Source organism: Acetobacter oeni (genome assembly GCF_011516825.1).
Lineage (GTDB): Bacteria > Pseudomonadota > Alphaproteobacteria > Acetobacterales > Acetobacteraceae > Acetobacter > Acetobacter oeni.
The window spans coordinates 57672-115342 of sequence record NZ_WOTA01000010.1 but is presented as its reverse complement, the minus strand read 5'-3'; the positions used below and the strand labels follow the sequence as shown (position 1 = coordinate 115342).

The following is a 57671-nucleotide window of genomic DNA, read 5'->3' as shown; positions in this document are numbered from 1 at the left end:
AGATAGCAACAGCCTTCTGATCATCCACCGTTCACCCACGTTTTTTACAAACCGGTTTGCTGTTCTCAAAGGCATGGACACCGCCTTTCATGGTGCCAGCCCGGGCGGGCTTCGCTGGCTCGCCCTGCCTGAACACATCGATCTGCAGGGCATGCTGCATGGCAGACTGATCCTGTCGCTTAATGAACCCTGGACACCGGCGGCCTCCCGGACGATCCCCTCTGGCAGTCTGGTTTCCGTTGATCCTTCCGCCCCGGATCAGGACGTGGAAATTTTATACACGCCCGCCGCGACGGAAGCGCTTGATGAAGTCGCCGTAACGCGAAATACAGTTGTCGTGACTTATTTCGATAATGTCCGCGGTCGCGCAATGGTCCTGCGGTCATCCGGGAAACCGGGCAAAATATGGTCCCGCGTTGTTCTGCCGTTGCCCGATCTGTCGACCGTTCATATTGCCGACGCCGACCGGAATTCTGACGCAGCCTTCCTGACCGTTGAAGGATATACCGATCCTCCGCAGTTGTGGCTCGTCGGAGCCAGCCAGGCCGGAGCGGAAAAAATCCGTCAGATCCCGGCCCAGTTCGACGCGAGCAATCTCGCGGTCGAACAACTCTGGGCAAAATCCTCCGACGGCACACGGATTCCCTATTTCCTCGTGCGTCCGAAAGGCATGGTGGCGGACGGATCACACCCAACGCTTCTCACGGCTTACGGCGGCTTCCAGGCCTCTTACACACCCACCTATTCACCGGAAACCGGTCGCCTCTGGCTGAATCAGGGCGGCGTCTATGCCGTTGCGAATATCCGGGGCGGCGGCGAATTCGGCCCGGCCTGGCATGAAGCGGGACGAAAAACGCACAGACAACGGGTTTACGACGATTTTGCCGCCGTGGGCCGCGATCTGATTTCCCGACACATTACATCTGCGTCCCATCTCGGAATACGCGGACGTTCAAACGGCGGCCTGCTCATGGGCGTGGAATTCACACAGCACCCGGATCTGTGGAACGCGGCTGTAATCGGAGTGCCGCTGCTGGATATGCTGCATTACGAAACAATGGCCGCCGGAGCCTCCTGGGCCGATGAATACGGGTCGGTGAATGTCCCGGACGAACGCCGTTTTCTGGAGTCGATTTCGCCGCTCCAGCACCTCCGGACGGGTGTGCATTACCCCACGCCCTTCATCTTCACCTCCACAACCGATGACCGCGTCGGCCCCGTTCATGCCCGACGGTTTGCCGCGCGGCTGGAGGACATCGGCTCACCGTTTTACTATTACGAAGACACGGAAGGCGGACATTCCGGAACGGTCAACGCTCAGGAAGTAGCCCATGAGCAGGCACTGGAAGCCGTTTATCTCCTGCGTCAGCTCGCAGAGCCCGAAAGTAAGTAGTCCTTCTGGGCCGGCGATCGTTCGGCATTGTCACGTAAAGTTCTGTCCGCATTGAGTGTCGCTGCATTTCTCAGGGCTTTGCCCTGAAACCCGCCAAAGGCCGGAAACCTTTGGAAACCGATTTTATCAGCAGAGGCCTGTGGCCCCCATCGGTTCGGGCAGAGCCCCGAAGGCGGCGCTGACATGATTTCCGCTCAGTTCGCCTCTGATCTTCAGCAGACGGGGCTTGCCATTCAGGCAGTGTTGTCACATGTCATCTGTGAATACAGGACCGTGTGCGTCCTCTTTATCTGTCTGGCATCCCGGCTGATCCTCTGAAGCCAGTGCCTTTTCCAGGAGTCTGGTCATGTTCATTGAGACTGAGGGCACACCGAACCCCAACACGCTGAAATTCCTCCCCGGGCGGGACGTAACCGGAGATGCCGGCACAGTCGATTTCATTGACGCAGACGCCGTTTCCGGACGTTCGGCGCTCGCGGAATCCCTGTTTGAGCTGCCAGGCGTCTCACGCGTGTTCATGGGGTCGGATTTTGTCTCCGTGACGAAAACAGACGCGGAAGACTGGGCCGGGCTGAAGCCGCTGATTCTCTCAACACTGGTGGATCACTTCGTCTCTGGTCGCCCGGCGGTCGAAGCCGATGCCGCCGTCATCGAAGACCCCGTCATGCCCGGCGATGAAGAGATCGTCCAGCAAATCAAGGAACTGCTGGAAACACGCGTGCGCCCGGCAGTCGCCAGCGATGGCGGTGATATCGTCTTCCGTGGCTACCGTGACGGTGTCGTGCGACTGAGCATGCAGGGCGCCTGCTCCGGCTGCCCGTCCTCAGGCGCGACCCTGAAACACGGCGTCGAAAACATGCTGCGCCATTACGTGCCGGAAATCGTCTCGGTCGAGCAGGTGCTGAGCTGAAATCAACCCCGGTGTAACCGCAGCACAATGCCTTCCGCCGGAAGCCCCACACCGCCAGTGACCCGAAACACTCTGGAAACCCGTTCTGTGCGGCGGTATGCACGGCACAGAACCGAGACGGAGTGGGGTCTGTGCCAGTAGACGAGAATGCGCTTGATTGCCTGTTTCGCGATGCGCGGACACCATCGGCATGGACAGAGGAGCCGGTCGCAGATGAAACACTTCATACGCTTTACGATCTGGTCAGACTGGGGCCGACTTCCGGCAACTGCTGCCCGGCCCGCTTTGTCTTTCTGACGACACAGGATGCAAAAGACCGGCTCCGGCCCGCCCTGTCCGCCGGCAATGTTGATAAAGCAATGCAGGCTCCGGTCGTGGCGATCGTCGCACACGATCCCCTGTTTTTCGAATATTTTTCCCGTCTGAACCCGGAACCGGATCTCCGGTCATGGTTCGCAACCGATGTCGGCCTCTCCGAAGAAACCGCCTTTCGCAATGGCACCTTACAGGGCGCCTACCTGACCCTTGCCGCGCGGGCACTCGGGCTTGATGCGCTCCCTATGTCAGGCTTTGACAGCACAATCGTGGAAGACACATTCCTGGCGGCAGAAGGCTGGCGGGCGAATTTTCTCGTCTGTCTGGGACATGGCCAGCCTGATGAAACGCCGCGCGCCGCGCGACTGCCCTTTGACGAAGCCTGTCGACTGCTTTGAACGCAACATCCGCCCCGCCTGAATTACCAGACCCGCGCCGGATCATCGTACTCGATGCCTCTCCGACAGGAGAAAACGTCGGAGCACGTGTCGGCGCGATTGAAAAAAATACCAAAAACGATCTGTCTCTTGCAGCCTCCGCGAACCAGGCCGGACATGAAGGGATCGGCGCCCTGCCGGTCATGCTTGAAACCTGCCTGAAAGAAGCAGGGTGGATAAACCCCGACCTGATCGCGGTGATTGTCGGACCAGGCTCGTTTACCGGATTACGCACAGCCTGCGCCCTGGCGGCGGGACTGGCTTTCGGCGCGGAATGTCCCGTTGTCGGCGTCACACGCGGAGAAGCTCTGGCATCGCGACTGAATGAACAGGTGACAGCCCGGAAGCTGAATGGCTGGCTCTGCGTTTATGGCGCCCGGCGGGGACGATGGTTCGTGGAATCCGTAGCAGGAGACGTGATTGCGGTTGAGAGTGCCACCTGGCGACCCGCGTCCGCCGCATGGCTCCTTGCCGGGGACGCCGCGACAGACTGCGCCGCTATGCTCAGTGACGAAAAATGTCAGACCGCACCCGTCAGCGAAGCTGATTTCGAAGCGATCGCCGGCGTCGCACTCGCACGTCTGAAAGGCGCGTTACCGCCGCGTTCCGCCCTGCCGCTTTATGTTGATCCTCCGGAAGCAAAATTACCACGCGCCGGTCTGAGAGCCCGCCCGCAATAATGTCCGCTTCTCAGGATATTACTGAAGCAGGGCCTGAATTTTGCGAGGTGTACGCCGCCATTCATGCGGAAAGTTTCGAGGGAAGCGAAAGATGGTCCGCCTCCGCATTCAGATCGTTTCTGGAAATGCCGCGCACATTGTCACTGATCGCATCACAGGATAACGAGCCGACAGGTTTTATTCTGGCCCGTCTCGCAGGCGATGAAGCGGAAATTCTGACACTCGCCGTCAGCAGAACATTCCGTCGCCGTGGCGTCGCCATGGCACTTCTCCGCGCCCTCCGGAACCGGCTGGAAAATCTCAATACCACGCAGCTGTTCCTGGAAGTCTCCGCACGGAATGAACCTGCAAAAGCACTTTATCTTGCCGCAGATTTCGAAAAAATCGGAACAAGACCGCGCTATTACGCGGACGGGTCCGATGCGGATATTATGATCTGGATGACGTAAGCGACCATCCTGCAAACACAGAACTATTGCGTATCCTGCTTCTGCGAAGCAACGTGCCAGCCATAAAGCGCACCAATGGCGGCTGAGATCACGCGGTCCTGAATACTGTCCGCACGGCTGGTGAGAATAACCGGCACACGGGCACCCAGAACGATGCCGGCCGAAGTCGCGCCCCCCATGAAAATCAGGTTCTTGGCCAGCATATTCCCGGCTTCAAGATCAGGAACAACGAGAATCTGTGCCCGACCGGCAACCGGAGACTCAATCCCCTTGATCCGGGCCGCTTCCGGATCGATCGCGTTATCCATCGCCAGCGGCCCCTCCAGCACACCTCCGGTAATCTGCCCCCGCTCCGCCATTTTACACAGACAGGCCGCATCCACCGTGCTGGGTATCTTGCTGTTGATGATCTCAACGGCTGACAGAATTGCAACCCGCGGCGCACCCAGACCGAGACCTGTATGAAGATCGATCGCGTTCTGGGTAATGTCCCGTTTCGTATCGAGATCGGGAAAAATATTGATTGCCGCGTCCGTCACAAAGAGAAGATCGTCATAGCGCGGCGCGGCAAGCAGAAAGACATGGCTGATGCGGCGCTCGGTCCGGAGACCACCTTCAGCGGAAACGACAGCACGCATCAGAATATCTGTGTGCAGGCTTCCTTTCATCACACTCTGCACACGGCCCTCACGCGCCATGGAAACAGCTTTCGCCGCAGCGTCCACATCATCCGCAACATCGGCAATTTCACTGTCAGCCAGATCCAGTCCGGCATTTTTCGCCACCTCCCGGATTTCAGTGGCACGCCCGACAAGAACCGGATGAATCAGCCCATATTTTGCGGCGGCAAGCGCACCCTCCAGGGCATGCGCCTCACGCGGCCAGACAACGGCAGTAGGCACCCTGGGAATACCGGCGACCCGGCTGATCAGCTCTTCAAAAACACGATGGCTAAGCCCCTTATGAATGACAGGCTGCTCGGAAGCATCATGAATAAACTGACGGGTCAGAGGGGAGACATGCCCCGCATCAGATGTTTCCGGTAAACTCCCGCCCATAACCATATCTCTCCGTCTGTCAGCCACAGAATGCGGAAAGAACTATAGGCAGAGAACATCTGAGCGCACATGACGACGGGGGAATTGTCACGTCAAGATTACTATAACGTGCCTTTTTCTCGCGACGACTTCAAAGTGCTGGCCGGCTTGCTGCGCTCGCTCAGGGGTGGGTTCATCATGTCGATCAATGACAGGCCGGAGATCCGCAGTGTGCTCGCGGGCTATGAGATGGTGAGCATGCCGACCCGCTGGAACACCGGCGGCGGGTCCGGTTCAAGAGCATACTCGATCAACGCAGAACACCGCCTGCTGAAGCGCTTTCAGCTTTGTCCGGATTGAGTAAGAATTTTGTCCAGGGCAGCCCCATTTTTCGAGCATCCAAGGAATGGGTGCCCGAAACGCGGCGTGAATAACCGGTGGCGGCCCAGTGTCGTCCCACGCGATACAAAATGCTTCGTCTGCCGAAGCGGAATGCGCACCAAAATTGAATTGCAGGGAGCCACCCCACTTACTGAGTTGACGCGATTTCACCTCTATTTTCTCATTGCCTGGGCCGATCAGATCAAACCCTTTGTTCCCGCGTATTTCTCGGGCACCACCGATAAACGCGGCGACTAAATGCTCAGATAACTCGCCTAAAGCTGCGGAGAGCGTCTCGCGGCCCAATAAGGGACTGCTGATGATGTCTATAAATGCCTTACTCACTTCCGCATGCTGCTTCAGAATTGCATTTAAATCCGCAGTTACGTCTCTGATCATGAACTTTCGTCGCTTCGTGATTATTAAGTCACCATTATAACTGACGCTCCGTCGTGCTCAGCCAGCCATTCTGGTCATAGCGGCATCCTTCACACACATTCTCATCAGTTCGTGAGATTTCCGCGAATTAACGATTGTCCTGCCAGAAGAGCCATCAATGCGTCGCATCGCTACTCTTCCCGTTGCCGCCATCACGCTTAGTCCGGCAGCAGCCAGCGCGTTCTCTCCAGCCCCACCGGCATCTCACACAGAAAAGCAGCAGACCACCACCGGGCGTGTCGTGTCGGTTCTGCAAGCGATGATATGCAGCGGAGAGTGATCGGGTTGAGATCGCCAAGCGACACGCACTCGTCAGTAGTGTGACAAGCGGAACCTGACGCTGGCTTAAGCGGCAACGCTCATGAGTTCATGACCTGTGGCTCACAACGGCCACGAGCAGAATTTTTGAAAGAGTCCGAAAGACATATACTTCTGTCAGCACGGACAGTTTAATTTCGAAAATTGTAGATCAGAACTGGTGGAGCCAATGAGAATCGAACTCACGACCTCCTGAATGCCATTCAGGCGCTCTCCCAACTGAGCTATGGCCCCACTTCCGAAAAGATACCCTGCAGATACCGTCGGAGTGCGCGCGATATAGCGGGAGGAAATCTTTCTGGCAAGTCCCGAATCCGGGAATGATTACCCGGCAAGAATGCCATGCGCACGCAAAGCCTGAAGCAACGGCAGCATCGGAAGCCCCAGAATCGCGCTGTAATCGCCTTCAATCCGTTCAAACAGATGAACCCCGGGACCCTCCACCCGGTAAGCGCCCACGCAGGACAGACACGCGCCGCCATCAAGCGCAAAATACATATCAGTAAAAGTGTCGGAGAAAGCCCGCATGGTCAGCGCACAGGTCGAGACATGCTGCCAGAAAACACTCTCGCCCCGACACAGCACGACAGCGGAATGCAGATAATGCGTCCGGCCACGGAGAAACATCAGCTGATCGCGCGCCTCACTGTGTGAGCCGGGCTTGTCGAACCAGACACCTTCACAACTGAGCATCTGATCAGCGCCTGTAATCACCGCGTCCGGATCAGCATGCCTGCCGGACACGTCCAGCGCCTTGGCTGCGGCCAGCCGCAGCGCAACCGTCCCGGGCGTGTCACCGGCAGCGCGTCCGGCCTCTTTAAGAACACGCTCATCAATCTCAGCAGCCTGCACCGTGAACGGAAGACCACTGCCCGTCAGCAAAGCCGCCCGCGCAGCAGATCCACTCGCAAGTACAAGGTCTGTACTAATAAGGGCCTTCAAAGGCGTCAGTACTTCATTTTCGTCGGCACTCGATTCGATCATTCCTTTTACGCCTTTCAAAAATAACCCGACTCGAAAACACATCCGCATCTGCGGCCCGTGAGTACTTCGGTGAGTACTGTAGCGGGTACTTTGTGCGCCGATGGGGTACACGGGGATAGTACGGGAAAGCAGCGCGAAGGGTACCGAGTAACGTGGACAACCGGTACAACCCCAAACGCGGTGAGTTGTACACAGCCTCCTGGGCGGTAATTCCGGATAACTCAGAAAAACAGTGTTTTTTCAAAGACATTCATTCTGTACACATCTGGGGAAACATGGGGTACATTTTCGGAACAGCGGGTACCCCGTCATTCACAGGCCCTACTATCAACTCAACATTTCTTTATTCTCTTTTCTTGTTTAGAGATGAGCACACTGATCGAAAAAACCGGCGGACAAACAGTGACCACGAAACTCGGGACAGACGAACACAGACGGCTCCTCCGCACTCTGAAGGGTGAAGCAATGTGGCCGCCTCCGGTCTGGCTGATGAGACAGGCCGGACGGTTCCTCCCCGAATTTCGCGCCCTCCGTGAAAAAGCCGATTTCCTGACCCGTTGCATGACGCCCGACATCGCCACGGAAATCACTCTTCAGCCGATCAGGCGCTTCGCCATGGACGGCGCTATCCTGTTTTCGGATATCCTCATCCTGCCCTGGGCAATGGGACAGTCTCTCGAATTCATTGAAAATCGCGGTCCGGTTCTGGGAGCAATCAGGAACGAATCCGACCTGAACAGGCTCGATCCAAAACGGGTTCCGGACATGACAGCCCCGGTCATGGAAACATTATCCCGGTTGCGCCGGACGTTAAGGGAGCCCGTCGGAGCCGCTCAGGCCGATACGGTCACGCTGATCGGTTTCGCCGGCGCGCCGTTTACGGTGGCCTGCTACATGGTCGATGGCGGCGGCTCAAAAGAGTTCGTGCAGACCCGGCTGATGGCCTATCAGAACCCGAAGCTTTTCGACCGTCTGATCGCCCTTCTGACCGAAACCACCACCGATATGCTGTCGGCTCAGATCGACGCCGGCGCGCAGGCCGTGATGCTGTTCGATTCCTGGGCCGGATTGCTGCCGCCACTGGAATTCAGACGCCATGTGATCGACGCAACCCGGCAGATCGTCAGCGAGCTGAAGCGGCGTCACCCGGGCGTGCCAGTCATCGGTTTTCCACGTCTGGCAGGCGGAATGGCGCCGGAATACGCGCGTGAAACAGGCGTGGACGTCATGGCCCTCGATACCGGCGCGGATTTCGCCACCATCGCCGGACAGGTCAGCCCGGATCTCGTGCTCCAGGGCAATCTCGATCCCGTGTCCGTTCTGGCAGGCGGTCAGTCCATGCTGAAAGAAGCGCTTGCCATTCGCGATGCCGGCCGGGGGCGTCCCCACGTCTTCAATCTCGGCCATGGCGTGCTGCCGACCACGCCACCGGAGCATGTCGGTGAACTGATCGCGGCAATCAGAGCGGTGAACTGACATGACATCAGCCTTATCCCCGGACGGATCGCTTCGTCTCGTTATCTTCGATTGTGACGGCGTGCTGATCGACAGCGAAAGCACGAGCTGCCGGATTGTCGCTCAGGCCGCCCGGGAGGCCGGGCTCGATGTTGCCGATGAAGACGCTGTTGATCGTTTCGCCGGCAAGGCCCTGCCTGTCCTGAAGCAGGAGATCGAACAGGCGACCGGCCACGCGCTGCCATCCGACTGGACGGCACAGCTGAAAGCCCGGTTTATCGAAGCATTTGGCCGGAACGTCGATGTGATCGACGGCACCCACGCCATGCTGGAGGCTGTCAAAGCGCTCAGTCTGCCGGTACGGGTCGGGTCCAATTCCTCCATCGCGGAGATGGATGCCAAGTTCGGTGCAACCGGTCTGCAGGAGACGCTCGCAGGTCGAATCCACTCCGCGGTGGATATGAACGCCCCGAAACCGGCGCCCGATGTCTATCTGCATGCCGCAGCCGAAGAAGGGGTGAAACCTGAAAACTGCGTCGTCCTGGAAGACAGCGATACAGGCGCCCGCGCGGCTATCATAGCGGGCATGACCTGTGTTCTGTTACGGAAAAAAAATGAACCGGCTCCGGACTGGCCCGGACTTGTCAGGATCGAAACGCTGTCCGAATTTCCGCCTCTTCTGGCCACGGCGCTGACCGCGCAAAGAAAGCGGTTCGCATGATCGGGGCGCTCCAGCCCTGGTATCTCTGGCTGAAAGCGTTTCATATCATTGCTCTGATTGCCTGGATGGCAGCAACATTCTATCTGCCGCGCCTGTTCGTTTATCATTGCCAGGTTACGCCAGGCGGCCCGGAAAGCGAGCGGTTCAAGGTGATGGAACGCCTGCTGCTCCGGGCGATTATGACACCGGCCATGCTGACAACTCTGCTTTTTGGCGTGCTTCTCGTGCTGACCCCGGGCGTGATCGACTGGTCCGCCGGATGGTGGCATGTAAAACTGACTGCGGTAGCCGGAATGTTTGCGTTTCACGGCTTCTGTGCCCGCTGGCGGAGTGATTTTGCCCGGGATGCCAATCGTCACACGGAACGATTCTACCGGATGGCCAACGAGGTGCCGACGGTGCTGATGATTGTTATTGTCATCATGGTTGTGGTAAAACCGTTCTGAGACCGGCTTTAACTTAAAGAATGGTCCTCTGCGGACGCAGAATGCAAAACTAATCTTACATTTCGTATCAATCCCGCTGTTTTTTTGTCACTCTCTTCTGTGTTCACTTGTGTCAGGAAACGAGACCGGGAGTGGCCTGGTTGTCGGCAGGACAGGATAGACCATGAAACGTAGTTGGATGGCGATAGTACCGGTGGCTGTTCTCACCCTCGGTGCCTTTGCGCTTGATGGTGTCGGAACCCATGCACAGGCTCAGCCGCCTTTCCCCGGAGAAGGAGGCCCCGGCCATTTCGGTCCGGGTGGTCCCGGCAGGCTGCCATTGCTTGAGGGCATTGAGCTGACGAAAAAACAGAAAGACGCCGTACATCAGATCTTTAAAAAGAATCATGACGACAAGAATGATCTGCATAAGCAGGAGCAGGCGCTTCATGATCAGGTGGCCAGTCTCCTTCTCGCTCCAGGCAAAGTCGATACGGCACAGTTACAGACTCTGACTCAGCAGGAAGCAACTCTGCATGCACAGGCAGAAGCCGAACGTCTGGATATCGCGGTTAAGGTTCATGATATTCTGACAACGGAACAGCTGGCTCAGGCGAAAGATCGTTATGATAAAATTTCCGCGCTGCTGAATCAGTTGCACGACGTCGAGCACCCAAAGAAAGACGAGAACTGAACTTCGACGCTGATTTTGTTTATACCCGGTCTGGCCGGATAGTTTCCGGATAGCGGGGGAAGGGCGGTCCTTCCCCCGTTTTCATGGATAAACCGGGTAATTTTCAGAAATACGATCTTTTACCTGATCGTCTGAGCGCTCTTCTGCTCAGTTTCGCCAGGTGGAATTTTACGGCCGGGTTTCATCCACTTTCAGGCCCAGGTTTTCCGCGACTTCCGAGCGATCCGTGGAAACCGGAATCATAATGGCTTTGCGATCAGGCTGGTAGGCGCTGGCATTCCAGCCTCTCGCCTGCGCCAGAGCACTGACCACGCGATACACAATGGCCCAGTGTGAGTTTTTCGCCGGTGGTTTCCAGAAACGTAAGGCCAGAGCGCAGCCAGCGATGATAAAGGATGCAAGGGCTGTTGCCGTGGCAAGCCAGGACGGCGGAATCAGTCTGAAAATCGCGTTGAGGATGCTGGACGTATCCATAAGCAGGCAAGGTCTCCGAAAGACGCCTCATGGCAGGCAGAGTGCTCATGAAACATCTTTTTAAAGTAAGAGGCAGAGCCTGCTTTTACCCGTCTCCGGCTGATGTGTGTGGTTCCAGGCTGCCCGTACCCGGCAGGGACCTCAGATCCCCCCCCGGTTTAAACGGTTTCCAAAGGCTAGGGCTTTTGGTGGGCTTCAGGGCAAAGCCCTGAGAAAAGCACCTGCACTTTCCGTTAAAACTGTCATTGTCACGTCAAATACCCACCGGCGGCAAAATTCCGGAATTCAATACCCACCCGGACCCTCCCCGGGCAACCTGTATGCACTCAATACTCTGTGCCTTCTGATCTGCCCCGAAAACAGAAAGCCGGCCCCTTTCCGCAGTCATCGCAGAGCTCAGGCCGTCAGCCCGCCATCCACGCTCAGCGCCGCTCCGGTGATATAAGATGACCTGTCGCTGGCAAGAAAACTGACCAGATCAGCCACATCCGCGACTTCACCATATTTTGGAATGGCAAGAACGGAACGCAATGCATCGCCAGCTGGTCCATCAGCAGGATTAAGTTCGGTATCGATGGGCCCCGGCTGCACAACATTGACTGTGATCCCCTTCGGGCCGAGATCACGTGACAGCCCCTTTGCAAATCCGACCAGACCGGCCTTGGTCGCGCTGTAAATTGAAATACCTGGCATGGGGACACGTTCACCGAAGGCAGAACCTATCAGAATAATGCGACCACCGCTCTGCATGGCACGTGCAGCGTGAATGGATTCAACCATGACACCACGCATGTTGAGATCGAGCGTACGGGAAATATCCTCTGTGGTGATCGTATCCGGGCCACCATAAGGATAAGCGCCGGCATTACAGACGAGCGCATCAAGTCTGCCGAATTTATCGACGACTTTCTGTACCAGAGCGGCATTATCCGTGACATTTCCGCTGTCTGACTGAACAGCCAGGGCTTTACGTCCGGCCGCTTCAATTTTCGACACAATATTTCGGGCCGCTTCGGCATTCCGGGCGTAGGTAATCGCGATATCAAATCCGTCTGTCGCCAGTTTCTCAGCTATGGCAGCGCCTATGCCACGGCTTCCTCCGGTTACGATTGCAACTGGTGCACTCATGAGTCTGATCCTTTTTATCAGTGACATATCCGATCATGAATGAAAAACAGGTTTTTGTAGTCGCTGCATTTACAGAAAAAATCGAATATCAGCCGACGTGACTACAAAATTTCGTAACCGGATAAAAAAATCAAAAAACAGATGGTGTCAGATCAGAAAATCTTTTTCACGAGATCATCGCCAATCCCGAAACCCGCGCCGCTTGCAACAGCCTGACCAAAACCGGAATTGAGAAGATTGCTGAAAAAACCAGATGATTGTGGTTGTGCCTGAGCAGGTTGCGTCGAAATTTCAGGTGCGGCCGCGCCCGATTCCTGCATGACGCTATTGTGGATCGCCTGAAGCAGGGCCGTAACCTGCTGCTGCTCTGCCTGGAATGACAGAGCGACTTCACGAAGATCGAGCAGCCACTCACGCGCCTGCGTGTCACCATTGCCGGCCGCAGTCTGAAGTTTGCCGGCAAGGATCTGCAAAGCCTGCGTGGATTGTCCGGCCTGCGTCTGAAGCTGGTTATAGGCCTGGTCGATCGTCTGTATGTCCATTATCTGCATCCTTTCCAATGATAATCAGACGCGTAAAACATAGCGTCTGCTTCAGTAAGGCCAGCCGATATTTACAGAAACGATCATCAATTTTGAGGAGAAATCCTGGTGGGCGCACAAGGGCTCGAACCTTGGACCCGCTGATTAAGAGTCAGCTGCTCTACCAACTGAGCTATGCGCCCAGGATTTTCAGGACACCGGCGATATGGCACGGCGACAGGCGCGGTTTTACCAGCGGCGTCCACCAAGCGCAAGCATTGCTGAGGATTTATCTGTTGAGAAGAGCCAGAAGAGAATCAAGCTGATCCAGAGTGCGATAGGAAAAACGGATTGACCCGCCTTTTCCGTCAAACTGAACCTGCACCTGGAGCCCAAGCCTTGCAGAAAGATCCCGCTCAAGCATGGCAATCTCAGGATCGCGCCGTTCACGGGCAGGTTTTGCGGGATCTGCCGCCGGCACCTTATTAGCCTTCTGCACCAGCGCTTCTGTCTGACGAACGGAAAGATCCCTGGCAATGACCTCCCGTGCAGCGGCAACAGGATCAGGATGTCCGAGCAGGGCTCGCGCGTGTCCGGCGGATAGTTTCCCCTGTGTCACATCTTGCCGCAGCGCGGGCGGCAGCCGAAGCAGACGCAGCGTGTTAGTGATATGTGGCCTGGATTTTCCAATCGCCCGGGCAAGTTCATCCTGCGTCAGTCGATAGTCTTCAATAAGGCGACTGAACCCCTCCGCTTCTTCCATCGGATTAAGATCAGCCCGCTGAAGATTCTCGACAAGCGCTGCCGCCATGGCATCGGAATCATCAAGATCGCGTACAAGAACCGGGATTTCATGCAACCCGGCCTGCTGCGAGGCCCGCCAGCGACGTTCTCCGCCAATGATCTGATAAACCCCCGGCTTTTCCGGGTGCGGACGGGCAAGCAGCGGTTGCAGAACACCACGGGCGCGGATCGACTCAGCCAGTTCAGACAGAGCTTCTGGCTCCATGATCTGGCGCGGCTGAAACGGGCTCGGCTCCAGAGATTCAATCGGAAGGGAGCTGATGCTGCCTCCGGCCGATCCCTGCCCGCGAGGCGCTGCCGCCGCCGGGGGCTGATCGCCAAGAAGAGCGGCAAGCCCGCGGCCAAGGCGGGGACGGGGAGGGGTCTTGTTCGTGCTCACGCGGGACCTCAGCTTGTCTGGCCGGTCAGACGGGACCGTAATTCACTGGCAAGGGCGAGATAGGAGGCCGCGCCACTGGAGCGCGGATCATAGGACATCACCGGCGTGCCATGGCTCTGCGCCTCGGAAATACGGATATTACGCGGGATGACCGTTTCCATCACCGCATCACCGAAAAAGCTGCGGGCATCGGCGGCGACAAGCTCTGACAGATTATTCCGCCGGTCATACATGGTCAGCACGATGCCCGTCGTCCGGAGCGCCGGATTGAACTGCCGCCGGATATGCCCGATCGTACGGGTCAGATGGCTGATGCCTTCCAGCGCGAAAAACTCGCATTGCAGAGGCGCGATAACCCCGTCAGCCGCCACCAGAGCGTTGAGCGTCAGCAGGCCCAGACTGGGCGGACAGTCGATCAGGATATAATCGTTACTCTCAAGCAGAGGCCCGATTACATTTTTCAGACGCTGTTCCCGATTATCGACGCCGATCAGTTCGATCTCCGCCCCGACGAGTTCGGTATCGGCGGAAATGAGCTGAAGATGATCGATGCTTGAAGGTTGCAGGAGCGAGAGTGCATCCTTCTCGCCCATGAGCAGTGCGTAAGAACCAAGTTTTCTGGCGTTGTACTCCACGCCGAGCCCCGTTGAGGCATTTCCCTGCGGGTCCATATCTATGAGCACAACCCGGCTGCCCTCCTGGGCCAGAGCTGCAGCCAGATTGATGGCCGTCGTGGTCTTTCCAACGCCGCCTTTCTGATTTGCGATTGCAAGGATAACGGCGCGTTTCGGCTCCCTTGCGGAGCGATTATCGGTTTTTGTCTTGCTGGTATGCGAGGATTCAGACACGCCGGATGTCACTTATTTTCAGGATGACGCCGCCTGATGTGCGGCCGGGAATTTGACTGACTGACATGTGCCAGTCGCGCGCGGCGTCGGTCAACTCATCCGGCGCATGTTCTCCCTTAAGAAAGAGGGCATACCCATCCGGCACCAGTAATTTCTCAGTCCAGCTCAGAAGCTGTGAGAGGCTGGCCAGCGCGCGGGCTGTTACGACCGGTGCCGGTAAAATCTCAACGTTTTCAATCCGCTGATCCAGAACGCGTGTCCGGCAGCCCGTGACCCGGCTGGCTTCTCTCAGAAAAGCAGCCTTGCGCCGGTCGGATTCGATCAGGGTCACATCCGCGTCCGCCGCAATGGCAAGTATTATACCGGGGAAGCCGCCACCCGAGCCCAGATCGGTTATCCGTGTGCCTTTTTCCACCAGCGGGACAAGTTGCAGGCAATCCCGGATATGGCGTTCCCACAGATGAGGAACATCCCGGGCCGAGATCAGATTGATACGGGCCGTCCAGCGCGTCAGAAGTTCAGCGAAACAGGCGAGCCGTTCCTGCGTTTCACGTGAAACGTCAGGCAGATGATGATCCTGGAAAGACATCACGCAGCCTGCCGCAGATGAGCCAGCAGAGCCATGAGAGCAGACGGCGTCATCCCGGGAATACGCTGTGCCGCCGCGAAATTTGCAGGACGCGCGCGTTGCAGGCGCTCCCGCATTTCGTTGCTCAGACCTCCAACACAGGTAAAGTCAAACCCTGCGGGGACAGTAATGGCTGATTCCGTGTGGAGCTGTTTGATTTCGCGGGCCTGCCTTGCAAGATATCCGCTGTAGCGTGCTTCTGTTTCGATATGCGTGCGGATGCGGGGCGGAAGTTCCGCAAACCAGGGCGCTAGCCGGCCCGCAATGGCGGGATCTGTTCCCGAGGCCAGTACGTCAAACAGAGTGCGCCGGCGTCCGTCCTGAGAGACCGTCATGCCGGCTTCCGCCAGAGAAGCCGGAAGCCAGGTCGCGCTTCGTGTCTGCTCGGTCGCTTTTTGCAAAGCGTCTTCCATTTGTGTGAAAATACGCGCCCGTTCCGGACCAACACACTCCCAGGCCATTCCATGCGGTGTCAGTCGAAGATCAGCATTGTCAGCCCGCAGGGTGAGGCGATATTCGGCCCGCGATGTAAACATGCGATAGGGTTCCGACACCCCCTGCGTGACAAGGTCATCCACCATAACGCCGATATAAGCTTCGCTGCGATCGATGGTGACGGGCGTACGCCCCCGGGCGCGACGCGCGGCATTTATGCCTGCCAGCAGCCCCTGGGCCGCCGCTTCCTCATAGCCCGTCGTGCCGTTGATCTGGCCCGCCAGATACAGTCCCGGAATGGCATGCAGTTCCAGCGTGTTCGCGAGCGCCCGCGGGTCGATATAATCGTATTCGACCGCATATCCCGGCCTGACGATCCGGGCCTTTTCCAGCCCCGGAATCGTCCGGATCATAGCCTCCTGAACGTCAGGCGGCAGGCTGGTGGAAATGCCGTTCGGATAAACCAGATCCCCGCCCGGATTGCCCGGAAGCGCCTCAGGCTCAAGAAAAATCTGATGTGATGTGCGGTCAGCGAAACGCACAACCTTGTCTTCAATGGACGGGCAGTATCGTGGCCCGCGTCCGGCAATCGCTCCGCCATAGACTGCGGAAAGATGCAGACTTTCACGGATGATATCGTGAGTGCGCTCATTCGTCGCCGTGATCCGGCAGGAAATCTGCGGATTGGTGATCCTCTCCGTCAGACGCGAAAAAGGCTCGGGAGCAGCATCGCCGCGATCTTCCGGCAACGACTCCCAGTCAATACTGCCGCGATCAAGACGGGCCGGCGTCCCGGTCTTGAGACGCCCCATCGGGAGACCAAGCGCTTCCAGTCGCAGTCCCAGCGCATTGGCGGGGCGATCGCCAACACGCCCCGCTGGCTCGGACACATGCCCAAAATGGATCACACCACGCAGAAATGTTCCGGCGGCAATAACAACGGAAGGCGCATGCAGTGTGGTTCCGTCTTCGCAGACAACACCCGAGACCGACCCGTCCGGCGCAAGAAGAAGGTCATCCGCCAGACCTTTCTCAATCGTGAGGTTGTCAGTCCCGTCCAGCAGATCATTGACAGCCTGACGATAGAGTCCCCGATCAGCCTGAGCGCGAGGGCCATGAACAGCAGGACCTTTGGAGCGATTAAGAAGTTTGAAATGAATACCGGCAGCATCCGCCGCGCGTCCCATAATGCCATCCAGCGCATCGATCTCGCGGACGAGATGCCCCTTGCCAATGCCTCCGATAGCCGGATTACAGGACATGGCACCGATCGTGTCGCGACGCTGGGTCAGCAGAAGAGTGTCGGCACCACAGCGCGCCGCCGCCGCTGCCGCTTCACAGCCGGCGTGACCTCCTCCGACGACAATAACGTCGAATCGCGTCTTCATGGTGTCCGTTCCCTTACTTCCCGATGCAGAACTGTCCGAAGACCGTATCCAGTATGTCTTCCACGCCCACTTCCCCGGTCAGCCGCCCCAGAGCCCGCATGGCCAGACGCAGTTCCTCGCCGCGCATCTCCGGCCAGTCGAGCCGCAAAGCCGCCTCCAGACTCGTCCTGGCTTCTTCGGCCGCGGCGCGGTGGCGCGCCCGGGTCAGCGGCGGTCCGCCGCTGCCAGCGGTGAGCGCCCGAACTTTTGTCTCAAGTGTCGCCTGAAAATGTGAAAGTCCTTCTCCGGTTCTGATGCTGATCCCGGAGACAGGCGTGTCCCTGATTACGGCAGGAGCGGGGTGAAGATCAATCTTATTACAGACGGCGATGGCATCGGGGAGCAGGAAGTCGGGCGCATCACCAGCCTCAAACATCTGAATCACGCCATCAGAATGTTCCACGTGAAACATCGCTCTTCTGACACCCTCGGCCTCGACCGGGTCTGTCGTCTCACGCAGTCCGGCCGTATCCACGATGGTGATTTTAGTGCCCGCCAGAACGATGGCGATCTCGATGGCATCCCGCGTCGTGCCGGCAACGGATGAAACGATGGCGGCATCGCGCCCGACGAGCCAGTTGAGAAGACTGGATTTGCCGGCATTGGGCGGCCCTGCGATCGCAAAAACCAGCCCGCGACGAATCCGCTCACCCCGGTTTCCGTCAGAAAGATGAGTCGTGATTTCATCGTTCAGAGCCGCGATTTCAGCCAGAAGACCTTCTTCCACTTCGGGCGGAAGATCCTCATCGGGAAAGTCGATCAGAGCTTCCTGTTGCGCGAGAATAATCCTGAGGCGATCGGCCCAGCCGCGATAAAGCGTGCTCAGCGCGCCATCGACCTGAGACAGTGCCTGACGACGCTGCGCTTCGGTCTCCGAGGCAATGAGATCAGCGATTCCTTCAGCTTCGGTCAGATCGATGCGCCCGTGCATGAAAGCGCGCCGGGTGAACTCACCCGGTTCAGCCGGACGGGCGCCGGCTTCGACGAGTGCATCGGCAACGGCGGAAATCACCGCCGGACCGGCATGGAGATGTAGTTCGAAGCTGTCTTCGCCGGTATAACTGTTCGGAGACGGAAACCAGAGAACCAGCGCGTCATCGAGATGATCTTCGCCGGACGCCGCATCCCGCCAGAGGCCGAGGAGCGCAGCCCGACGTGGCGGCGGCAGTTTCCCCGATAATTTCCTCAGAATATCCCCGCTGCCTTCGCCACTGACCCGCATGATCGCGATAGCAGCACGCCCGTTTCCTGTGGCGAGTGCGAAAACAGGTTCAAGACCCGTCGGACGAGAATCAGGTAAGGGTATGGACAAGAAATGTAATTCCGTTTGACGGGTCGGCATTGCAGGCACAAAGATGCTAACATGTCATGACTTTTTCAGTGACATGCAAGGTCGGAACAATGCCTCAGCTTTCGCTTCATTCGCCTCTGGGGCCACTCACGTTGTCGGAAGAGGATGGCGCCATTATTGCCCTCGATTGGGGCTGGGGGCGGGATCAGACAGAAACGGAACTGCTGGTGGCCGCCAGGGCATGGCTGCATGCATGGTTCGACAAGCCTGAAGGGGCCTTCCCGTTTCCGCTGAAACCTGAAGGAACTCCTTATCAGAAAAAGGTCTGGGAGATTTTATTGCAAATCCCGACTGGCGAGGTCCGGACGTATAGCAGTATCGCATCTGAGGCAGGCGGTTCCCCCCGTTCGGTCGGACAGGCTGTCGGGCGAAATCCCATTCCGATCCTTATCCCCTGTCACAGGGTCGTCGCGGCCCGTTCTATGGGAGGATATTCCGGCGACGGCGGGATTGATGACAAGATATGGCTGCTCGAATTTGAAGGCGCGCGGCCGGTTCATCCGCATATGGAGCCGTCCGGGTCCTGATGCTACCATCAGCAAATATCCGGTTTCCCCGGGTTCATTCCGGCGGAGATGTTGCATTGTGATGCGTTTCTGCTCCGAAAGAATAAGACTTGCTGTTCCTGAGAGTCCCGGGCAGTGCTTTGAAATGTCAGAGATAAACAGATCTATATTTTCAGGCGTGTATTGATATGAAAATCTTTGTGCTGCCGGCTTACGGTGTTGGCGGAACGAGCTGGCGGCAGCGATGGAATAAAGGCCTTATCCCTGGTGTAAACGAGGAGCAGCCCAGTTCCGACACAGTGTCGATTATCTGTTCCAGGGATCAGCCGGAAAATCCGTTTCAGAAATTGCGGCGTTACGGCGCGCGCGCCGTGCTGGGATTTGATTTTCTCCAGGCCTGGAGAAACAGGGCCGGAATACTGAATGCGGATGTCGTGTGGGCCCAAACGGAGTCACAGACTTTTGCCGTCCTGTTGTTACTGAAATTACTCCGCCCGCAGCGCCGTCCGAAGACGATCGGTCAGGCCATCCGGCTGATTGATCGGTGGGACCGTCTGCCAGCGCTCAGACGCATGCTGGCGAGATGGCTTCTGAAACAGCTCGATATTCTCACGGTTCATTCTGTTCTGAACAGGGAGGCCGCCCGCGTTCTGTTTCCGGCTCTTCGTGTCGAGCAGGTCCGGTTCGGAATCAGGGCCGATGAAATGTCGCCTGCCAGAGAAACATGCAAAGGCAAAACTCTGACGGTGCTTGCAATCGGCAGTGATGAGGACTGCGACTGGAAGACATTGTGTGAAGCCGCAAAATCCCTTCCGCATATCCGTTTTCTGCTTGCCAGCCACACACATGCCGCACATCTGGCTGCGAAGCAGGCTCATAATGTGGAACTCGTTCGCGCCCGGGATGACGACAGCCTGGTAAAATTGTACGACCAGTCGGATATGGTCATCGTGCCGTTTCTCCCCGATAAGCAGACATCAGGACTCACAATCATTCAAGAAGCCCTTATCCGGGGCGTTCCGGTCATTGCCCCGGACTGCGGTGGCCTGAGTGACTATTTTGATGATCGCTGCCTGATCAGTTTTCCCCCGCAAAAACCGGAAGCTCTCGTTTCCGCTATCCGCACGATCCAGACGGACCCTCTGGCCGCACAGGTGAGAACGGAACACGGCCAGCAGCGTATGCGTGACTGTATCAATGCAGAGGCCGGCGCAGGACAGCTTGTCTCTCTTTCGCGTGAACTGACGGGTCTGTCGGACCCGATGCCGGTATTGCCCGATCAGCCCACTGTTATTGTAGGAATAGCGACATCCGGACGCGCCGCAATTCTGAAAGCCTTACTCTCGGATATTGGCAGCCAGACAGTCCGCCCGGCAGCCGTTGTCGTCTGTTACCGAAACCCCGCTGATATTGATGGTATTTCACCGGATCTGCTGCCCGGGATACGCCTCGTCCTGCTGCAGGGCAGCCGGGGCCTGCCGGCACAGCGCAATGTGATCCTGGATCATTCAGACAACGGGGATATTGTCCTGTTTTTTGATGATGATTTTTTCCCTCAGGCCGATTATATCGAGGCGATTATCAGGACGTTCCGACAGGATTCACATATTCTCGGGATGACCGGAAACGTCCTGGCAGACGGCGCTCAGGGACCTGGCTATTCTGTTGAATATGCCAGAGACCGGCTGGAGCAGGTGCTCCCTGATCCAGCCGCGGGTATAACAGATGCGTTCAATACGTATGGCTGCAATATGGCGTTCCGGCTTGATGCAATCAGACGGCTCGACCTCCGCTTCGATGAAAAACTGCCGCTTTATGCCTGGTATGAAGATATTGATTTTTCCCGCCGATTGCTGCCTCACGGCCGCATCGTCCGCGCGGATGCCGCAGCCGGTGTGCATCTGGGGAGCAAGAGCGGGAAAACATCCGGTGTAAGACTGGGATATTCACAGATCGCCAATCCGGTCTATATGGCGCGCAAAGGCACATACCCGTGGGAGCGCGCGCTCAGAAGCGCCGGACGCCATACGTTAATCAATCTGGTCCGCAGTTTTCATCCGGAATCCTGGATCGACCGGCGCGGTCGAAGGAATGGCAACTGGAGAGCATGGCGCGATCTTGTGCTCGGACGACTTGATCCTGAACGCATAAATTGTATCTGACTTAATGAATTGAGCGCACTGTTTCCCCTATGCGGTTTTCTCTGGTTATCCCCACCCTGAACAGACCCGACAGCCTGGAAATATTTCTGGACGGGTTGTGCCAGCAGTCGTTTACCGATCTGGAAGTGATCATTGTAGACCAGAGTGGCAGCAATCTTTACGACAACGTAATAGGCGAATATGCGTCACGTCTCCCTTTGCTGCACATTCGCAGTGATATCAGACAGTGTCGCTATGCCTGTGCAGTCGGCGCTGCTCAGGCATCCGGAGATATTATCGCATTTCCTGATGACGATTGCCTCTATCTGCCCGACACACTCAGTCATGTTGATGAAGCGTTCCGTAAGAATCCGGATCTCGGATTTCTGACAGGCAGCGTGATCAACTGTGAGGGCCACAAAACCCGGATGGGTCGCTGGCTGCAGAAAAGCACGAAGCTGAATCAGAAAAATATCTGGATCGGTCTTATCGAATTCAACATGTTCATTCGCCGCGATCTGTATAACGCGGTCGGCGGTTTCGATACCGCCATGGGGCCCGGGTGCCGTTTTGTTGCCGCCGAAGGTCAGGATCTGGGCCTGCGTCTTTTACGCAGCGGAGCGAATGGATATTTTGATGCCGATCTGCTGGTCATGCATCCGGACAAATCCGATGAAGTCGGCCGAAGCCGGGCCAGAAGTTATGGTCGCGGCATGGGATACGCTTTACGGAAGAACGAAGCCCCGCTCTCTCTTGTGATGATCTTTTTCATCCGACCTCTCGGTGGACTTGTTCTGAACCAGTTCCGCAGACGATCCGATTATGGCGCATATTATCTGAGGGTGCTGGCAGGCCGGGTGGAAGGCTACTTCTCCAAGGCTGCTTCAGAAGCCGCATCAGAAAAGACTCACCATACAGTTGTAAGATAAAAACATTAATCCAGGCTGAAAACGACAGCCCGGGAAGGGGGAAATGCTCCGATATATATCTCATTATATAGATAAAAATTAATATCACACCAGTGTGTCAAAATAAGACCTTTGATTAAATTCTGATTTCACGAAGGCTTAATATTTATTAGCAATGTGTTTGTTTTTTATTCATGAAAATAAGCGTGTCAAAATAAGGCTGTTGCTTCGTGGCAGCCTCTGCAAAAGCCTGTGATTTCGCCTGAGTAGCGGAATGCCGCTAATTTTACATAAAACCAAATAGAATGAAGTCGAATTGATAAAGGTTAATAATTAGTGTACAATACTTCAGCTTAATGCTTAACAAACATCTCGCCCCGTCCCGCAGGTCGTCCCGAAAATCGGTTTTCCGGGAAGAGTTAAGCGTGACAGGTTCCGGATGGATAAGGTCTCCTGAGACATGACAACAGCAAGCTGGAACGGCTCTTCTTCTGACGATTTTTACGACCCCGCAAACTGGGACAACGGTGATCTGCCTCAGAGTCACACCTGCCAGAATACGAATATCACCGGCGCCGCAAGCGACCCGGTCGTCGCTGTGGCAAATGGCGACTCGTATGGTCAGATCTCCTCCCTGTCCATCGGCGATTACGCGACACTCAAAGTCACGGCGACCACCGATTCATCCGATTCCGGTTATGTGTTTTCCACATATGCTATGGAAATCGCACCCACCGGTCAGCTGATCATCGATACGTCGTCCCCCGTCGAACTCGGAATGTACACCGAGAACCGGGGCGGCACGATCACCATCATAGATAACCCGGGTAACGTGGTTCTGGATGGCAACAGACTGAGCGGTGACGGCCAGCTTAACCTGGTGAATTCCACGCTCGGCAGCGCGGAAACACCCATCAGCGTTCCCGACATGAATGTCACGCTGCAGGGCGGCAGCACATTCTACGCCGGATGGTATGCGTCAGGTGCATCGGTCACATTCGACCCGGCAACCAGCAATACGCTGGTCCTGCAGGGAACGGAATCGACCATCACTACGCCAGTCTATGGTGTATCCGAAAATTCTCACTTCGCCATAAACGGCGATGACGGCGTCACGCCCGTCAGTGCGGCGTTCTCGGAGAACAGCAACGGCACCTATTCTCTCGTCATTTCCATGTCGAACGGAAATGCGCTGACCCTGTCGGATGTTACCGTGGCCAGCGGCTTCGTTCCCGGCACCGCGAGCATCTCCCAGGACGCGGCCGGTGACTATATCATTACGGATCTGAACGCCGCATCCACGACAACGGATTACACGACGTCTGCCACTCACGAACAGTTGCAGCAGGTCGCAACAGCCGCCGAACAGGCCGGCGGCGATACGTCGCAGTACACGACCACCGGATATGTCAATCACACATCCGTCGCGAACGACCATTTCACGGGAACAGGCACGGCGACCAGCCCCGCCGAATGGTCGAATGCAAGCAACTGGGAACTCGGGGCCGTCCCGCAATCCGACAGCTGTTACCAGGGCACCCTGCAGGGCACGGCGGACGATCCGCTGTATGTCGTCTATGATCAGGCGAACGCACAGCAGTTTGTCAGCCTCTCGGTGCTCAGCAACGCGACACTGACCATCACGGCCCCCGCCGGGATCAATCCGGACAGCTACGTCTTCTCCACCGCCGGTGTCGAAGTGCGCGATAACGGTCAGCTGATCATCGATACAGCCGCCCGCGTGGAGCTCGGCGGCGTCAGCGCGATCGATGGCACGCTCACAATCGAAAATAACGACGGCAATGTCGTCGTTGACAGCGATCACCTCTCCGGTAGCGGCACGCTGACACTCGACAACTCCACCTTCGGCACGCCCGCCAGTTCGATTGAAGTCGATCTGCCGACGATCAACCTCAACGACAACAGCACGCTCTATACGGCGCTGTACGGCAACACCAGTACGATCAACTTCGATAACTCGCACAATACGATCGTGCTGAGCGGCAATTCGACCGATGTCGAAACCGTCTTCAACAATGTGAGCGCCAACACGCAGTTCGCCATCGACGCCGATGTCGGAGCCAGCCCCGTCTCAGCGGTTTATACGGAAAACAGCAACGGCAGCTACACGCTGACCATCGGCCTCAGCAACGGCACGACCGACGTGCTGAGCCATGTGAACCTTGCGGCCGGCTTCGTGCCCGGCACCGCGTCCTTCACCCAGGACGCCTATGGCGACTGGCTGATCACAACCGCATCCAGCGATGCCTGCTTCCTCGCCGGCTCACTGATCCGCACCGATCGCGGTGATGTCGCCGTTGAGGATCTGGTGGCCGGCGATCAGCTGGTTGTCGCGAACGCAGGTGAAACCCTGCGCCCGGTTGTCTGGACCGGCTACTGCGATACGGCCGTCAACCCGACGCTGCCCGATAGCGAAGCCGGATACCCTGTGCGTATTCTGAAAGACGCGATCGCGGAGAATGTCCCGTCCCGTGACCTCCTGGTCACGGCCGAGCATTGCCTGTTTGCTGACGGTGGCTTCGTGCCGGTGCGCATGCTCGTCAACGGCGCCAGCATCTTTTATGACCGGTCGATCACGGAATACCGCTACTTCCACATCGAAACCGCGCAGCACAGTGTGATCGTCGCGAACAACACACCGACCGAGAGCTATCTCGATACAGGTCACCGCCGCACGTTCTCATCGGGCGCCGTGGTGTCCCTGGTCTCGCGTCATCTGAACTGGGCGGACGATGCGGCAGCCCCGCTTCTGACACAGCGCGATCAGGTTGAGCCGATCTTCCAGCGTATCGTCGCCCGCGCAACGGGCGTTCTGTCTCTGGCCATGCCGGGCCGCCCTGCCACGACCCGCAAGGCGGACCTCCGGTTCGAAACACTGCAGGGTACCGCCCTGCGGCGTTTCAACGAAAAGGACGGCGTGTTCACGCTGGAACTGCCGGAGAACATCTCGCAGATCCGGATTCTGTCGCGCGCAAGCCGTCCGGCGGACGTTGTCGGACCGTTCCTCGATGACCGTCGCCGCCTTGGTGTCCTGGTCAGCGATGTCACCCTGCTGGATGGCGGCGCGCATCGTGCGATCCGCAGCCATCTGGATGGCAGCACGACCGTCGGCTGGCATGGCATTGAAGGAAACATGCGCTGGACAGCAGGTGATGCGGTACTGGATCTCGGCACGCGCACGCCGGGAAAGAAGAACCTGCTGACAATCCACATCGTCGCGGCGGGTCCCTATATCATCGAGACATCTGAAGAGCCGGTTCGCCTCTGCGCCTGATCTTCAGAAAAAGCAGGCCTCTCTGAAAAGCCGTGACGGGATAAACCCCGTCACGGCTTTTTTGTGCGCTGACAGACTTTCCAAAAAGACCGGACAAACCGGGATCAAAGAAACTGAGCCCCTTTGCGGAGGCCGGGACAAAGTTTCGCCGGTCAGTCCGCGCCGGTCACTTCGCTCTCAAAGACAAGCATCTCCTGACCGTCCCGATCAAAACGGTCACAGACGCGCATCCCGATCCCGCCCAGCACTTTGCGTGAGGCAATATTGGTCTCGCGGGCAATGGCAATCACGCGATGGATGCCCGCCGCATGCGCCTGCCGCAGAGCCGCCGCCGCCGCCTCCCGCGCCAGACCACGCCCGGCCGCCCAGGGATAAATCGCAAAACGCAGCGCCATGCCACGCCCGTCCGGACGTTCATGAACGCCGGTGATACCCACCAGCCGGCCATTTTCGCGGATCGTAAAAATGCCGGAGCCATGACGGGCACGGCAGGAAATGTCAGCGGCCATTTCCTCTTCGGCCTGCTGACGGTTTCTGACCCCGCCCAGCATCATACCGAACGCCCCGCCATCGGATTTCAGACGGGCAATATCATCCATGTCACGCCAGGAAACCGGCTCCAGCACAAGACGGGCCGTGCGAATGGCATTGAGCTTCATTGAACTGTGTTGTGCGGGACAGCCAGGCCCGGAGAACCCGGCCGGAACCAGAGGAGCCCGCGCTCCGGCCTGCTGAACAGACAGGATTCCGAAGCTCCGGACCCGCCAGTCACGTTCAGAACACCGCCCGCCATCAGGCCCGCTCCACGGCCCGGACAAACCATCCGGGCGTAGCCGTCATCCGGCCGCTGACAGGCCGCGCCGGATGAGTCAGCGCGCCAGAGGACGGTATTTGATACGGCTCGGCTCCGTAGCCGCATCCCCGAGACGACGTCGCTTGTCAGCTTCATAGGCCTCGAAGTTTCCTTCGAACCACTCGACATGGCTGTCTCCCTCAAACGCAAGGATATGCGTTGCGAGACGATCCAGAAACCAGCGATCATGCGTGATGATCACCGCACAGCCCGGATATTCGGCCAGCGCGTCTTCGAGCGCGCGCAGCGTGTCGACGTCGAGATCGTTGGTCGGCTCATCGAGCAGAAGAACATTGCTTTCCTTGCGAAGCATCTTAGCAAGATGAACACGGTTGCGCTCACCGCCCGACAGAATCCCGACCTTCTTCTGCTGGTCGGCCCCCTTGAAGTTGAAGGCCCCGACATAGGCGCGTGACGGAACGGCCCGCTTGCCCAGATAGATGACATCCGTGCCGCCCGAAATTTCTTCCCAGACGTTCTTGTTGTCATCCAGACTGTCACGGGACTGATCGACGTAACCGAGCTTCACGGTGTCACCGACAATCAGCTTGCCGCTGTCCGGCTGCTCCTGCCCGGTAATCATCTTGAACAGAGTGGATTTACCCGCGCCGTTCGGCCCGATCACACCGACAATGCCACCAGGCGGCAGCTTGAAGCTGAGATCGTCGATCAGCAGCCGGTCGCCAAAGCCCTTGCTGAGATCTTCCGCCTCAATGACCACATTGCCAAGACGCGGACCGGGCGTGATGACGATGTCAGCCGTACCATTAACCTTCTCGGCACTCTGCGCCAGCATCTCCTCGTATTTCGTGATACGGGCGCGGCTCTTGGTCTGACGCGCCTTCGGGCTGGAGGCGATCCACTCCTGCTCCGCCGCAAGAGCGCGCTGACGGGAACTCTCTTCCTTCTCTTCCTGGGCCAGACGCTTGCGCTTCTGGGTCAGCCAGGACGAATAATTGCCCTCGAACGGATAGCCGCGCCCACGCTCGATTTCGAGAATCCAGTTGGTCACGTTGTCGAGGAAGTAGCGGTCATGGGTGATGACCATGACCGTGCCCTGATAGTCGCGCAGCGTCTTTTCCAGCCAGGCCACACTCTCCGCGTCGAGATGGTTGGTCGGCTCATCGAGCAGCAGCAGTTCGGGTTTCTCAAGCAGCAGACGACAGAGCGCCACGCGACGCCGCTCACCACCGGACAACTTGTCCACAGGGCTGTCGGCAGGCGGACAGCGCAGGGCGTCCAGCGCGATTTCCAGCTTGCGATCAAGCTCCCAGCCGTCGCCCGCGTCGATCTTCTCCTGAAGCTCGGCCTGCTCGGCAAGGAGAGCATTCATCTCATCCTCTTCCATCGGCTCGGCGAACTTCATCGAAATTTCATTGAACCGGTCCAGCGCCTTCTTCAGATCGCCAAAACCCAGAGCGACATTCTCGCCGACCGTCAGCTTCGGATCGAGCTTCGGCTCCTGCTCCAGATAGCCGACCCGCACGCCTTCTGCGGCCCACGCTTCGCCGCCGTATTCCTTGTCGATCCCGGCCATGATCTTGAGCAGGGTCGATTTACCGGCGCCGTTCACACCGAGCACGCCGATCTTGGCGCCAGGCATGAAGGAAAGGGTAATGCCTTTGAAGACCTCGCGACCGCCCGGATAGGCCTTGGTCAGATCCTTCATCACATAGACATATTGATAGGGCGCCATGAGACGAACTCCTGAAAGACGAGCGGTGAAAAACGGCCGATCCCGGACCGGAAAGCTGAAAGCGAGGTTACCACATCAGCGCGAAAAAGCCCGCGACATGGTGTGCCTGCGCCCGGCAGGACTTGAACCCGCAACCAGACCGTTATGAGCGGCCCGCTCTAACCAGTTGAGCTACGGGCGCGCAGGCGACCCCCTGATCGCTCAACCCGACATTTTTTGCAAGACGTGACTTCGCACAGTCTGCCGGTTCAGCCGCAATGCTTCCGCTTGGCAACAGGTCTCCACCCGGATAGGCTGCCGCCCGCCATTATTGAGACGGAGCAGCCCGATGGACGTATCGAAAATTTCCCCCGGCAAGGATGTGCCGAACGACATCAATGTCGTGATCGAGATCCCGCAGGGATCGCAGGTCAAATACGAGATCGATAAGGAAAGCGGTGCCCTGTTCGTTGACCGCTTCCTGTTCACGCCAATGGCCTACCCCGCCGCCTACGGCTTTATCCCGGGCACACTCGCCGCCGACGGCGACCCGGCCGACGCGATGGTGCTCACACCACGCAACGTCGTGCCGGGCTGCGTGATCCGCGCCCGTCCGATCGGCGTGCTGCTGATGGAAGACGAAGCCGGACAGGATGAGAAAATCCTCTGCGTGCCCCATGACAAGGTCCATCCGGAATTCTCGAAAGTAGAGAAGATCGAGGATCTGCCCGAGATCACCATCCAGGCGATCGAACACTTCTTCACCAAGTATAAAGACCTGGAGAAGGGCAAATGGGTGAAAGTCACCGGCTGGGGCGACAAGGCCCGCGCCGGCGAACTGATCCAGGCCGCTCTGAAAGCCGCGAAGAAATAAGGCCCGGATCCGGCTCGTTCCGTGCGGACAGAAACAGTGCGGAAGCTGGCCGGGTTCCCGTCCTGAAAAGGACAGCCGACCCGCCTCCCGGAAGGGAGCGCGGGTGTTTATCCGTGCTCTGTTCCCGTTAAGAATCGCCGCTTTGCTCAGGGTCTTGCCCTGAAATCCACCAAAGGCCAGGAGCCTCTGAAAACCGGTTTGTTTATCAGCAGATCAGGGCGCCGGGATCTGTGAAAAAATCACACCTCAACACTTATGCGACCAAAGCCGTATCTGCTGAGGGCGTGGTCTCGTCCGACTCCCGGACATTTCCGGCCCGGGGACAAAGGTAAGGGACGCAACATGCTGACAGCGGATCACAGCGGATGAAGCAGACCCTGAGTGTTCTCTCGGAGGGAGCGACGCAGACAGCGCGTCCCCGGACTCTGGCTCTGCTCTATTTCTGCTGCGCGCTGATCGCCATCAGCCTGCTGACCCTCATCGTCCCGCCCTTCGAAAACTCCGACGAATTCAATCATTTCAGCCGTGAAGATCAGATCCTGTCCGGAACACTGATCGCCAGGCGAACCGGCTCCCCACCACAGTCAGGCGGCGTGGTCGATCTCGGCATCAATCGCCTGGACGCCATCTACGGTGTCATCCGCGGGCATCCGGAGATGAAAGTCACACCCGACATGGCAGCGCGTGGTGCCGCCATCCGCATGGGAGAGCGCGGCTTCCAGCCCTTCTCCAATACCACGATCTATTCGCCACTCCTCTACATCCCGGGAGCCGCCGGTCTGGCCGCCGCCCGGCTGATGCATGTGAACGTCGCCAGAGCTCTCGAACTCAGCCGGTTTACAAACGGACTGACCTGCATCGTGCTGGCGAGCCTGGCCATCGCCCTGGCCGGCGGCGGGGCCGCTTTCCTGACCGTCGTGCTGTCCCTGCCGATGACGCTCTCGCTCTTCGCCTCTGTCAGTCAGGACGGCCTCATCATCTGCGCCGCCGCGCTGGCAACATGTGGCCTGTTGCGAGCCCTGAACACCGCCGGGTCCTCCCTCCGCGCCGGCTGGCAGACGCCCGCCGCCCTCTTCGCGGCTCTGACACTCATGTCCCTCGGACGCCCGGCCTACGCCCCGCTGCTTCTCGCCCCCCTGCTGCTGGCAACCACCGCCACCCGCCGCCGCCTCATGTGGTTCTGCGCGGCCTCCGTCGGCCTGATCGGCCTGTGGTCCGTGATCGTCCGCGCCTTTGTCCTCGTGCCGTTATGGGCCGCCTCATCACCCGGCAGACAACTGTCGAATCTGCTGCATCATCCGTTGTTGCTTCCCCGGCTGGTCATCGCGGCGTTCTCCGATCATCAGGGCATGGAAGGTCTTCCCTTCCGCGACGAAATGACAGGCGTTCTCGGCTGGCTCGATACGCCGCTTCCCGGATGGTTTTACGATTTTGCCCTGGTCGCTCTGGCGGGAACCCTCATCATCGCAGCGCAACCCCGCGGAGCCACGCCCGTCACTCCGTTCCGTCGCGTCGGAAACGCTATCCTGCCCGCCGGCGCCGTGGCACTGATCTTCCTGCTGGAATATCTGACATTCACCCCGGTCGGCGAGGCCTTCATCGTCGGGGTCCAGGGCCGGTATTTTCTCCCGCTGCTGCCCTTTCTGCTGCTGCCGTTATGGCGTCAGCAATATGTGCCTCCCCAGACCGTACGCACCGCAATCACCTGCCTGGTCCCGTTCTGGCTCGTGATCGCGTCCGTCACCTGCCTGCACACCGTTCTGGTCCGGTACTACGTCACCTGATCCGGCCTTCTCCGGCCCGCTGTTGCCGCCCGCCGGACAGTCAGTCCTCCGCCGCATCCTCCGGCAGACGCCAGTCAATCGGCGTCTGCCCGTGTTCCTCCAGAAAAGCATTCGCCTTCGAGAAATAATGCCCGCCGAAAAAACCGTTATGCGCGGATAGCGGAGACGGATGAGGGCCTTTCAGAACGAGATGCCGGGTGGCATCCACACAGGCCGCCTTGCGCTGGGCATATGCGCCCCACAGCAGAAACACGACCGGCGTGGTCTGCGCGTTGACGGCGGCGATGACAGCATCGGTAAAACGCTCCCACCCCTTGCCCTGATGAGACGCCGCGCGGCCCCGCTCAACCGTCAGCACGCTGTTCAGCAACAGCACACCCTGCTTTGCCCAGTGCGTCAGATCGCCATGCCGCGCCGGCGGAATGCCAAGATCGCTCTGCATTTCCTTGTAGATATTCACCAGAGACGGAGGCACCCGAACACCCCGGCGCACGCTGAAACACAGCCCCATCGCCTGCCCGTCCCCGTGATAGGGATCCTGCCCGAGGATCACCACCTTCACCGAGCCGAGAGGCGTCAGATTCAGCGCCCTGAACATATCAGAGCCTTTCGGGAAGATAACCTTTCCGGCCTTCTTCTCCTCCACAAGGAACGCCTTCAGCGCCTTCATGTAAGGCGCGTCGAATTCCTTCTGCAAAACATGGCGCCAGCTCTCGTCAAGCTGAACCGGAGAGTCAGTCATGCGGCCTCCCTTGTCATCCCCGGAGCACGCCGCGCGCGCACTCCGGTCGTCTCTGGCGCAGCGGACCCGTTTCCGCAACCATACCCCACATAAAAAACGGGGCCACCGAAGTGACCCCGTTTCGTATCTCATCAGCAGAAACGCCGCCTGTCTTCAGGCACGCTCGCCAAGAGCAAGATCGGACGCAATGTCACCGCGTGCCGCGGCTTTGCTGGCATTGCGCTCGCGAACCGCCATCTTTTCCAGATAACGACGCGCCTCCGGCGAGACCGTCAGAGCCAGCGTCATAAGAGCCGAGGCCACATAAAGGCCGGAGAAGATCCAGATGATCCCCTCAATGCCATGCCAGGATTCAAACCACGTCACAATGGCCGGCCCGACCCAGGTGCTGGCTCCCGCGCCAAGACCCAGAGCCGACAGAGCCGCCGCTTTTTCCTTCGGGCAGATCTGCGGAACCAGACCGGACAGCGGAACGAAAGCCGCCAGCGATGCGCCGTAAAGCGCGCCGATCACAGCAGCGACAAAGAAGTTCCCCGGATACATCTGCGGAACATAATAGAACGCCGGAACCATGATCGCCGCGCCGATGCCGCCGCCAACAGCCACGACCGTACGGTGCCCGACACGATCGGAGAAGATCCCCGACAGCAGATTGACGAGAATGTTCGACAGAAACACGATCGACAGAAGCTGCAGCCACTGCGACAGGGAAAAGCCGATCACTTTCGTAAAGAAAGCCGGCATGATCACAAGAAACGCATATTCCGAAGATGTGTTGATCGTACGAACGATCATCGCAATAAAGGTCTTCGGTTCACGCCACAGAATGCTCAGTGAACTGAAAAAGATCGTGGACGCGGCAGTCTCTTTCGGAGCCAGACGCTTGCTGCCCGTCGGTTCCTTCGTGAGAAGCAGAGCCATAAGGCCGCCAACCATCACCATCCCGAGCGAGGCCCAGAATGTCGACATTTCTCCGATAACCGGAATGGCGAAACTGGCAAACAGAGACCCGAGAGTTGGCAGGCCGCCGGAAAACGCGAACCAGAACCATCCCGCCGCGGAGCCGAGCATACGTGCCGGTGTCGCCGCGGCAATCCACACGAGAAAGCCATAGGTGAACAGCGGATATCCAAAACCGCGCATCGCATAGGCGAACAGCATGAAAGAGTAGCTGCCGGTCTCAACGCCACCCGCCAGGAACGCGACCTCGAATACGGCCCAGATGACAAGACCGATCCACATGACCCGCTTCGGGCCCCACAGGTCAGAAAGCGGGCCGGACATCCACGCGGAAATGGAAACCGTTACTCCATAGATCGTGAACAGAAACGCCGTGTCGCGCGACGTGATTCCGTGCCCCTCCAGATAGGGCGCAAGATATCCGGCTTCGACACCGTCACCGATCATGAAAAACAGAAGGCCGACAAAACCCCAGAACAGGGGCGCGGGAATACCAAGGCGTTCCGCAAAGGAAAGCTTTGGGGCTGACAGAGGGTCTGTCTGTGTCAAGGGGAGATGCTCCTCTTTACGCAGGCAACCGTTAGACTGAAAGAGTCTCCGCCGGATTGCGGAGTTTCCAAACTGGCTGCAGTTCTCCGGGAACACGCCAGGCAGGCGCTATATCCGGAATCTGGGATTGAATGACCTCAGGCAACGCAATTCACAGGCAAAGGAAATGCGCTCCGCTTACGCCGGACAAGGCGCGTGGCGCGGAATTTGAGGAACGACCGGAGCGATCGGACGGTGCGGAAATGCACCTGGTCATAAGGCGGATAACGACAGGAAGCGCGTCACCGCGACGGGAATGGAAAAAGCGTGCCATGATCTGGCAAGCGAAAGCACACGGCAGCGTGCGCAACATTCCCGGAAAGACCGGAATTGAAACAGAAGCCGCTGAAGTCAGAAAAACCTGATTTCAGAACGGAAAAACTGGGTAACCGGACTCCTGCCCTCCTCCGCGAGACATTGTTGATAGTCAGGGGATAACATTTTACACCACAAAATTGAATGAACAATTTTTAATTTTTTTGTCATCCAAATGTTAAACAACCCACAGACGACCTGTTGCGGACGTTAATGCATACCTGAAAATCCGGTCTGAATCGCATCACCTTCATGATATTTCGGTAAGAATCGCAACGCACGTTTTCACCGTCGCGCCTAGTCCGGCCCGAACAGCGTTGCCGCCGGACACTTCGCGCCCGAAAGACCCGCCCTTCAGAACAACTCTCCGTGAGGCAGATGCCCGTCACACCCTCCAGGAACGGAAGAGATTGACAGGCTGACCGAGTAAGGCAACTCATAAGGGCACCAGGGGGGGTTCCGTCAAGGAACTGAGAGACCGCTATGTGCCTGAAGCAGGGCAAGCGCGGCGACCCTGCCGGATGTCGGGATGCGACATCCGGGGAACCTGATCCGGTTAATACCGGCGGAGGGACTGGTCCGGCCACGACGGAGTCGTGGTGCCCCGGGAGCCGTTTTCGGGCGCGATGACAATCTGACGGGGCCGACCCGTTCCTCGCTACACATGCGAGGACAGTTTCATGAACCACATAGCCACGAACACGCCCGAAAAGCCGGTCACCACGTCCGCCCCCCCGGAACCCGGAAAAGTCACGACAGGCCCGATCTTCGGCTCCCGTAAAGTCTGGTCCTCCCCGGCCGGCCATCCTGAAATCCGCGTACCGTTTCGGGAGATCGCCCTCGATCCGTCCGCGAACGAAGCCCCGCTCTGCCTCTACGATACCTCCGGCCCCTACACGGACACAGACGCCACCATCAATGTCGCGGCCGGCCTGCCGAAACCGCGCGCGGACTGGCTCTCCAGGCGGGGCTTCTCAGCGGCAACGCCCCGCGCCGTGCGACCGGAGGACAATGGCGGCGCCACCGGAGACCGCCTCGTCGCGCCCTGTCCCGCCCCGCACCGCGTGCTGGAAGGCGGCGCGGCATCCTGTGTGACACAGTACGAATTTGCCCGCGCCGGACTCATCACCGAGGAGATGATCTACGTCGCGCATCGCGAGAATCTCGGTCGCCAGAAGGCCGCGCCCGGCGCTGCCGGACGTCGGAAAGACGGCGATGATTTCGGCGCCGCCATCCCGGAGTTCGTCACCCCGGAATTTGTGCGTGACGAAATCGCCCGCGGCCGCGCCATCATCCCCGCCAACATCAATCACCCGGAACTGGAACCCGTCATCATCGGGCGCAACTTCCTCGTGAAGGTGAACGCCAATATCGGTAATTCAGCCGTCACATCCTCGGCGGCGGAAGAGGTCGAGAAACTCGTCTGGTCGATCCGCTGGGGCGCGGATACCGTCATGGACCTCTCCACCGGACGTAACATCCACAACATCCGCGACTGGATTCTGCGCAACGCGCCAACCCCGATCGGCACCGTCCCGCTCTATCAGGCACTGGAGAAAGTCGGCGGCGATGTCAGCAAACTCTCCTGGGAGGTGTTCCGCGACACGCTGATCGAACAGGCCGAACAGGGCGTGGACTACTTCACCATCCATGCCGGCGTGCGCCTCGCCCATATTCCGCTCACGGCCGAACGCGTCACCGGCATCGTGTCACGCGGCGGCTCCATCATGGCAAGCTGGTGCCTGATGGAACACCGCGAAAGCTTCCTCTACGAGCATTTCGAAGACATCTGCGACATCATGCGAAAGTATGACGTGTCGTTCTCGCTCGGCGACGGCCTGCGCCCCGGCTCGATCGCGGACGCCAACGACGCGGCCCAGTTCGCGGAACTGGAAACCCTCGGCGAACTCACGAAGATCGCCTGGGCAAAAGGCTGCCAGGTGATGATCGAAGGCCCCGGCCATGTCCCGATGCACAAGATCAAAGAGAACATGGACAAGCAGCTGCGCGAATGTCACGAGGCGCCATTCTATACGCTCGGACCGCTGACCACCGACATCGCCCCGGGCTACGATCACATTACCTCCGCCATCGGCGCCGCGATGATCGGCTGGTTCGGCACCGCGATGCTCTGCTACGTCACCCCGAAAGAACATCTCGGCCTGCCGAACCGGGACGATGTGAAAGTCGGCGTCATCACCTACCGCATCTCCGCCCATGCGGCGGATCTGGCAAAAGGCCACCCGTCGGCGAAACTGCGGGATGACGCCCTGAGCCGCGCCCGGTTCTCCTTCCGCTGGGAAGACCAGTTCAACCTGTCGCTCGACCCGGATACCGCGCGCGCCTATCACGATGAAACCATGCCGAAGGAAGCGCACAAAACGGCCCATTTCTGCTCCATGTGCGGGCCGAAATTCTGTTCGATGCGGATCAGCCAGGATATTCGCGACGACGCACAGCGCATTGCCGGACTGGAAGAGAAAAGCCGGGAATTCCGCGAGGCGGGAAACAAGGTCTACGTCCCGGCGGAATAACGCCGCCCCCGCTCCCCCGGGCAAACGGCCTCCAAATTCCCGTCTTTGCCGGGGTCCGGGACAGAGCCCCGCTCTGTCCCGCAAACAACCGGCGACCCCGGGACCCGCTTTCCGGGGATTCACAAAACGTAAAGACTTAAAGCCTTTCCTGTCTCCCGCCGCGCCCCGGACGCCGCACCCCGGACCAGAGGAGACAGGACTATGTGGAAATTCGCAGGACTCATCGCCGGGCTCGCCTGCCTGTCCGGTCAGGCCATCGCCCAGGATTATTCCACCGACCCCGCACGTAACAAAACACACTGGGATTATTCAGCTGGCAGCCGTCCCGACCGCTCTGACTCCTACGAAGGCTACCCGCCTCCTCCAACCCAGGTGATCGTCTCTCCGGGAATGTACGGCAGCGGCGGCTATAGCAGCGGAACAACCGGCTCCATGTCCGGTGCCGGCGGCAGCACGGGCACATCCGGCTCCGGCACCTCTTACGGAACAGGCGGCAGCGTTAACGGCGGCGTCGGCTGGGGCAACACCGGATCTGGCAATATCGGCATGGGCAATACAGGACGGGGTAATGTCGGCTGGGGTAACACCGGCGCCGGAAACGGCGGCGGCCATCGCGGCGGCTGACACCGGAAGCCCAGAAGGCTCTGCCTGCACCCGGAGAGGCCACACCCCGCGATCTGTCGATAAACACCCCGGTTTCCAAAGACCCCGGCCTTTGGCGGGTTTCAGGGCAAAGCCCTGAGAAAAACAGCAACGCTCAAGGCTAACAGCACCTTTCAGAAGCATAACCCGGAAACAAACCTCACCGCCACAACAGCGTCATCCCCTGCTCCGCGACCGTAAACTGCACACCGGTGTCATTTCCGGCCCGCAATTCATCGGAAATCACCTTCACAGGATCAGCTCCCGCCCGCAGCGAGGGCTTGATATGCGCTACCAGAACCGGCAGTCCGCGCAGCGACGCATGAGCCGTGCGCTGAAGATCGCGCAGTTCCTCCAGAAGCAGGCGCGGCGTCAGATGACCGAAAAGAAGCTTCTCCGGCCGCGCATTGTCATAAGAACACTCAATGATGATGCCGCGCAGGCGATGCATCCGCACCAGCGGCGCAACGGCCTGCCACAGAGCGTGCAGATGCGTGCCGTGCTCGATACTGTCCGCCCCCGTATCGCCAAGATACAGCATGGCATCAGACCCGGAGCCGATCAGAAACGCCGTCGACTCCATACCCCCGTGGCTGAGCGGCCAGGCTGTGACCCGCAAAGTTGTGTCCGGAACGGAAACAGGGGTGCCGACGTTCAGATCAACGTCATGATACATCCCGAGACGCGGCTCAGTCCCCTCATCCGTCATATTGATCCACACCGGACTGCCAAACAGATTACGGTTCAGAATCCCATGCACCGAAGGCAGGGCATAGATCGGCTTGTGCGCATCATCCGGCGAAACCAGAACAAGCCCCGCCACATGGTCCAGATGCGCATGGCTGATCAGATATGCCCTGATCACGTCATGCAGAATAAAACCGGCCCGCGTGTCCTGCGTGCTGAGCGGAGCGCGCAGATCGCTGAACGCCCCGGCCCGGTCCGCAGCCTCGATTCCGTTCAGAACCGTTCCGGCATCACACAGAACCCCGTGCGGATCGCCTTCAGGGCGCACCAGATAGGCGCTGAGATTGCCGTCCTCAAGACCACCCCGCGCACCCAGAACGGTAATGTGAAACCCCGCCGCCCGGGCATGAGACGCCACGAGCAGGAACAGACTCAGAAACAGCACGCTCAGGCGCATCGGCGCTCTCCACAGCAAAGACGACAAATATCCCCGGCCGCCCTGTCAAAGCCGGGCCGGCACCCTATATCTTAACACCGGAATGACAGGACGACCGATCGCACCGATGACCGAAAAAACCTCTTTCAGCCATGCCATCCGGGTCAAAGGGGCTCGGGCTCATAATCTCAGGTCCGTGGACGTGGATATTCCCCGCGATCAGCTGACCGTCATTACAGGCCTGTCGGGCTCGGGAAAATCCTCGCTCGCCTTCGATACGATCTACGCCGAAGGCCAGCGCCGCTACGTCGAAAGCCTGTCCGCCTACGCCCGCCAGTTCCTGGAGCTGATGGGTAAACCGGATGTGGACTCGATCGAAGGCCTCTCCCCGGCGATCTCGATCGAGCAGAAAACAACCTCGAAAAATCCGCGCTCGACCGTCGGCACCGTCACCGAAATCCATGACTACATGCGCCTGCTCTGGGCACGCGCCGGCGTCCCTTACTCGCCCGCCACCGGCCTGCCCATCGAGGCGCAGACCGTCAGCCAGATGGTGGACCGCGTCATGGCCATGCCGGAAGGCACGCGCCTGATGCTGCTCGCCCCCATCATCCGCGAGCGCAAAGGCGAATACCGCAAGGAACTCGGCGAGTTGCAGCGCAAGGGTTTCGCGCGCGTGAAAGTCGATGGCACGCTCTGCGAAATTGCCGATGTGCCGAACCTTAACCGCAAGCTTCGCCACACGGTCGAAGCCGTGGTGGATCGCATCGTCGTGAAACCCGGGATCGAAAACCGCCTCGCCGACAGTTTCGAAACCGCGCTGTCCCTCGCCGACGGCATCGTCTACGCCGAGGAAGTGAAACGTGATGCGCCGGAAGACGAGTCTCCGGAACGCACGGTGTTCTCCTCCCGCTTCGCCTGTCCGGAAAGCGGCTTCACGCTCGAGGAAATCGAGCCGCGCCTGTTCTCCTTCAACGCCCCCCAGGGTGCCTGTCCGGCCTGCGACGGAATCGGCACGGAAACTTTCTTCGACCCGCATCTTATTGTGCCGGACGAAAACCTTTCGCTCGAACAGGGGGCCATCGCGCCCTGGCGCAGCGAAAAAACTCCGCTTTTCGAACAGACCCTGCAAAGCGTCGCCGCCCATATCGGCGTTAAGATGAACACGCGCTGGCGCGACCTGCCGGAAGAAGCCCGCACGGCCCTCCTCGACGGCACGGAGGACGACGTTCACTTCGTCTACCGCGACGGCGGCAGAAGCTATACCGTCACAAAACCTTTTGACGGAATCATCGCCAATCTCAGCCGGCGCATGAAAACGACGGACAGCATCTGGGCGCGCGAGGAACTCTCCCGCTATCAGTCCGACAAACCCTGCCACGTCTGCCACGGCGCCCGCCTCAGACCGGAAGCCCTTTCCGTGCGCGTGGCCGGTTTCAATATCGCCCAGGCCTCCGGCCTGTCCATCCGCGCCGCGTTCGAATGGTTCGATACCGTCCTGCCGACCCTCACGCCGCAACGTGCCGAAATCGCCCGACGTATTCTCAGGGAAATTACAGACCGTCTGAAATTCCTCGTCGATGTCGGCCTGGATTACCTGACACTCGCCCGTGGCTCCGCAACCCTCTCCGGCGGCGAAAGCCAGCGTATCCGTCTGGCCAGCCAGATCGGCTCAGGTCTGACCGGCGTGCTTTACGTTCTCGATGAACCCTCCATCGGACTGCACCAGCGCGATAACGAACGTCTGCTCGGCACCCTGGAACGTCTGAAATCTCTCGGTAATACCCTGATCGTTGTCGAACATGATGAAGACGCGATCCGCAGCGCAGACTGGCTGATCGACATGGGACCGGGGGCCGGTGTGAAAGGGGGCACGGTCGTCGCCGCCGGCACGCCGAAACAGGTCGCCGCGGATAAAAACAGCCTGACCGGGGCTTATCTTTCCGGACGCAGACGCATCGACGTGCCGGAAACGCGCCGCCCGTTCGATCCGAAGCGTCTCGTGATCGTCCGTGGCGCCACCGGCAACAATCTGAAAGATGTCACGGCACAGTTTCCGCTCGGCACCTTCACCTGCATCACCGGCGTCTCCGGGAGCGGTAAATCCACACTGGTCATCGACACACTTTATAAAACACTCTCGCGCAACCTCATGGGTTCCGGACAGTCCCCCGCACCCTGCGCCGGTGTCGACGGCATGGAACTGCTCGATAAAATCATCGATATCGACCAGTCCCCGATCGGCCGCACCCCGCGCTCCAACCCGGCCACCTACACAGACCTGTTCACCCCGATCCGCGACTGGTTCGCCGAACTGCCGGAAGCCCGGGCCCGTGGCTACAAACCGGGCCGCTTCTCCTTCAACGTGAAGGGCGGTCGCTGCGAGGCCTGCCAGGGCGACGGCGTGCTGAAAATCGAGATGCACTTCCTGCCGGACGTGTTCGTGACCTGCGATACCTGCAAGGGCGCCCGCTATAATCGCGAAACACTGGAAGTGAAGTTCAAAGGCAAGTCGATCGCCGATGTGCTGGCCATGAGCGTCGATGAAGCCCTGCCGTATTTCGAGGCCCAGACCCGTATCCGTGACCGCCTCGCCATCCTGCAGAAGGTCGGTCTCGGCTATGTCGCGCTTGGCCAGCAGGCAACGACCCTGTCCGGCGGCGAGGCCCAGCGCGTCAAGCTGTCGAAAGAACTGGCCCGTCGTGCGACCGGGCGAACACTTTACATTCTTGATGAGCCGACAACGGGTTTGCACACGGAAGATGTTCGTAAGCTTCTGGAAGTGCTGCACGCCCTCGTCGATCAGGGTAATACCGTGGTGGTGATCGAGCACAATCTCGAAGTCATCAAAACCGCGGACTGGATCATAGATGTCGGCCCGGAAGGCGGCGACGGCGGTGGCAGGATCGTGGCCGTCGGAACACCGGAAGACATCGCCGCCTGTCCGGCAAGCCACACGGGCCGTTTTCTCAAACCGCTTCTTGATACCGGAAAAGTCAGTCAGGCATCCATAAAGAAACAGGCAAAGCCCGTTACAAAATCCCGCAGAAAAACAAAGGCCGCCTGACGGAACACTTCCCCCGATGTAGCGTTGAATTTCCACATCGGACGCACTCTCTGAGCAACAGGAAACTGATACGTCCGGTAACGGCCCGACCGGCACCGATGAAAAACAGAATGGTATCATCCCTTATCCTGACAGGGTCCGCGACGAAGACGACAGAGAAAGAGAGAGGAATTTCTCATGGCGCAATCCATCGGAGACGACGCTGAATCCGGTAAACACGGCACAGCGCGTGAACTGGCTGAAGCCGCCCTGCGTGCGGAAGAAAAAGGCGATCAGGCACTCGCTGACCGGCTGCTGGATCAGGCTGAAAACACGGACCCTGAAGCCGTTGAAAATGTCCTGCGCGACAGACTGGACAATCCGACGCGCCTGCATCACCGCTATGCGAAACATGCCGGTACAGACACGAATTCAGGAAACGACACCGCCGTAGCATCCATCACGCGCACAGTCAGACCGGGTTCGGATGCGCCGGACCGTGCCGGCATCACTCAGAGCGGAAGCGGCGCCGATAACGAGCGGCGCTAACCCTCGCTTCCGACGGTGGCCGAAACCAGAATTAGCCTCCGGCGACGTAAACCGGCCCGTAACGGGCTCAGGCGAAATCGTCCGGCGCCAGCGGTCCCCGATACGACAGATAGGCAAGGCGCTTCATCTCCAGCCGCCCCAAAGCCACACTGTCCAGTATCAGACCACAGGACATCGACAACGCCGCCAGCATCATCAGACCCGTCGCCAGAACCGCCGTGGGCAGGCGCGGCACCATCGCCGTCCGCAGATATTCCACGATAACCGGAAAGCCGAACGCCAGACCCAGCAGGCAGAAAACGCCGCTGAGAGCAGAGAAAAACATCAGCGGTTTTTCCTGCTTCACCAGCACAATGATGGTCCACAGAATACGAAACCCGTCGTGATAGGTTCGCAGTTTCGAAACCGATCCGTCCGGACGCTCGATATACTGCGTCGGCAGCTCCGCAATCGGCATGGCCAGCTCCAGCGCATGCACCGTTAGTTCGGTCTCGGTCTCGAAACCCGAGGACATCGCCGGAAAGGATTTCACAAACCGCCTTGAAAAAACGCGATAGCCGGAAAGCATGTCAGAAAGACGCTTTCCGAAAATCGCCATCACAAGGCCGGTCAGCACCCGGTTGCCCAGCTTATGCCCGGCCCGGTAAGCCGCCACGCGATCAGTCACCCGCGCCGCGTTCACCATATCGAGCTTTTCAGCCCGCGCCAGCTCGATCAGAGCCGGCGCCGCCGCTGCCTCATAGGTCGCATCCCCGTCTACCAGCACGTAGAAATCTGCGTCGATATCGGCAAACATCCGCCGAACGACGTGGCCTTTCCCCTGCAAGGGCTCCTGGCGCACAGTGGCGCCGGCCGCCCTGGCTACGCTGACCGTGTCGTCAGTCGAGTTGTTGTCGTAAACATATACTCTGGCACAGGGCACAGCCGCCCGGAAGTCGCTGACGACACGCCCGATGGCCGCTTCTTCATTGTGACAGGGAACAAGAACCGCGATGCGCGGAGAATATCCGGCATCGGGCGCAGTTGTGTCAGTCATGTGATTATCCGGCATAAACAGCAACCGCAGCCTCAACAACCAGAGGCTCCGCAATATATCTCAGAACGAGCAGAAGGATCAGCGGCGACAGGTCCACATTGCCCAGCGCCGGCATGATCCGCCGTATGGGATTGAGAACCGGTTCAACCAGCCGGTTCAGAAACTCGCCGATTCGCCAGACAATCCGGTTGCGTCCGTCAAGAATACCAAACGAATACAACATGCTGAAAATGCAGTAGACGAAGATCACGCCTTCATAAAGTTTGAGAAGCGTCAGAATGATTCGACACAGACCAAGCAACAGCAAATCCGGATACCTCTGAAGATCGCCCGGGCAAACGTATGAGCCCGAAGCATTACAGCCCGGACCCTACAGAGGGGGCCCGGTCCAGACAATACAGGAAGCCGCTCCGCATGACACGAGTCTGCTTGACAGTCAGTGCCAGCCGGTTATGTGTATCCGTGGTAAGGCGGGGCTGTAGCTCAGATGGGAGAGCGCCTCGTTCGCAATGAGGAGGTCAGGGGTTCGATTCCCCTCAGCTCCACCAGCCGCCTTACGTTTCCCCGATAAAAATAATACTCCACGCCGCCAGGTCAGCCCTCGCCCGTACCTGATCCGCCTGTTATGAAGATCACGACATGCGAGAAACCGGAACAGTCCCCCCCGATATTGCCGAAGCGACCACGGACCTGATTGCAACCCACGGCATCGCAGCGAAAAATTACGCTGCAATGCGCCTCGAAGCAGCCCACCAGATCGGGGCAGGGGACGAAGCACTCCACTGGCTGAAAATTTACCGTGCTCTCTGTAATATACAGACAAACCCGGCCAGCCCCTCAGCCTCCCTTGCGTAAAACGACACTTTTGATGTAATCCCACGTCCGGTTCTCTTATGGATGTAAGCCCTGCCGTGGAACTGTCACCAGCCCAGTGTCGCGCCGCCAGGGCACTCCTGAACTGGTCCCAGGGAGAGCTGGAAACAGCCTCCGCCGTGGCAAAAAAAACCATCGCCGACTTTGAACGCGAGGCCCGCGCGCCTTACCCCCGCACCCTCGCCGGCCTCCGCGCCGCCCTGGAATCCGCGGGCGTTGCGTTCATCGATGAGAACGGCGGCGGAGCCGGGGTGAGACTGAGGAAAAGATGAAACGAACCCTCGTCATGGCCTCGCTGGCCGTCCTGCTGACCTCCTGCGCGGGCCACACCCGTTTAACCCCGCGTCAGGAAGCGCACCGCGATCAGACAAAACTTCACAGCTGCGACAAAATAGCCAGCCGCACCGAGCGCGGACGCTGCCTGATGGCGGAATCCCGCCGTCACTACCTGTATGAGCACCCGCCGGGACAACGCCCGCAACGCCGTCGCCGAACTGTTACATAACCATGCCACGATAGCGCATACTTACCCGCGCAACGGAAGCCGACCCGCGATGGAGGAAAAATCAGCCGTCATGACAAGGCCTGTCTCTCTCGCAGCAATCCTCGCGCTGGCACTCTCCGGCTGTGCCCGCCACCCCGCTTCTCCCGAAGATCCCCGCACCGCACTGCTGCATTCAGCATACGGGCGGCCCCCGGCACTCATGCAGAACAGCGTGCCCGACGACGGAAAAATGCACGGCCAGATCACAACGGGCGTGGCCACATCCTCCGGCCGTGGGCGTAGTGGCGCCGTTCCGATGGAATCAGCCGATCTGACCAATGTTCTGCCCGGCGTGGATGTCGGTGCCTGGTCATACGGAAGATAGGAGCTTAGAAAGGCTGGGACGCTAAGGAAAAACCGGCATGAAGAAACAGAGTATCGTTGTCCTGGCACTTCTCGCCATTCTCGCCGCCTGCTGTAAAAAGCCCGACCCGAACAACCTGCCCGTGGATGGCTCGATCTCCTGCAATTTCGAACACCTGCCAGGCGAGAAGACGACCTGCCCGCTCCTCCACTGAGCGCAAACGCTCAGCAAAGCCCGGCTTTGCCCCCTAGCCGGACTCCCCGTCCCCCGGCCCCACGCCCTTCACCGCAGCCAGCAGGACTTGCGGCGCATCCGCACCGTCAATCCCCAGATGCCGGCAGACAGCCAGCACCATCATGGCAGCCGTTGTTTCAGGCGAGTCATCCGGACTGCAAAGAGCGCTCCCGATAATGACCGTCTCAACCTCACGCATGATCTCCGGATCTTCAGCCATCACATCACCTCAAAAACCTGAGTGCTCCGACTCAACGTGCGGAAACGTGTCAGGATTGTCCGTGTGCGGATTGTGATGATTGTGTCAGCGTGCCGATCCGCATATCCGGCTCTCAGAACCGGACAGCAGACTTCTCGTAAGCCAGAATCCGGTCGTGACGCATCCCGCGCGACCAGCGGATCGTTTCAAGAACCTGTTTGTACCGTTGCTGCACCACGTAACGCAGCCGCTGACGCCCGCTCATCCTGTGCCAGTAAGGCGCAAGCCCGGGAAACCGGGCCACTATTTCGCGATACGGCGTGAAAGCCACCGCCGTCCACGGCGCGAACACGCCCTCCCACGGTTTGGGGCGCGACATGAAATGCGTGATGCGGGGCCGGATCACATCCTCCACGGCGGCGTTACGCAAAAAAATCGGAAAATTCCACGCCAGCGACATCGGAAGACTGTGCGGCAGACCAACAAGATTCAGAATATCCTGATCGGGAAACCGGGTCGCCGCGGGCTGCGAGGAAAACATCTTCCAGGCATCATGCCCGACGCGCGCCCAGGCTTCCCGCTCCGCATAGATGACGCCGGAATTGAAGTAACGCCGGGCATCGGCAGGGGACAGCCCGATCGCCGTAAGATGCGCCCGCAGATCCACAGCCTGTTTATCGTCATCATCGATGAGAAAGGTCATCGGATCGGCGGCCGCGTAAAATGTCCCGTCCGGAACCGGCGCCCTGAGCAGCGGATCGGCACTGCCGGTAATCTGCGTGTCACCGTCTATATAAAGCAGGCGATCATATTGCGCCGGGAGAAGCGAGGAAAGAAACAGACGCCCCAGCATGGCGGGCGCATCCTCGATATCCGCCCGCCGACAGGCCGAAAACAGCACCCCCGCGCGCTCGCAGGCATCACCGAAAAGCCGCTGCGTCGCCGGATCGGTATCGAAACCGACAAGGCACACATCGGCAAGCTCCGGACTGCTGTTGCGTCTCGCCTGAACGGCGCTCACGAAACTCGGAAACAGATAACCCTGGTCAGTTGTGTAGCAAATGCAGGTTCTGGCCATAAAAAACTCCGGGTCACCTGATCTTGTTCCGGGAATGCACCGGACAGCGCACACCGCCCGGCCGGTGCCGGTGACTCCCTTTAGCGCCTTCTCCGCCTCCAAACCACGCATGAAGAACAGGAATATGCATCCGCCCGTCTTTCCCCGCTCCGGCCCGGCGCTGGATTAATGGCCCGGCATGTTTTATTCGGAGAAGAATATTGTCCGCGCGGGATCGCACCATGTCAGGAAAAAAAACACTTCAGCCCCCATGCGTGATGCCAGACGCACAGACCCAGTCAGAAGGTTTCCGCGCCACCCGTGTCGCCCGGCAGAACGTGCTGGTCGAAGATTACCTCGAACTGATCTCCGACCTTCTCACCGAAGGCAGCGAGGCCAGACAGGTCGATATCGCCGGCAGACTGGGCGTGTCCCAGCCCACCGTCGCGAAAATGTTCGCACGCCTGGCGGCAGACGGCCTGGTGACGCAAAAACCCTATCGCGGCGTCTTCCTGACCAGCGCCGGCCAGCGCGTCGCCGACGAAGCCCGCAGACGCCACCGCGTCGTCGAAGCCTTCCTGCTGGCACTCGGCGTAAGCCGGGAAAATGCCCTCATCGACGCCGAAGGCGTGGAACACTATGTCGGCGAGGAAACGCTGACCCTGTTCCAGACAGCCATCGACAGTGGACTGCACCAGTTCATGACCAGTGTCCGGCAGGACCGGAAAACACACCGTTCGTAAATTCCGGCGAAAATAAAGGCAATTATCTCATTTGAAACACGACAGCTTTCACCATCATATTTGTCAGTCTGCTGTAATTTTCAGTTTTCCAACAACTCTGGCCACAGTAACCGACGCTGATGATTTTTCATTCTCAGACCGAAGATATTGCAAAGTTTCGAGACGCTCACGAAGAAATACACGAGCGTTTCACTGATCTCCGATGTCGCTATGTTTCGCGGAACTATCATTCTGCCCGGGGTCGTGAGTTCGCAAGGCAGACTGTCTGACAATCAGATAATGATACGGCAGTGCCCGCTGTAATCGTTATTCGTATGACCGCGCGACAGACGGGAACTGACACATAATGGATCGCCAGCCCCCGATCAGCCGCCAACAGCCCCCGCCACCAGCTCCGGCGTCAGAATCTGCGGAAGCACATGCCCCTCCCCATGCGGCGCGTAATAAACATACAGCGGTACTCCGTCGCGCCCATGCGCCCGCAGAAACGCCGTGATCGCACCGTCCCGGTTCGTCCAGTCACCCTTGAGATAAACAACCCCGTGCTGAGCAAAAGCAGCCCGCACCCGCGCGCTGTTCAGCGTGACACGCTCATTGACCAGACAGGTGATGCACCAGGCCGCCGTCATGTCGATGAAAACAGGCCGCCCCTCCGCCCGGAGCGCGGCCAGCCGCTCCGCCGAAAAAGCCCCGGCATCCGCCGCCACACCGCCAGTCGTCGCGGAAGCCGGCGATGAAGCCCCGGAAGGCAGCAGCGGCAGCAGCGCAACCGGCGCCAGAGCCACCAGCAACGCCGCCACGCGCAACCCCCGCGTCACGTTGTAAGACGCCCGCGACCGGGCCGTCACCGCAAGCCACCCGCTGAAACCGAGCGCCAGCAGACCCGCGCCAAGAACAAGCGTCGCGTCCCCACCGCCCTGCCGCGTCAGAACCCAGGCAAGCCAGACACAGGTCGCCAGGATTGGAAACGCCAGAACCTGCCGGAACAGATCCATCCACGCGCCCGGCTTCGGCAACAGCCGCCCGAAACCGGGAATGACAGCCAGCAAAAGATAAGGACTGGCCAGCCCGAGCCCCATGCTCAGAAAAATGCTCAGGGCGAAAACCGGAGGCGCCGCAAGCGCCCCCGCAATCGCCGCACCCATAAACGGCGCCGTGCAGGGCGTTGCCACCAGAACAGCCAGCAGCCCCGTCAGAAAATCCGACAGCAACCCGTGACTGCGGGAAATCAGCGACTGCCCCGCACCGATCACCGGCAACTCGAAAATCCCCAGCATCCCGAGCGAGACGGCAAAAAGCAGCCAGCAGATGGCCGCGACAAACCCTTCGGACTGAAACTGAAACCCCCAGCCCGCCGACAGTCCCGCATGACGCACCATCAGCGTGGCGCCTCCCAGCACGGCAAAAGTGGCCAGCACCCCGGCCGTATAAGCCAGAGCACTCTTTACCCGGGCCTCTTCCGAGCTCATCCGCACGACGGCAAGCGCCTTCATTGCCAGAACCGGAAAGACGCAGGGCATCAGATTCAGAATGGCCCCGCCCAGAAACGCCAGCACGGCAAGCTGAAACCAGCCGCCCGGCACTTCGCCCGCATCCGGCGCGACAGCCGGACGGGCCGAAGCCACCGCGCCCCCCGGCACAGGCCGCGCCAGGATGTTCAGCGCGCTCTCCTGCCCCGCCGCATCCCGCAGCACGACAACACCGCCAAGCGACGCGCCCGCATGAAAAGCATCCTGCGGCTTAAGAGCCAGCGTCAGATGACCCGCCCCGATGGTCAGCTTCTGCGGCGCGATCTGACTGACGACACCAGGCGTATCCGGAATAAACCACGCATCGCTCACATCCCGCGCCGAAAGCCCCGGACCGGACAGCCCGAGCCTCCCGTCCGGCGCTATCGTGGCGGCAAACGGCGACGGAAGCGGACGCGCCGCATCGGCCCGCGCAAATAACGGCGCCTGCGCGGACGGCGCCACAGGTCCGACGCCCAGAGTAAGGTGGAAATCCCCCTCCTCCGGCACGCAGACCGCCGCGCAGACCAGCCACTCCGCATGTGCCGTCACCGCAACAGCGCCGGCCTCCGCCTGACCCGCGCCCGGCGTGAGACTGACCGGAAGCAGCACATCCCCCGTATAGCCATACGACATCAGCGGCCCGTCCGGCAGCCGTCTCGGCGTCGGCCAGTCAATGGCATCGGCCTTCCCGGATGCCGCCGCCGAAAGCGTCACCACCAGCGTCGGCGCCTCCCCGGCATCGCCCGGATTGCGCCAGTACGTGTGCCATGTCGGCCGGAGATGCAGCAGCAGCCCGAACCGGATGGAATGCCCCGGCTGAACCGTGTCACTGTCACTGACAAGCGTCACGGTGTCGCGTTCGGAGGTGACAGCCTCGCTCTCCGCGCCCCGCACCGGCCCGGACACGGCCAGCAGCAGACAGATGACAGCCGGCAGAACGCTGCAAAGAGAAAAAAGACGACGGAAAGAAACTGCGGTCTGGCGCAAGGCGGATGTCCTGCGAAAAGAGAGGAAACAGGGAAGGGGCGGGACTCTATACCGGGGCGGGACGAAGCGAACAGAGAGCATATCGTTCCCCCGTGATCGGCAACAAGGTGCCTTTGCCCGGGTCCGGGCGGTGCCCCGCACCTGCACCTGAAAGGCTCTGTCCGCCCTAACTGTCGATACGTGATTTTTCCACAGGATCAGTTCCGGCCAGAGGCTCTGCCCGAACCCGGCAGGAACCGCAGGCCCCTGCACCCCGATTTGTTGATGATATAAACAGGGTTCCAAAGGCCCGGCCTCTGGTGGGTTTCAGGGCAACGCCCTGAGATAAAGTCGTCGTACTTAACGCGAACAGAGCCCCCGAAAAACACCCCGCCCCGACGCGCCCGGAAAGCCCCCGAACCATCCCCCGAGATTGTCGTCCCGCCCTGACCGGGTCATAACCCCGCCCATGACCTCCGGTTCCCCCTCCGGCCCCGCCGCCACGGTCGCGGCCCTCATGTCCGCCCCGGACGACGACCTGCCCGTGCGGGCCTGCCTGCCCGCCCTCGCCGCCTCACTGGAGCAGACGCCAAACGCCGTCCTCGTGGCCCCGCCCGGCGCGGGCAAAACAACCTTGGCCCCGCTGGTCCTGCTCGGAGCCGGATGGCGCCCGGAACGCAGCCGGATCATCATGCTGGAACGCCGGCGCCTCGCCGCCCGCGCCGCCGCGCAGCGCATGGCCAGCCTGCTGGGCGAGCCGGTCGGACAGACCGTCGGCTTCAGAACCCGGCTGGAATCCGCCGTCTCACAGGCAACCCGGATTGAGGTGGTGACGGAAGGCCTCTTCCTGCGCCGCCTCCTGTCAGACCCGATGCTGGACGATGTCGCCTGCGTCATCTTCGACGAAATCCACGAACGCTCCCTGGACGCAGATCTCGCCCTCGCCTTCGCGCTCGACCTCCAGCAGGACCTCCGCCCGGATCTGCGCCTGCTGGCCATGTCCGCCACAGCCGACACAAAAACCCTGTGCGACCTCATGCGCGCGCCCGTGCTCGAAAGCCAGGGTCGCCAGTTCCCCGTCACGGTGCGCCACGCGAAACGCGATCTCGCCTCCGCCCGCGACCTCCCACAGGCAGCGGCACAAACCGTGCGCGAGACCCTGTCCGGAACCGAAGGCGACCTCCTCGTCTTCCTCCCCGGCACCGGCGAAATCCGCCGCACCGCGCAACTCCTGGACGGCGTCCCGGCCCTCGTCCTGCCGCTGCACGGAGAACTGCCGCCCGGTGAGCAGGCCCGCGTCCTCGCCCCCGAACCGGACGGCCGCCGACGGGTCATCCTCTCCACCTCCATCGCCGAAACCTCCCTCACCGTCCCCGGCGTGCGGATCGTCATCGACGGCGGCTTCCGTCGCGCCCCCCGCTTCGACCCCGGCGCCGGACTGGCCCGGCTGGAAACCATGCGAATTTCCCGCGCCGCCGCCACACAGCGGTCAGGCCGCGCCGGACGCGAGGCCCCCGGTCTGGGCATCCGCCTCTGGACGGAAGCCACCGGACGCGGAATGGCGCTGCACGACCGCCCGGAAATTCTCGACGCCGACCTCTCCGATTTCGCTCTGGCCACCAGCCTCTGGCGCGAGGCGATGGGCGGCGAGGCCACCTCCCTGCGGTTCGCCGACATGCCCCCCGCCGGAGGCCTCGCCGCCGCCCGCGACCTGCTCGTTCTCCTCGGTGCGCTGGATACGGAGGGCAAACCAACGGAAGCCGGACGACGCATGGCGGCGCTGGGTACCCACCCGCGCCTCGCCGCCCTCCTGCTCGCCGCCCGGACCCCGCCCGAAGCCGCCCTTGCCGCCAACCTCGCCGCTCTGCTTGAAGAACGCGACCCGCTGCGTCCCCGCCCGGGCGGCGCACGTGGCGGACCGCCCCCGATCCCGCCCGCCGACATCGCCCTCCGGCTCGACCTGATCGCCGGTGGCGACCACCCGGACGCCGATCGTGGTGCGCTGGCCCGGATCAGACAGGCCGCCGGACAGTTCCGCCGCCGTCTGCGCCTGCCCGCCAACCTGCCGCCCATCGGAGACGCCGCCGCCCTCATCGCCGCCGGCTTCCCGGACCGCATCGCCCAGGGACGCGGCGAATCCGGCAGCTTCCGCCTCTCCGGCGGCGGAAGCGCCCGAACAGGCCGCGCGGACCGTCTCGCCGATCAGCGCCTCCTCGCCGTCGCCTCGCTGTTTCTCCGGAAAAGCGCCGAAATTCGCCTCGCCGCCCCGCTCGACCCCGATGCCCTGCCGGACGCGCTGCTGAAACGGGCCACGGAACAGGTGGAAACCGCGCTGGACACCGTGACCGGCTCCGTCATGGCCCGCCGCCGCCTCAGAATCGGCACTCTCGTGCTGCGTGACCGCACGGAAACACTGAAAAGCGAGGACGCGGAAAGCCTGCTCCTGGCCCAGGCCGCCGCGTCGCTTCAGACCGCTTTCACCTGGACAGACACCGCCCGCCAGTTCCAGGCGCGGGTGGCCCTGAAACGCGTCCTCCCCGGACACGAAAACCTCCCCGACCTGTCGGACGAGGCGCTCGCCGCCACCGCCGGAGACTGGCTCCCGCCCTGGCTGGCCGGGCTCACCACACTCGCCGGGCTGAAGGAACTGGACCTCGCCGCCCTCCTGCGCGCCCGCCTGACCCACGCCGATCTCGTCGCACTGGATCGCGATCTCCCGACCGAACTGGCGCTGAAAGGCGGTCGCGTGAAAATAGATTACACCGAACCCGTCCCGATCGCCGCCGCCAGAGCACAGGTCTTCTACGGAACGATCGAAACGCCCCGTCTCGCCGGCGGTCAGGTGCCGCTCCGGCTGGCGCTCCTGTCACCCGCCGGACGCCCCCAGGCCCTGACAGCGGACCTGGCGGCTTTCTGGACAGGCGGCTGGCCCGATATGAGACGCGACATGCGCGGACGCTACCCGCGCCATGACTGGCCCGAAAACCCCGCCGTCGCCGAACCGCCCGCCCCACGCCCGCCCCGGACCCCAGGCGGAAAGCCCGGCAAAGCCCCAAAACGGTGAGGAGTCAGGGACACAGCGCCCGTGGAAACAGTCTCCGCGCCGCCGTGGGGCATTGCGCTTCATTCGTGTTATGATCAGACACTATCTTTTCGTTATGAGAACTGCACCCCGCTGATGCCACCGAATACTCTCCGACGACCCGAAGCCCGCTGATGGCGCATTGCCGTCGTCCCGGCCGGGGACTCACGCTGGCCTGCGCCACCCTGACGCTCCTTGCCTCCGGCGGCGAACCGGGGCCGGGTCTGCTCATCCGGTCAGCCCGGGCCGAGACCGCCCCGCCTCCCACAGCCGCGCCCGACGCTCCCCCGACAGGCCTGCCCCTGGTTTCGGGTCTGCCCGTCACATTCGCGCCGCTGGTGCGTAAAGTCGTCCCCGCCGTGGTGAATATCGCCGTCACCCGCGATATGGACCCGGCCTCGGACCGCCATCTGCACGTCCTGCCGGATGTCAGAGGCACCCCGCTCGAACGTAAATTCCGCGAGCGCCTCCGCCGTCATGGCGAGGAAATGCTCGGCGCCGGCTCCGGCTTCATCGTCGATCCGTCCGGCGTCATCGTGACCAACAACCATGTGGTCGGAGACGCCAACAACATCACCGTCTCCCTCGCCAACGGGCACGAACTCCCCGCCCGGGTGCTCGGCAGCGATGACCTGACCGATATCGCCGTCATCAAGGTCGAAAGCCTGACGCCGCTGCCTTTCGTCCGCTGGGGCGACAGCCGACACGTCCAGGTCGGCGACTGGATCATGGCCGCCGGCAATCCGTTCGGCCTCGGCTCATCGGTCTCGGCCGGCATCGTCTCCGCACGCGGCCGCGACATCGGCGCCAGCCCGTTCGATGACTTCCTGCAACTCGACGCCCCCATCAATCCCGGAAATTCCGGCGGCCCGACCTTCAACATGAACGGCGAGGTCATCGCCATCAACACCGCCATCGTCTCGCCCACCGGCGGCTCGGTCGGAATCGGATTCTCCATCCCGTCCGAAATCGTGATCCCGGTCGTCGAGGCGCTCCGCACCCAGGGACGTATTGATCGCGGATGGCTCGGCGTCACGCTGGAAGACGTGGACGGGCAGGACGGCTCGCGCGTCGTGGATCTCGACAAGGGCGGCCCGGCTCAGAAAGGCGGCGTCCGTAAAGGGGACTTCATCACCACGGTCGGTGCCGACCGGGTCGAAAACGCCCGTACCCTGATCCGCGTCGTCGCGGCGGCAAAGCCGGGAACCGTCCTGCCGCTGACCGTCCGGCGCAAAGCCGCGACCGTCGTGCTTCAGGTGCCTATCGGTGCCCGCCCGGCGGATGACGGACGGGATAATGATGGCGATGACCAGTAAAAAAGTGACTCATTAACACGACCTTGTTACCATATCCGGGCTGCCGGGCGATTTTCGCATAGCTGATCGCGTGTGAAGCATGACGGGAACGCTTGATCTTGCGTGTCCATTTACGCACATACTGTATCCGGAACCTTATGAGCGCCGGGCCTTCCGGCCCGCGCGCCTTTTTTTTTCACGTCGACAGGAGCTGACCATAGCCAGACCACCCATTCCCGCTCCCCCAAGCCGGGAGGGACCCCGCGTCAACGAGGAGATCCGTATACCCCAGATCCGCCTGATCGATCAGGACGGAGAGATGCAGGGCGTCATGTCAACGCGTGATGCTCTGGCCCGCGCTTACGGCGTAGGGCTCGATCTGCTGGAAATAAGCCCGAACGCCGAGCCGCCCGTCTGCAAAATACTTGATTACGGCAAGTACAAGTACGAGCAGCAGAAAAAGCGGAACGAAGCGCGGAAAAAGCAGAAAGTCATCGAAATCAAGGAAGTCAAGGTTCGTCCGAACATCGACGAAAATGACTACCAGGTGAAGATGCGCGCCATGAAGTCGTTCATCGGCGAAGGCGACAAGGTCAAAGTGACCCTGCGTTTTCGTGGACGCGAAATGGCCCACCAGGATCTCGGCGTGAAAGTTCTGGAGCGAATCCGCACGGAAATGGACGAAGAGGCAAAGGTTGAGCAGATGCCCCGGCTTGAGAACCGTCAGATGGTGATGGTCCTCTCCCCCCGCTGATTTCTGCGACCCGGCCCGAGAGAACGAACCCCGGAATGTTCAGTCATTCCGGGGTTTTTTCATGGCGATTTCAGTTTGCCCGGCCTTAAACACCGCTACCGTTAAAGGATGCTTCTCAGGGCTTTGCCCTGAAACCCACCAAAAGCCGGGGACCTCCGGAAACCCGTCTGTTTATTAACAAATCAGGGTGCAGGGGCCTGTGGTCCCTGCCGGGTCCGGGCAGAGCCCGCTACCCCGCCGCCCGGGGCAGCCGGATCACAAACCGGGCGCCAAGAACATGCCCCTGTCCGTCCGTGCGGTTCTCAGCATGAATCGTCCCGCGCAGCGCCTGAATAATCTGCCGGCTGATGGACAGACCAAGCCCGGAATGCTGCCCGAAATTCTCCGATTTCGGGCGCTCGGAATAAAAACGGTCGAAAATCGAGTCGATCTTGGCCTGCGGAATGCCAGGCCCCTCATCGGACACCGCAATCTCCACCATCTGCCCCTCGGGATGAGCCTCCAGAAGAATATACCCCTCCGGCGGCGAAAACGAGATCGCATTCCCGATCAGATTCCGCAGAACCTGAACCAGTCTGTCCTCCAGCGCCAGAACACGCAGCTCATGACCAGCTTCATCACCCGCGATCGACAGCCGGATCTGCGGCTGATCCGGCTTGCGGGTCGACTGATGAATTTCCGCCAGAAGAGACAGTAGCGGCGTAATGGCAACCGGAGTCGCCTGCGCCCGGGACAGCTCCGCATCCAGCCGGCTGGCATCAGAAATGTCGGTAATCAGACGGTCAAGCCGGCGCACATCGTCGGCAATGATGGTCAGCAGACGCCGCTGCCGCTCTACATCGTCAATCCGCAGAGAGGTCTCGATCGCCGAACGAATGGAGGTCAGCGGGTTCTTGATCTCATGGGAAACATCCGCCGCGAACCGCTCAATCGCATCCATCCGCGTCCAGAGCGCCTGAGCACTGTCCTGCAACGCCCGCGCCACATCGCCGATCTCATCGCGCCGCCCCAGCAGCACACTCGGTACCGTGCCGGTCCTCCCCGAACTTTCCCGCATGACATGCGCCGACCCCGCAAGACGCAGAAGCGGGCGGGCAATGGTCAGCGACAGATACCAGGACAGCATCGCCATGATCGCCATCGCGAGCAGGAACAGCGACAGAATGGAAGAGCGGATCTTGAACAGCGACGTATCGACAACCTCACCCGTCCGGGTGAGCTGAATCACGCCAACCGTCTGCCCGTCATGAATGACCGGCTCCGCAACGGTGATGACAAGCGTGTGATCGCGCGTCCGCCGGATATACGGCGGCGCTTCCGTATCGTCATGCCCGACATCGCCACCCCGCCGCGAACCGCTGTCCCCGTCGGAAGGAAGCGGACTGTCATCCGCGCCCCCTACCAGCGAATCGAGAAAACGATGAAGAAAACTGTTCCGCGCCTGCGCCGGCTGATGCCCCGTAACGCTCTCAGCCGGAGGCGTCTGCTGATCAGGCGGCACAGGCGGCCCGCCCGCCGGGCGATGCGCAAGCTTTTCCTGATAACTGTCGGCAATCAGCTGCCCGTCCGGCGCATAAACACGAGCATCTGCCATGGGACTCGGCTCGCTCAGCCGCAGAAGCAGCGGCCGCGTCAGAGACGGCTCAAGCACATAGGCGCCACCCGGAAACGTAACCCCGCGCCGGTTCCGCGCCGCCGGATTGATCGAAACAGCACTCTGCCCAAGCGCGCCCGCATAAATCTTCGCCTGCTCCCGCAGCGCATTCACCTCGGCATCCAGCAAACTGTTCCGGAACTGGTTGAGAAACAGCAGCGTCAGACCGAAAACAATCAGCGGCAGCGTGTTGACCAGCAGAATCCGGCGCATCATCGGCGAAATGAGACGCCGGCCCGACGCATCGAGCAGATCCGACGGTGTGTCGGACGGATGCGGAATAAACCCCCGGAATGTCTTCCCCGCCTCGCGAAGCCAGACCGTCAGCCGGGTCAGAACCCCGGCCCGCGCAATACGGCCCTCCGTCAGCGGCGCCTCCACGCGCAGACCGGCGGTGCGGAAATCATCGTCCCCGGGATCAGGGTTCCCGTCAGACACGGTCAGAAGCCGGAAATGCAGAAATCCGCGGCGGCCCGACTGCTCATGAATGCCCCCCGCTCATCGCTCACTCTTCCTTATAGCGATAGCCGATACCGTAAAGCGTCTCGATCTGATTGAACGCCTCATCAACCTGCCGGAATTTCTTCCGCACCCGCTTGATGTGGCTGTCGATCGTCCGGTCATCGACATAGATGTTGTCGCCATAAGCCGCGTCGATCAGCTGATCGCGGGATTTGACCAGCCCCGGACGCGCCGCAAGCGCCTTGACCAGCAGAAACTCCGTCACGGTCAGCGGAACATCCTGATCGCGCCACTGGCTGCGGTGACGCGCCTCGTCCAGACTCAGACTGCCCCGGACAAGCAGGGAGCCGGTGCTCTCACCCGCCGCCTCGGCCCGGTTGACCTCGTTGCGCCGCAGAAGCGCCCGGATGCGCTCGATCAGAAGACGCTGGGAAAACGGCTTCGTAATGTAATCGTCCGCGCCAAGCCGAAGACCCATCAGCTGATCGACCTCCTCATCCTTCGAGGACAGGAAAATGATCGGCAGACTGGACCGGGCGCGCAGCCTCTGAAGCAGCTCCATGCCGTCCATGCGCGGCATCTTCACATCCAGAACGGCCAGATCGACCGGGCGGGCGTTCAGATCCTGCAATGCCTGCTCACCATCCGTATAGGTCCGGACCTGATAGCCCTCGGCTTCCAGAGTCATCTGGACGGAGGCCAGGATATTACGATCGTCATCAACCAGCGCGATCGTCTGTTTTGTCGTCTCCGTCACGTATCCTCATCTCCTGATAAAGACGACCCGCCGGTTTTCGGCGTGCCGGTCTGCCCGACGACCCGGCGGACCGCCGGCAGGTGCCCTGCGGGCAGAACCATAGCGCCGGCAACGCCCCCGGACCATGGGGTCGCCTCACAACGGTCTGACTGGCATGCATGAATGAGAGTTGGGGTTTTGTGAAGAAGCAGCTGAATATGACCCCCGCGTTCATCGGACGGAACAGAGCGGACCGCCTGTCCGGTCACCGCCGGATGGCGAAACTGCAACATAACCGGCCCTGAAGACGTCATGTTTTCTTCATGCGGCGTTCTTGCGGGCCGGGATCGGGATGCCTAATTTCATTACCATGATGAATACGACAGAAAATCACGAGGCCGGATCGTCGGCGGATCACGTTGAGACCGGTCATACAGAGCAGACGCCCCCACAGGCCTCTTCTCCCGAGAACGCGGACAGCACCGATCAGGTGATGGGCGCCGCAAGCGTCCGGATCAGAGAGCTCGAAACTCAGCTGAACGAGGAACACGACAAGTGGGTCCGCTCGGAAGCGGAGATGCAGAATCTTCGCACCCGGACAAAGCGCGAGCTTGAGGACGCCCGCCAGTACGCCGTGCAGAAATTCGCCCGCGATGTCGTCGAGGCAGCCGAAAACCTGCGTCGTGGCCTCGCCAGCCTGCCAAAGCCCGCGGAAAACGAGGACAGCATCATCACCAAGATGCGGGAAGGGATCGAGGGCACCGAGCGCTCCTTCCTCTCCATCCTCGAACGGCACGGCGTGGTCTCGCACGACCCGTCCGGTCAGACGTTCGACGCCAACCACCATCAGGCGATGGCGGAACAGCCAAGCGAAGAACACCCGAACGGAACGGTCATGCAGGCCTGGACCCCCACCTGGACCCTGCACGGCCGCCTGCTGAAACCAGCCATGGTAGTCGTCGCGAAGAACGGAAACGGCGAAGCACAGTAAGCAGCCGGACGGAAACCGGTTTCGCGGGCAAAAGACCCTTGAAACCCGTTCCGGCGGTTCTTA

General features: G+C 60.1%; 55 protein-coding genes and 4 tRNA genes (1 of these 59 only partly in view). 32 read left to right on the top strand and 27 right to left on the bottom strand.

Translation table 11 applies throughout. From position 1 onward, the window contains the following. The 5 genes from GOB90_RS08710 to rimI form a co-directional block, all read left to right on the top strand. Positions 1–1393, top strand: partial view of a prolyl oligopeptidase family serine peptidase gene (locus tag GOB90_RS08710; protein ID WP_242011893.1) — the 3' portion only. Its footprint begins 761 nt before the window's first position; the window shows 1393 of its 2154 coding nt (coding positions 762–2154); its start codon lies off the left edge, out of view; it ends in the stop codon at positions 1391–1393. Positions 1394–1739: 346 nt separating this feature from the next. Then, positions 1740–2303 (top strand): NifU family protein, encoded by a 564-nt coding sequence (locus GOB90_RS08705; protein WP_146889369.1) that lies wholly within the window; start codon positions 1740–1742, stop codon positions 2301–2303. Positions 2304–2434: 131 nt separating this feature from the next. Beyond that, complete coding sequence (locus tag GOB90_RS08700; RefSeq protein WP_146889372.1) at positions 2435–3016, top strand: malonic semialdehyde reductase; 582 nt, start codon at positions 2435–2437, stop codon at positions 3014–3016. Then, positions 3013–3735 carry a tRNA (adenosine(37)-N6)-threonylcarbamoyltransferase complex dimerization subunit type 1 TsaB gene (tsaB, locus tag GOB90_RS08695; protein WP_146889377.1) on the top strand — a complete coding sequence of 241 codons (723 nt, stop codon included), beginning with the start codon at positions 3013–3015 and terminating at the stop codon, positions 3733–3735. The genes GOB90_RS08700 and tsaB overlap by 4 nt, the downstream gene beginning before the upstream one ends. Next, a complete protein-coding gene (gene rimI, locus GOB90_RS08690) occupies positions 3735–4184 on the top strand; it encodes a ribosomal protein S18-alanine N-acetyltransferase (protein WP_146889381.1) in 450 nt (149 codons plus the stop codon). The genes tsaB and rimI overlap by 1 nt, the downstream gene beginning before the upstream one ends. Positions 4185–4207: 23 nt before the next feature. Here the strand turns inward: rimI and GOB90_RS08685 are convergent, their stop codons facing one another. Further along, positions 4208–5242, bottom strand: coding sequence for a bifunctional enoyl-CoA hydratase/phosphate acetyltransferase (locus GOB90_RS08685; protein ID WP_146889385.1), 1035 nt, complete (start codon positions 5240–5242; stop codon positions 4208–4210). A 69-nt stretch (positions 5243–5311) separates the two neighbouring features. On the opposite strand from GOB90_RS08685, the gene GOB90_RS18970 reads away from it, so the two are divergent. After that, positions 5312–5581, top strand: coding sequence for a hypothetical protein (locus GOB90_RS18970; RefSeq protein ID WP_146889390.1), 270 nt, complete (start codon positions 5312–5314; stop codon positions 5579–5581). Here GOB90_RS18970 and GOB90_RS08680 read toward each other — a convergent pair. From GOB90_RS08680 to GOB90_RS08670, 3 genes are all read right to left on the bottom strand, one after another. Beyond that, positions 5516–6001, bottom strand: coding sequence for a hypothetical protein (locus tag GOB90_RS08680; protein WP_146889393.1), 486 nt, complete (start codon positions 5999–6001; stop codon positions 5516–5518). The two genes, GOB90_RS18970 and GOB90_RS08680, sit on opposite strands and share 66 nt — an antisense overlap. 515 nt (positions 6002–6516) lie before the next feature. After that, a tRNA-Ala gene (locus GOB90_RS08675) sits at positions 6517–6592 on the bottom strand. 90 nt (positions 6593–6682) lie between these two features. Continuing rightward, complete coding sequence (locus tag GOB90_RS08670; RefSeq protein WP_146889397.1) at positions 6683–7342, bottom strand: Maf family protein; 660 nt, start codon at positions 7340–7342, stop codon at positions 6683–6685. A gap of 366 nt (positions 7343–7708) precedes the next feature. Here GOB90_RS08670 and hemE point away from each other — a divergent pair, with 366 nt between their 5' ends. From hemE to GOB90_RS08650, 4 genes are all read left to right on the top strand, one after another. Further along, complete coding sequence (gene hemE, locus GOB90_RS08665; protein ID WP_146889400.1) at positions 7709–8818, top strand: uroporphyrinogen decarboxylase; 1110 nt, start codon at positions 7709–7711, stop codon at positions 8816–8818. Position 8819: 1 nt separating this feature from the next. Then, positions 8820–9518, top strand: a complete 699-nt coding sequence (locus GOB90_RS08660) for an HAD family hydrolase (protein ID WP_146889403.1) — start codon at positions 8820–8822, stop codon at positions 9516–9518. Beyond that, positions 9515–9964 carry a protoporphyrinogen oxidase HemJ gene (hemJ, locus tag GOB90_RS08655; RefSeq protein WP_146889406.1) on the top strand — a complete coding sequence of 150 codons (450 nt, stop codon included), beginning with the start codon at positions 9515–9517 and terminating at the stop codon, positions 9962–9964. The genes GOB90_RS08660 and hemJ overlap by 4 nt, the downstream gene beginning before the upstream one ends. Positions 9965–10127: 163 nt before the next feature. Next, positions 10128–10637, top strand: a complete 510-nt coding sequence (locus GOB90_RS08650) for a Spy/CpxP family protein refolding chaperone (protein WP_146889410.1) — start codon at positions 10128–10130, stop codon at positions 10635–10637. Positions 10638–10805: 168 nt separating this feature from the next. Here the strand turns inward: GOB90_RS08650 and GOB90_RS08645 are convergent, their stop codons facing one another. The 9 genes from GOB90_RS08645 to mnmE form a co-directional block, all read right to left on the bottom strand. Then, complete coding sequence (locus tag GOB90_RS08645; RefSeq protein WP_146889414.1) at positions 10806–11111, bottom strand: hypothetical protein; 306 nt, start codon at positions 11109–11111, stop codon at positions 10806–10808. 396 nt (positions 11112–11507) lie between these two features. Beyond that, positions 11508–12239 carry an SDR family NAD(P)-dependent oxidoreductase gene (locus tag GOB90_RS08640; RefSeq protein ID WP_146889419.1) on the bottom strand — a complete coding sequence of 244 codons (732 nt, stop codon included), beginning with the start codon at positions 12237–12239 and terminating at the stop codon, positions 11508–11510. Positions 12240–12391: 152 nt separating this feature from the next. Further along, complete coding sequence (locus GOB90_RS08635; protein ID WP_146889422.1) at positions 12392–12781, bottom strand: hypothetical protein; 390 nt, start codon at positions 12779–12781, stop codon at positions 12392–12394. A 106-nt stretch (positions 12782–12887) separates the two neighbouring features. Then, positions 12888–12963 (bottom strand) — tRNA-Lys (locus tag GOB90_RS08630). Positions 12964–13049: 86 nt separating this feature from the next. Then, positions 13050–13943: a ParB/RepB/Spo0J family partition protein gene (locus GOB90_RS08625; RefSeq protein WP_146889425.1), complete on the bottom strand. Its 894-nt coding sequence runs from the start codon at positions 13941–13943 to the stop codon at positions 13050–13052. 8 nt (positions 13944–13951) lie between these two features. After that, the gene (locus GOB90_RS08620) at positions 13952–14791 is read right to left on the bottom strand and encodes a ParA family protein (RefSeq protein WP_146889428.1); all 840 of its coding nucleotides are present in this window, start codon (positions 14789–14791) and stop codon (positions 13952–13954) included. Further along, positions 14784–15380, bottom strand: coding sequence for a 16S rRNA (guanine(527)-N(7))-methyltransferase RsmG (rsmG, locus tag GOB90_RS08615; protein WP_146889431.1), 597 nt, complete (start codon positions 15378–15380; stop codon positions 14784–14786). Before rsmG ends, GOB90_RS08620 begins: the two co-directional genes overlap by 8 nt. Then, complete coding sequence (gene mnmG / locus GOB90_RS08610; protein ID WP_146889434.1) at positions 15380–17242, bottom strand: tRNA uridine-5-carboxymethylaminomethyl(34) synthesis enzyme MnmG; 1863 nt, start codon at positions 17240–17242, stop codon at positions 15380–15382. Before mnmG ends, rsmG begins: the two co-directional genes overlap by 1 nt. 13 nt (positions 17243–17255) lie before the next feature. Then, positions 17256–18587 (bottom strand): tRNA uridine-5-carboxymethylaminomethyl(34) synthesis GTPase MnmE, encoded by a 1332-nt coding sequence (gene mnmE / locus GOB90_RS08605; protein WP_261765980.1) that lies wholly within the window; start codon positions 18585–18587, stop codon positions 17256–17258. Positions 18588–18682: 95 nt separating this feature from the next. Between mnmE and GOB90_RS08600 the strand changes: the two genes are divergently transcribed. The 4 genes from GOB90_RS08600 (at position 18683) to GOB90_RS08585 (ending at position 25482) form a co-directional block, all read left to right on the top strand. Continuing rightward, positions 18683–19159, top strand: a complete 477-nt coding sequence (locus GOB90_RS08600) for a methylated-DNA--[protein]-cysteine S-methyltransferase (RefSeq protein ID WP_146889514.1) — start codon at positions 18683–18685, stop codon at positions 19157–19159. 167 nt (positions 19160–19326) lie between these two features. Then, a complete protein-coding gene (locus tag GOB90_RS08595; protein ID WP_146889440.1) occupies positions 19327–21300 on the top strand; it encodes a glycosyltransferase in 1974 nt (657 codons plus the stop codon). Between the two features lie 29 nt (positions 21301–21329). Next, positions 21330–22208, top strand: coding sequence for a glycosyltransferase family 2 protein (locus tag GOB90_RS08590; RefSeq protein ID WP_146889443.1), 879 nt, complete (start codon positions 21330–21332; stop codon positions 22206–22208). Between the two features lie 439 nt (positions 22209–22647). After that, positions 22648–25482 carry a Hint domain-containing protein gene (locus GOB90_RS08585; RefSeq protein WP_146889448.1) on the top strand — a complete coding sequence of 945 codons (2835 nt, stop codon included), beginning with the start codon at positions 22648–22650 and terminating at the stop codon, positions 25480–25482. Positions 25483–25634: 152 nt separating this feature from the next. Here GOB90_RS08585 and GOB90_RS08580 read toward each other — a convergent pair whose 3' ends face one another. From GOB90_RS08580 to GOB90_RS08570, 3 genes are all read right to left on the bottom strand, one after another. After that, the gene (locus GOB90_RS08580) at positions 25635–26141 is read right to left on the bottom strand and encodes a GNAT family N-acetyltransferase (RefSeq protein ID WP_146889451.1); all 507 of its coding nucleotides are present in this window, start codon (positions 26139–26141) and stop codon (positions 25635–25637) included. A 210-nt stretch (positions 26142–26351) separates the two neighbouring features. Further along, complete coding sequence (ettA, locus tag GOB90_RS08575; RefSeq protein ID WP_146889454.1) at positions 26352–28031, bottom strand: energy-dependent translational throttle protein EttA; 1680 nt, start codon at positions 28029–28031, stop codon at positions 26352–26354. A gap of 107 nt (positions 28032–28138) precedes the next feature. Then, a tRNA-Ile gene (locus tag GOB90_RS08570) sits at positions 28139–28212 on the bottom strand. A gap of 147 nt (positions 28213–28359) precedes the next feature. Between GOB90_RS08570 and ppa the strand changes: the two genes are divergently transcribed. Further along, a complete protein-coding gene (gene ppa, locus GOB90_RS08565) occupies positions 28360–28884 on the top strand; it encodes an inorganic diphosphatase (RefSeq protein WP_146889457.1) in 525 nt (174 codons plus the stop codon). 365 nt (positions 28885–29249) lie between these two features. Next, on the top strand, positions 29250–30668 hold the full coding sequence (locus GOB90_RS08560) for a DUF2142 domain-containing protein (protein ID WP_146889460.1): 1419 nt from the start codon (positions 29250–29252) through the stop codon (positions 30666–30668). Positions 30669–30708: 40 nt separating this feature from the next. Here the strand turns inward: GOB90_RS08560 and ung are convergent, their stop codons facing one another. Beyond that, positions 30709–31410, bottom strand: a complete 702-nt coding sequence (gene ung, locus GOB90_RS08555) for a uracil-DNA glycosylase (protein WP_146889463.1) — start codon at positions 31408–31410, stop codon at positions 30709–30711. A 153-nt stretch (positions 31411–31563) separates the two neighbouring features. Continuing rightward, positions 31564–32919, bottom strand: coding sequence for an MFS transporter (locus tag GOB90_RS08550; protein WP_173572007.1), 1356 nt, complete (start codon positions 32917–32919; stop codon positions 31564–31566). A gap of 131 nt (positions 32920–33050) precedes the next feature. On the opposite strand from GOB90_RS08550, the gene GOB90_RS08545 reads away from it, so the two are divergent. The 3 genes from GOB90_RS08545 (at position 33051) to GOB90_RS08535 (ending at position 36431) form a co-directional block, all read left to right on the top strand. Continuing rightward, complete coding sequence (locus GOB90_RS08545; protein WP_146889466.1) at positions 33051–33323, top strand: hypothetical protein; 273 nt, start codon at positions 33051–33053, stop codon at positions 33321–33323. A 630-nt stretch (positions 33324–33953) separates the two neighbouring features. Continuing rightward, positions 33954–35807 carry a phosphomethylpyrimidine synthase ThiC gene (gene thiC, locus GOB90_RS08540; protein ID WP_146889469.1) on the top strand — a complete coding sequence of 618 codons (1854 nt, stop codon included), beginning with the start codon at positions 33954–33956 and terminating at the stop codon, positions 35805–35807. 201 nt (positions 35808–36008) lie between these two features. Continuing rightward, positions 36009–36431 carry a hypothetical protein gene (locus GOB90_RS08535; protein WP_146889472.1) on the top strand — a complete coding sequence of 141 codons (423 nt, stop codon included), beginning with the start codon at positions 36009–36011 and terminating at the stop codon, positions 36429–36431. Between the two features lie 178 nt (positions 36432–36609). Here the strand turns inward: GOB90_RS08535 and GOB90_RS08530 are convergent, their stop codons facing one another. Then, positions 36610–37593 (bottom strand): MBL fold metallo-hydrolase, encoded by a 984-nt coding sequence (locus GOB90_RS08530; protein ID WP_146889475.1) that lies wholly within the window; start codon positions 37591–37593, stop codon positions 36610–36612. A gap of 106 nt (positions 37594–37699) precedes the next feature. Here GOB90_RS08530 and uvrA point away from each other — a divergent pair, with 106 nt between their 5' ends. After that, positions 37700–40639, top strand: a complete 2940-nt coding sequence (gene uvrA, locus GOB90_RS08525; protein WP_146889478.1) for an excinuclease ABC subunit UvrA — start codon at positions 37700–37702, stop codon at positions 40637–40639. 177 nt (positions 40640–40816) lie between these two features. After that, the gene (locus tag GOB90_RS08520) at positions 40817–41167 is read left to right on the top strand and encodes a hypothetical protein (RefSeq protein ID WP_146889481.1); all 351 of its coding nucleotides are present in this window, start codon (positions 40817–40819) and stop codon (positions 41165–41167) included. Between the two features lie 67 nt (positions 41168–41234). Here GOB90_RS08520 and GOB90_RS08515 read toward each other — a convergent pair whose 3' ends face one another. Together GOB90_RS08515 and GOB90_RS08510 are read right to left on the bottom strand one after the other, a co-directional pair. Beyond that, the gene (locus GOB90_RS08515) at positions 41235–42203 is read right to left on the bottom strand and encodes a glycosyltransferase family 2 protein (RefSeq protein ID WP_146889484.1); all 969 of its coding nucleotides are present in this window, start codon (positions 42201–42203) and stop codon (positions 41235–41237) included. A gap of 4 nt (positions 42204–42207) precedes the next feature. Continuing rightward, positions 42208–42510 (bottom strand): YggT family protein, encoded by a 303-nt coding sequence (locus GOB90_RS08510; protein ID WP_306309441.1) that lies wholly within the window; start codon positions 42508–42510, stop codon positions 42208–42210. Between the two features lie 165 nt (positions 42511–42675). Here GOB90_RS08510 and GOB90_RS08505 point away from each other — a divergent pair. The 6 genes from GOB90_RS08505 (at position 42676) to GOB90_RS08480 (ending at position 44138) form a co-directional block, all read left to right on the top strand. Then, positions 42676–42751: transfer RNA gene (locus tag GOB90_RS08505), tRNA-Ala, on the top strand. A gap of 91 nt (positions 42752–42842) precedes the next feature. Further along, positions 42843–43058 carry a hypothetical protein gene (locus GOB90_RS08500; protein ID WP_146889487.1) on the top strand — a complete coding sequence of 72 codons (216 nt, stop codon included), beginning with the start codon at positions 42843–42845 and terminating at the stop codon, positions 43056–43058. Between the two features lie 56 nt (positions 43059–43114). Beyond that, a complete protein-coding gene (locus tag GOB90_RS08495) occupies positions 43115–43348 on the top strand; it encodes a transcriptional regulator (protein WP_146889524.1) in 234 nt (77 codons plus the stop codon). Then, positions 43345–43581, top strand: coding sequence for a hypothetical protein (locus tag GOB90_RS08490; RefSeq protein ID WP_146889490.1), 237 nt, complete (start codon positions 43345–43347; stop codon positions 43579–43581). Before GOB90_RS08495 ends, GOB90_RS08490 begins: the two co-directional genes overlap by 4 nt. A gap of 70 nt (positions 43582–43651) precedes the next feature. Beyond that, positions 43652–43945 carry a hypothetical protein gene (locus GOB90_RS08485; RefSeq protein WP_173572005.1) on the top strand — a complete coding sequence of 98 codons (294 nt, stop codon included), beginning with the start codon at positions 43652–43654 and terminating at the stop codon, positions 43943–43945. 37 nt (positions 43946–43982) lie between these two features. Continuing rightward, positions 43983–44138 carry a hypothetical protein gene (locus tag GOB90_RS08480; protein ID WP_173572004.1) on the top strand — a complete coding sequence of 52 codons (156 nt, stop codon included), beginning with the start codon at positions 43983–43985 and terminating at the stop codon, positions 44136–44138. A 33-nt stretch (positions 44139–44171) separates the two neighbouring features. Here the strand turns inward: GOB90_RS08480 and GOB90_RS08475 are convergent, their stop codons facing one another. Continuing rightward, positions 44172–44378 (bottom strand): hypothetical protein, encoded by a 207-nt coding sequence (locus tag GOB90_RS08475; protein ID WP_146889496.1) that lies wholly within the window; start codon positions 44376–44378, stop codon positions 44172–44174. Positions 44379–44490: 112 nt separating this feature from the next. After that, on the bottom strand, positions 44491–45435 hold the full coding sequence (locus GOB90_RS08470; RefSeq protein ID WP_146889499.1) for a glycosyltransferase family 8 protein: 945 nt from the start codon (positions 45433–45435) through the stop codon (positions 44491–44493). A 221-nt stretch (positions 45436–45656) separates the two neighbouring features. On the opposite strand from GOB90_RS08470, the gene mntR reads away from it, so the two are divergent. After that, the gene (mntR, locus tag GOB90_RS08465) at positions 45657–46157 is read left to right on the top strand and encodes a manganese-binding transcriptional regulator MntR (protein WP_146889502.1); all 501 of its coding nucleotides are present in this window, start codon (positions 45657–45659) and stop codon (positions 46155–46157) included. 365 nt (positions 46158–46522) lie between these two features. Here the strand turns inward: mntR and GOB90_RS08460 are convergent, their stop codons facing one another. Continuing rightward, positions 46523–48655 (bottom strand): protein-disulfide reductase DsbD family protein, encoded by a 2133-nt coding sequence (locus tag GOB90_RS08460; RefSeq protein WP_307724810.1) that lies wholly within the window; start codon positions 48653–48655, stop codon positions 46523–46525. A 496-nt stretch (positions 48656–49151) separates the two neighbouring features. On the opposite strand from GOB90_RS08460, the gene hrpB reads away from it, so the two are divergent. From hrpB to infC, 3 genes are all read left to right on the top strand, one after another. Next, positions 49152–51698, top strand: coding sequence for an ATP-dependent helicase HrpB (hrpB, locus tag GOB90_RS08455; RefSeq protein WP_173572008.1), 2547 nt, complete (start codon positions 49152–49154; stop codon positions 51696–51698). 152 nt (positions 51699–51850) lie between these two features. Further along, complete coding sequence (locus GOB90_RS08450; protein ID WP_146892617.1) at positions 51851–53032, top strand: S1C family serine protease; 1182 nt, start codon at positions 51851–51853, stop codon at positions 53030–53032. Positions 53033–53243: 211 nt separating this feature from the next. Next, the gene (gene infC, locus GOB90_RS08445; protein WP_146892626.1) at positions 53244–53765 is read left to right on the top strand and encodes a translation initiation factor IF-3; all 522 of its coding nucleotides are present in this window, start codon (positions 53244–53246) and stop codon (positions 53763–53765) included. A gap of 229 nt (positions 53766–53994) precedes the next feature. Here infC and GOB90_RS08440 read toward each other — a convergent pair whose 3' ends face one another. The 3 genes from GOB90_RS08440 to GOB90_RS08430 form a co-directional block, all read right to left on the bottom strand. After that, positions 53995–55635, bottom strand: a complete 1641-nt coding sequence (locus tag GOB90_RS08440; RefSeq protein ID WP_146892623.1) for an ATP-binding protein — start codon at positions 55633–55635, stop codon at positions 53995–53997. Between the two features lie 289 nt (positions 55636–55924). Next, the gene (locus GOB90_RS08435) at positions 55925–56638 is read right to left on the bottom strand and encodes a response regulator transcription factor (RefSeq protein ID WP_146892615.1); all 714 of its coding nucleotides are present in this window, start codon (positions 56636–56638) and stop codon (positions 55925–55927) included. Beyond that, positions 56635–56931: a hypothetical protein gene (locus GOB90_RS08430; protein WP_173572003.1), complete on the bottom strand. Its 297-nt coding sequence runs from the start codon at positions 56929–56931 to the stop codon at positions 56635–56637. The genes GOB90_RS08435 and GOB90_RS08430 overlap by 4 nt, the downstream gene beginning before the upstream one ends. 56 nt (positions 56932–56987) lie before the next feature. Between GOB90_RS08430 and GOB90_RS08425 the strand changes: the two genes are divergently transcribed. Next, positions 56988–57608: a nucleotide exchange factor GrpE gene (locus GOB90_RS08425; protein WP_146892613.1), complete on the top strand. Its 621-nt coding sequence runs from the start codon at positions 56988–56990 to the stop codon at positions 57606–57608. The last annotated feature ends 63 nt before the right edge of the window (positions 57609–57671 follow it).

Excerpts from the sequence above, each read along its gene's own strand:
- GOB90_RS08515 (WP_146889484.1), bottom strand. The coding sequence starts at position 42,203 with ATGACTGACACAACTGCGCCCGATGCCGGATATTCTCCGCGCATCGCG.
- ung (WP_146889463.1), bottom strand. The coding sequence starts at position 31,410 with ATGACTGACTCTCCGGTTCAGCTTGACGAGAGCTGGCGCCATGTTTTG.
- GOB90_RS08425 (WP_146892613.1), top strand. The coding sequence starts at position 56,988 with ATGATGAATACGACAGAAAATCACGAGGCCGGATCGTCGGCGGATCAC.
- GOB90_RS08640 (WP_146889419.1), bottom strand. The coding sequence starts at position 12,239 with ATGAGTGCACCAGTTGCAATCGTAACCGGAGGAAGCCGTGGCATAGGC.
- GOB90_RS08645 (WP_146889414.1), bottom strand. The coding sequence starts at position 11,111 with ATGGATACGTCCAGCATCCTCAACGCGATTTTCAGACTGATTCCGCCG.
- GOB90_RS08470 (WP_146889499.1), bottom strand. The coding sequence starts at position 45,435 with ATGGCCAGAACCTGCATTTGCTACACAACTGACCAGGGTTATCTGTTT.
- GOB90_RS08650 (WP_146889410.1), top strand. The coding sequence starts at position 10,128 with ATGAAACGTAGTTGGATGGCGATAGTACCGGTGGCTGTTCTCACCCTC.
- GOB90_RS08590 (WP_146889443.1), top strand. The coding sequence starts at position 21,330 with ATGCGGTTTTCTCTGGTTATCCCCACCCTGAACAGACCCGACAGCCTG.
- GOB90_RS08595 (WP_146889440.1), top strand. The coding sequence starts at position 19,327 with ATGAAAATCTTTGTGCTGCCGGCTTACGGTGTTGGCGGAACGAGCTGG.
- thiC (WP_146889469.1), top strand. The coding sequence starts at position 33,954 with ATGAACCACATAGCCACGAACACGCCCGAAAAGCCGGTCACCACGTCC.
- GOB90_RS08635 (WP_146889422.1), bottom strand. The coding sequence starts at position 12,781 with ATGGACATACAGACGATCGACCAGGCCTATAACCAGCTTCAGACGCAG.
- hemE (WP_146889400.1), top strand. The coding sequence starts at position 7,709 with ATGAGCACACTGATCGAAAAAACCGGCGGACAAACAGTGACCACGAAA.
- GOB90_RS08440 (WP_146892623.1), bottom strand. The coding sequence starts at position 55,635 with ATGATGCGCCGGATTCTGCTGGTCAACACGCTGCCGCTGATTGTTTTC.
- hemJ (WP_146889406.1), top strand. The coding sequence starts at position 9,515 with ATGATCGGGGCGCTCCAGCCCTGGTATCTCTGGCTGAAAGCGTTTCAT.
- GOB90_RS08490 (WP_146889490.1), top strand. The coding sequence starts at position 43,345 with ATGAAACGAACCCTCGTCATGGCCTCGCTGGCCGTCCTGCTGACCTCC.
- GOB90_RS08530 (WP_146889475.1), bottom strand. The coding sequence starts at position 37,593 with ATGCGCCTGAGCGTGCTGTTTCTGAGTCTGTTCCTGCTCGTGGCGTCT.
- GOB90_RS08500 (WP_146889487.1), top strand. The coding sequence starts at position 42,843 with ATGCGAGAAACCGGAACAGTCCCCCCCGATATTGCCGAAGCGACCACG.
- GOB90_RS08545 (WP_146889466.1), top strand. The coding sequence starts at position 33,051 with ATGACCTCAGGCAACGCAATTCACAGGCAAAGGAAATGCGCTCCGCTT.
- GOB90_RS08485 (WP_173572005.1), top strand. The coding sequence starts at position 43,652 with ATGACAAGGCCTGTCTCTCTCGCAGCAATCCTCGCGCTGGCACTCTCC.
- GOB90_RS08450 (WP_146892617.1), top strand. The coding sequence starts at position 51,851 with ATGGCGCATTGCCGTCGTCCCGGCCGGGGACTCACGCTGGCCTGCGCC.
- GOB90_RS08580 (WP_146889451.1), bottom strand. The coding sequence starts at position 26,141 with ATGAAGCTCAATGCCATTCGCACGGCCCGTCTTGTGCTGGAGCCGGTT.
- uvrA (WP_146889478.1), top strand. The coding sequence starts at position 37,700 with ATGACCGAAAAAACCTCTTTCAGCCATGCCATCCGGGTCAAAGGGGCT.
- GOB90_RS08685 (WP_146889385.1), bottom strand. The coding sequence starts at position 5,242 with ATGGGCGGGAGTTTACCGGAAACATCTGATGCGGGGCATGTCTCCCCT.
- ppa (WP_146889457.1), top strand. The coding sequence starts at position 28,360 with ATGGACGTATCGAAAATTTCCCCCGGCAAGGATGTGCCGAACGACATC.
- GOB90_RS08600 (WP_146889514.1), top strand. The coding sequence starts at position 18,683 with ATGCCTCAGCTTTCGCTTCATTCGCCTCTGGGGCCACTCACGTTGTCG.
- ettA (WP_146889454.1), bottom strand. The coding sequence starts at position 28,031 with ATGGCGCCCTATCAATATGTCTATGTGATGAAGGATCTGACCAAGGCC.
- GOB90_RS08680 (WP_146889393.1), bottom strand. The coding sequence starts at position 6,001 with ATGATCAGAGACGTAACTGCGGATTTAAATGCAATTCTGAAGCAGCAT.
- GOB90_RS08520 (WP_146889481.1), top strand. The coding sequence starts at position 40,817 with ATGGCGCAATCCATCGGAGACGACGCTGAATCCGGTAAACACGGCACA.
- mnmG (WP_146889434.1), bottom strand. The coding sequence starts at position 17,242 with ATGAAGACGCGATTCGACGTTATTGTCGTCGGAGGAGGTCACGCCGGC.
- GOB90_RS08705 (WP_146889369.1), top strand. The coding sequence starts at position 1,740 with ATGTTCATTGAGACTGAGGGCACACCGAACCCCAACACGCTGAAATTC.
- GOB90_RS08670 (WP_146889397.1), bottom strand. The coding sequence starts at position 7,342 with ATGATCGAATCGAGTGCCGACGAAAATGAAGTACTGACGCCTTTGAAG.
- GOB90_RS08475 (WP_146889496.1), bottom strand. The coding sequence starts at position 44,378 with ATGGCTGAAGATCCGGAGATCATGCGTGAGGTTGAGACGGTCATTATC.
- GOB90_RS08430 (WP_173572003.1), bottom strand. The coding sequence starts at position 56,931 with ATGACGTCTTCAGGGCCGGTTATGTTGCAGTTTCGCCATCCGGCGGTG.
- rsmG (WP_146889431.1), bottom strand. The coding sequence starts at position 15,380 with ATGTCTTTCCAGGATCATCATCTGCCTGACGTTTCACGTGAAACGCAG.
- GOB90_RS08480 (WP_173572004.1), top strand. The coding sequence starts at position 43,983 with ATGAAGAAACAGAGTATCGTTGTCCTGGCACTTCTCGCCATTCTCGCC.
- GOB90_RS08560 (WP_146889460.1), top strand. The coding sequence starts at position 29,250 with ATGAAGCAGACCCTGAGTGTTCTCTCGGAGGGAGCGACGCAGACAGCG.
- mntR (WP_146889502.1), top strand. The coding sequence starts at position 45,657 with ATGTCAGGAAAAAAAACACTTCAGCCCCCATGCGTGATGCCAGACGCA.
- GOB90_RS18970 (WP_146889390.1), top strand. The coding sequence starts at position 5,312 with ATGACGACGGGGGAATTGTCACGTCAAGATTACTATAACGTGCCTTTT.
- GOB90_RS08535 (WP_146889472.1), top strand. The coding sequence starts at position 36,009 with ATGTGGAAATTCGCAGGACTCATCGCCGGGCTCGCCTGCCTGTCCGGT.
- rimI (WP_146889381.1), top strand. The coding sequence starts at position 3,735 with ATGTCCGCTTCTCAGGATATTACTGAAGCAGGGCCTGAATTTTGCGAG.
- GOB90_RS08660 (WP_146889403.1), top strand. The coding sequence starts at position 8,820 with ATGACATCAGCCTTATCCCCGGACGGATCGCTTCGTCTCGTTATCTTC.
- GOB90_RS08585 (WP_146889448.1), top strand. The coding sequence starts at position 22,648 with ATGACAACAGCAAGCTGGAACGGCTCTTCTTCTGACGATTTTTACGAC.
- hrpB (WP_173572008.1), top strand. The coding sequence starts at position 49,152 with ATGTCCGCCCCGGACGACGACCTGCCCGTGCGGGCCTGCCTGCCCGCC.